Source organism: Pseudomonas sp. DY-1 (assembly GCF_003626975.1).
Taxonomy (GTDB): Bacteria; Pseudomonadota; Gammaproteobacteria; order Pseudomonadales; family Pseudomonadaceae; genus Metapseudomonas.
The window spans coordinates 4,924,876-4,979,410 of record NZ_CP032616.1; the positions used below are offsets into that span (position 1 = coordinate 4,924,876).

57 protein-coding genes, 1 tRNA gene and 2 pseudogenes (2 of these 60 running past the window's edge) are annotated in these 54,535 nt (G+C 63.5%); 39 read left to right on the forward strand and 21 right to left on the reverse strand.

The genetic code is table 11. From position 1 onward, the window contains the following. The 8 genes in view from D6Z43_RS23070 to D6Z43_RS23105 are tightly spaced (at most 8 nt apart) and all read left to right on the forward strand, a layout consistent with a single transcriptional unit that may run on beyond the window. A protein-coding gene (locus D6Z43_RS23070; RefSeq protein ID WP_371924429.1) for a type II and III secretion system protein family protein crosses the window boundary here: on the forward strand, nt 1-111 show its 3' portion. It extends 1,137 nt beyond the left edge of the window; 111 of the gene's 1,248 nt are visible here — the last part of the coding sequence; its start codon lies off the left edge, out of view; the stop codon is at nt 109-111. Between the two features lie 6 nt (nt 112-117). Beyond that, on the forward strand, nt 118-1,287 hold the full coding sequence (locus D6Z43_RS23075; RefSeq protein ID WP_120654342.1) for a pilus assembly protein: 1,170 nt from the start codon (nt 118-120) through the stop codon (nt 1,285-1,287). Continuing rightward, nucleotides 1,284-2,555: a CpaF family protein gene (locus tag D6Z43_RS23080; protein WP_120654343.1), complete on the forward strand. Its 1,272-nt coding sequence runs from the start codon at nt 1,284-1,286 to the stop codon at nt 2,553-2,555. The genes D6Z43_RS23075 and D6Z43_RS23080 overlap by 4 nt, the downstream gene beginning before the upstream one ends. Then, nucleotides 2,552-3,436 carry a type II secretion system F family protein gene (locus tag D6Z43_RS23085; RefSeq protein WP_120654344.1) on the forward strand — a complete coding sequence of 295 codons (885 nt, stop codon included), beginning with the start codon at nt 2,552-2,554 and terminating at the stop codon, nt 3,434-3,436. Before D6Z43_RS23080 ends, D6Z43_RS23085 begins: the two co-directional genes overlap by 4 nt. Nucleotide 3,437: 1 nt before the next feature. Continuing rightward, nucleotides 3,438-4,340 (forward strand): type II secretion system F family protein, encoded by a 903-nt coding sequence (locus D6Z43_RS23090; protein ID WP_120654345.1) that lies wholly within the window; start codon nt 3,438-3,440, stop codon nt 4,338-4,340. Then, complete coding sequence (locus D6Z43_RS23095; RefSeq protein ID WP_256660909.1) at nt 4,337-5,086, forward strand: tetratricopeptide repeat protein; 750 nt, start codon at nt 4,337-4,339, stop codon at nt 5,084-5,086. Before D6Z43_RS23090 ends, D6Z43_RS23095 begins: the two co-directional genes overlap by 4 nt. After that, on the forward strand, nt 5,083-5,358 hold the full coding sequence (locus D6Z43_RS23100) for a DUF3613 domain-containing protein (protein ID WP_120654347.1): 276 nt from the start codon (nt 5,083-5,085) through the stop codon (nt 5,356-5,358). The genes D6Z43_RS23095 and D6Z43_RS23100 overlap by 4 nt, the downstream gene beginning before the upstream one ends. Nucleotides 5,359-5,366: 8 nt before the next feature. Further along, nucleotides 5,367-7,067, forward strand: a complete 1,701-nt coding sequence (locus D6Z43_RS23105; RefSeq protein ID WP_120654348.1) for a TadG family pilus assembly protein — start codon at nt 5,367-5,369, stop codon at nt 7,065-7,067. Nucleotides 7,068-7,280: 213 nt separating this feature from the next. On the opposite strand, the gene D6Z43_RS23110 is transcribed toward D6Z43_RS23105, so the two are convergent. Together D6Z43_RS23110 and D6Z43_RS23115 are read right to left on the reverse strand one after the other, a co-directional pair. After that, nucleotides 7,281-8,033: a response regulator transcription factor gene (locus D6Z43_RS23110; RefSeq protein WP_120654349.1), complete on the reverse strand. Its 753-nt coding sequence runs from the start codon at nt 8,031-8,033 to the stop codon at nt 7,281-7,283. 132 nt (nt 8,034-8,165) lie between these two features. Further along, nucleotides 8,166-8,630, reverse strand: a complete 465-nt coding sequence (locus D6Z43_RS23115; protein WP_120654350.1) for a prepilin peptidase — start codon at nt 8,628-8,630, stop codon at nt 8,166-8,168. A 113-nt stretch (nt 8,631-8,743) separates the two neighbouring features. On the opposite strand from D6Z43_RS23115, the gene D6Z43_RS23120 reads away from it, so the two are divergent. The 8 genes from D6Z43_RS23120 (at nt 8,744) to selB (ending at nt 21,262) form a co-directional block, all read left to right on the forward strand. Then, nucleotides 8,744-9,199: a TadE/TadG family type IV pilus assembly protein gene (locus D6Z43_RS23120; RefSeq protein WP_120654351.1), complete on the forward strand. Its 456-nt coding sequence runs from the start codon at nt 8,744-8,746 to the stop codon at nt 9,197-9,199. A gap of 8 nt (nt 9,200-9,207) precedes the next feature. Further along, the gene (locus D6Z43_RS23125) at nt 9,208-11,979 is read left to right on the forward strand and encodes an ATP-binding protein (protein WP_256660910.1); all 2,772 of its coding nucleotides are present in this window, start codon (nt 9,208-9,210) and stop codon (nt 11,977-11,979) included. Nucleotides 11,980-12,109: 130 nt separating this feature from the next. Next, nucleotides 12,110-15,184: a formate dehydrogenase-N subunit alpha gene (fdnG, locus tag D6Z43_RS23135; RefSeq protein WP_162945868.1), complete on the forward strand. Its 3,075-nt coding sequence runs from the start codon at nt 12,110-12,112 to the stop codon at nt 15,182-15,184. An 11-nt stretch (nt 15,185-15,195) separates the two neighbouring features. After that, nucleotides 15,196-16,122 carry a formate dehydrogenase subunit beta gene (gene fdxH / locus D6Z43_RS23140; RefSeq protein WP_120654354.1) on the forward strand — a complete coding sequence of 309 codons (927 nt, stop codon included), beginning with the start codon at nt 15,196-15,198 and terminating at the stop codon, nt 16,120-16,122. Nucleotides 16,123-16,207: 85 nt separating this feature from the next. Further along, nucleotides 16,208-16,840: a formate dehydrogenase subunit gamma gene (locus D6Z43_RS23145; RefSeq protein WP_120654355.1), complete on the forward strand. Its 633-nt coding sequence runs from the start codon at nt 16,208-16,210 to the stop codon at nt 16,838-16,840. A 127-nt stretch (nt 16,841-16,967) separates the two neighbouring features. Continuing rightward, complete coding sequence (gene fdhE, locus D6Z43_RS23150) at nt 16,968-17,897, forward strand: formate dehydrogenase accessory protein FdhE (RefSeq protein WP_120654356.1); 930 nt, start codon at nt 16,968-16,970, stop codon at nt 17,895-17,897. Nucleotides 17,898-17,945: 48 nt separating this feature from the next. Next, nucleotides 17,946-19,352, forward strand: coding sequence for an L-seryl-tRNA(Sec) selenium transferase (gene selA / locus D6Z43_RS23155; RefSeq protein ID WP_120654357.1), 1,407 nt, complete (start codon nt 17,946-17,948; stop codon nt 19,350-19,352). Next, nucleotides 19,349-21,262: a selenocysteine-specific translation elongation factor gene (gene selB, locus D6Z43_RS23160; RefSeq protein ID WP_120654358.1), complete on the forward strand. Its 1,914-nt coding sequence runs from the start codon at nt 19,349-19,351 to the stop codon at nt 21,260-21,262. The genes selA and selB overlap by 4 nt, the downstream gene beginning before the upstream one ends. Nucleotides 21,263-21,673: 411 nt before the next feature. Here the strand turns inward: selB and D6Z43_RS27985 are convergent, their stop codons facing one another. The 4 genes and pseudogenes from D6Z43_RS27985 to D6Z43_RS28455 form a co-directional block, all read right to left on the reverse strand. Further along, nucleotides 21,674-22,363: a hypothetical protein gene (locus tag D6Z43_RS27985; RefSeq protein ID WP_162945869.1), complete on the reverse strand. Its 690-nt coding sequence runs from the start codon at nt 22,361-22,363 to the stop codon at nt 21,674-21,676. Next, a complete protein-coding gene (locus D6Z43_RS23165; protein WP_120654359.1) occupies nt 22,360-25,158 on the reverse strand; it encodes an RHS repeat-associated core domain-containing protein in 2,799 nt (932 codons plus the stop codon). Before D6Z43_RS23165 ends, D6Z43_RS27985 begins: the two co-directional genes overlap by 4 nt. A gap of 20 nt (nt 25,159-25,178) precedes the next feature. Beyond that, the gene (locus tag D6Z43_RS28450; protein WP_256661049.1) at nt 25,179-26,030 is read right to left on the reverse strand and encodes an RHS repeat protein; all 852 of its coding nucleotides are present in this window, start codon (nt 26,028-26,030) and stop codon (nt 25,179-25,181) included. Between the two features lie 60 nt (nt 26,031-26,090). Continuing rightward, nucleotides 26,091-26,702 (reverse strand): annotated as a pseudogene (locus tag D6Z43_RS28455) (DUF6531 domain-containing protein); the annotation flags it as partial. 362 nt (nt 26,703-27,064) lie between these two features. Here D6Z43_RS28455 and D6Z43_RS23175 point away from each other — a divergent pair. Beyond that, a complete protein-coding gene (locus D6Z43_RS23175; protein WP_120654361.1) occupies nt 27,065-27,298 on the forward strand; it encodes a hypothetical protein in 234 nt (77 codons plus the stop codon). Between the two features lie 78 nt (nt 27,299-27,376). Here the strand turns inward: D6Z43_RS23175 and D6Z43_RS23180 are convergent, their stop codons facing one another. Beyond that, on the reverse strand, nt 27,377-27,643 hold the full coding sequence (locus D6Z43_RS23180) for a DNA-binding protein (protein ID WP_120654362.1): 267 nt from the start codon (nt 27,641-27,643) through the stop codon (nt 27,377-27,379). A gap of 136 nt (nt 27,644-27,779) precedes the next feature. On the opposite strand from D6Z43_RS23180, the gene D6Z43_RS23185 reads away from it, so the two are divergent. The 16 genes and pseudogenes from D6Z43_RS23185 to D6Z43_RS23250 all read left to right on the forward strand — a co-directional run bounded on the left by D6Z43_RS23185 (nt 27,780) and on the right by D6Z43_RS23250 (nt 37,991). Next, complete coding sequence (locus D6Z43_RS23185; RefSeq protein WP_120654363.1) at nt 27,780-27,995, forward strand: DNA-binding protein; 216 nt, start codon at nt 27,780-27,782, stop codon at nt 27,993-27,995. After that, nucleotides 27,992-28,120 (forward strand): annotated as a pseudogene (locus D6Z43_RS28055) (Arc family DNA-binding protein); the annotation flags it as partial. The gene D6Z43_RS23185 and the pseudogene D6Z43_RS28055, both read left to right, overlap by 4 nt. Before the next feature lie 19 nt (nt 28,121-28,139). After that, nucleotides 28,140-28,427, forward strand: a complete 288-nt coding sequence (locus tag D6Z43_RS28060) for a DUF5447 family protein (RefSeq protein WP_174235590.1) — start codon at nt 28,140-28,142, stop codon at nt 28,425-28,427. Nucleotides 28,428-28,430: 3 nt separating this feature from the next. Continuing rightward, nucleotides 28,431-28,643, forward strand: coding sequence for a photosystem I reaction center subunit XII (locus D6Z43_RS23195; protein ID WP_120654365.1), 213 nt, complete (start codon nt 28,431-28,433; stop codon nt 28,641-28,643). Nucleotides 28,644-28,909: 266 nt separating this feature from the next. Further along, complete coding sequence (locus D6Z43_RS23200; protein ID WP_120654366.1) at nt 28,910-29,308, forward strand: DNA-binding protein; 399 nt, start codon at nt 28,910-28,912, stop codon at nt 29,306-29,308. A 161-nt stretch (nt 29,309-29,469) separates the two neighbouring features. After that, nucleotides 29,470-29,640: a hypothetical protein gene (locus D6Z43_RS27990; RefSeq protein ID WP_162945870.1), complete on the forward strand. Its 171-nt coding sequence runs from the start codon at nt 29,470-29,472 to the stop codon at nt 29,638-29,640. 12 nt (nt 29,641-29,652) lie between these two features. Continuing rightward, the gene (locus D6Z43_RS23205; RefSeq protein ID WP_120654367.1) at nt 29,653-29,949 is read left to right on the forward strand and encodes a hypothetical protein; all 297 of its coding nucleotides are present in this window, start codon (nt 29,653-29,655) and stop codon (nt 29,947-29,949) included. Between the two features lie 237 nt (nt 29,950-30,186). Continuing rightward, nucleotides 30,187-31,443, forward strand: coding sequence for a hypothetical protein (locus D6Z43_RS23210; RefSeq protein ID WP_120654368.1), 1,257 nt, complete (start codon nt 30,187-30,189; stop codon nt 31,441-31,443). A gap of 2 nt (nt 31,444-31,445) precedes the next feature. Next, complete coding sequence (locus tag D6Z43_RS23215; protein ID WP_120654369.1) at nt 31,446-31,817, forward strand: DUF5455 family protein; 372 nt, start codon at nt 31,446-31,448, stop codon at nt 31,815-31,817. 7 nt (nt 31,818-31,824) lie between these two features. After that, a complete protein-coding gene (locus D6Z43_RS23220; RefSeq protein WP_120654370.1) occupies nt 31,825-32,931 on the forward strand; it encodes a zonular occludens toxin domain-containing protein in 1,107 nt (368 codons plus the stop codon). An 11-nt stretch (nt 32,932-32,942) separates the two neighbouring features. Then, on the forward strand, nt 32,943-34,289 hold the full coding sequence (locus D6Z43_RS23225) for a type II secretion system protein GspD (RefSeq protein ID WP_120654371.1): 1,347 nt from the start codon (nt 32,943-32,945) through the stop codon (nt 34,287-34,289). Between the two features lie 60 nt (nt 34,290-34,349). Further along, complete coding sequence (locus D6Z43_RS23230) at nt 34,350-35,633, forward strand: hypothetical protein (RefSeq protein WP_120654372.1); 1,284 nt, start codon at nt 34,350-34,352, stop codon at nt 35,631-35,633. Further along, nucleotides 35,633-36,673, forward strand: coding sequence for a tyrosine-type recombinase/integrase (locus tag D6Z43_RS23235; protein ID WP_120654373.1), 1,041 nt, complete (start codon nt 35,633-35,635; stop codon nt 36,671-36,673). The genes D6Z43_RS23230 and D6Z43_RS23235 overlap by 1 nt, the downstream gene beginning before the upstream one ends. Nucleotides 36,674-36,681: 8 nt before the next feature. After that, a tRNA-Sec gene (locus D6Z43_RS23240) sits at nt 36,682-36,777 on the forward strand. A gap of 283 nt (nt 36,778-37,060) precedes the next feature. Next, nucleotides 37,061-37,342 carry a hypothetical protein gene (locus D6Z43_RS23245; RefSeq protein WP_120654374.1) on the forward strand — a complete coding sequence of 94 codons (282 nt, stop codon included), beginning with the start codon at nt 37,061-37,063 and terminating at the stop codon, nt 37,340-37,342. Nucleotides 37,343-37,538: 196 nt separating this feature from the next. Continuing rightward, the gene (locus D6Z43_RS23250) at nt 37,539-37,991 is read left to right on the forward strand and encodes a hypothetical protein (RefSeq protein WP_120654375.1); all 453 of its coding nucleotides are present in this window, start codon (nt 37,539-37,541) and stop codon (nt 37,989-37,991) included. Nucleotides 37,992-38,097: 106 nt separating this feature from the next. Here D6Z43_RS23250 and D6Z43_RS23255 read toward each other — a convergent pair whose 3' ends face one another. The 8 genes from D6Z43_RS23255 to D6Z43_RS23290 all read right to left on the reverse strand — a co-directional run bounded on the left by D6Z43_RS23255 (nt 38,098) and on the right by D6Z43_RS23290 (nt 43,201). Then, nucleotides 38,098-38,565, reverse strand: coding sequence for an aminoacyl-tRNA deacylase (locus D6Z43_RS23255; protein WP_120654376.1), 468 nt, complete (start codon nt 38,563-38,565; stop codon nt 38,098-38,100). Nucleotides 38,566-38,728: 163 nt separating this feature from the next. Beyond that, nucleotides 38,729-39,232 carry a GNAT family N-acetyltransferase gene (locus D6Z43_RS23260; protein WP_120654377.1) on the reverse strand — a complete coding sequence of 168 codons (504 nt, stop codon included), beginning with the start codon at nt 39,230-39,232 and terminating at the stop codon, nt 38,729-38,731. A gap of 5 nt (nt 39,233-39,237) precedes the next feature. Further along, the gene (locus tag D6Z43_RS23265; protein WP_120654378.1) at nt 39,238-39,735 is read right to left on the reverse strand and encodes a GNAT family N-acetyltransferase; all 498 of its coding nucleotides are present in this window, start codon (nt 39,733-39,735) and stop codon (nt 39,238-39,240) included. A gap of 7 nt (nt 39,736-39,742) precedes the next feature. After that, nucleotides 39,743-40,303 carry a DUF4136 domain-containing protein gene (locus tag D6Z43_RS23270; RefSeq protein ID WP_120654379.1) on the reverse strand — a complete coding sequence of 187 codons (561 nt, stop codon included), beginning with the start codon at nt 40,301-40,303 and terminating at the stop codon, nt 39,743-39,745. 134 nt (nt 40,304-40,437) lie between these two features. Then, nucleotides 40,438-41,037, reverse strand: coding sequence for a DUF4136 domain-containing protein (locus tag D6Z43_RS23275; protein ID WP_120654380.1), 600 nt, complete (start codon nt 41,035-41,037; stop codon nt 40,438-40,440). 207 nt (nt 41,038-41,244) lie between these two features. Next, nucleotides 41,245-41,994, reverse strand: coding sequence for a methyltransferase domain-containing protein (locus D6Z43_RS23280; RefSeq protein ID WP_120654381.1), 750 nt, complete (start codon nt 41,992-41,994; stop codon nt 41,245-41,247). Then, on the reverse strand, nt 41,991-42,293 hold the full coding sequence (locus D6Z43_RS23285) for a MazG-like family protein (RefSeq protein WP_120654382.1): 303 nt from the start codon (nt 42,291-42,293) through the stop codon (nt 41,991-41,993). Before D6Z43_RS23285 ends, D6Z43_RS23280 begins: the two co-directional genes overlap by 4 nt. Before the next feature lie 53 nt (nt 42,294-42,346). Beyond that, nucleotides 42,347-43,201, reverse strand: coding sequence for a MaoC/PaaZ C-terminal domain-containing protein (locus D6Z43_RS23290; RefSeq protein WP_120654383.1), 855 nt, complete (start codon nt 43,199-43,201; stop codon nt 42,347-42,349). Between the two features lie 169 nt (nt 43,202-43,370). Between D6Z43_RS23290 and D6Z43_RS23295 the strand changes: the two genes are divergently transcribed. Continuing rightward, a complete protein-coding gene (locus D6Z43_RS23295) occupies nt 43,371-44,369 on the forward strand; it encodes an AraC family transcriptional regulator (protein WP_120655343.1) in 999 nt (332 codons plus the stop codon). 247 nt (nt 44,370-44,616) lie between these two features. On the opposite strand, the gene D6Z43_RS23300 is transcribed toward D6Z43_RS23295, so the two are convergent. Next, nucleotides 44,617-45,972 (reverse strand): 3-oxoacyl-ACP reductase, encoded by a 1,356-nt coding sequence (locus D6Z43_RS23300; RefSeq protein ID WP_120654384.1) that lies wholly within the window; start codon nt 45,970-45,972, stop codon nt 44,617-44,619. A gap of 161 nt (nt 45,973-46,133) precedes the next feature. On the opposite strand from D6Z43_RS23300, the gene D6Z43_RS23305 reads away from it, so the two are divergent. After that, entirely contained in the window at nt 46,134-47,411 is a 1,278-nt protein-coding gene (locus D6Z43_RS23305) for an acetyl-CoA C-acetyltransferase (RefSeq protein WP_120654385.1), read from the forward strand. Between the two features lie 115 nt (nt 47,412-47,526). Here D6Z43_RS23305 and D6Z43_RS23310 read toward each other — a convergent pair whose 3' ends face one another. The 3 genes from D6Z43_RS23310 to D6Z43_RS23320 form a co-directional block, all read right to left on the reverse strand. After that, nucleotides 47,527-47,856, reverse strand: coding sequence for a hypothetical protein (locus tag D6Z43_RS23310; protein WP_120654386.1), 330 nt, complete (start codon nt 47,854-47,856; stop codon nt 47,527-47,529). Nucleotides 47,857-48,150: 294 nt separating this feature from the next. After that, on the reverse strand, nt 48,151-48,435 hold the full coding sequence (locus D6Z43_RS23315) for a DUF2218 domain-containing protein (RefSeq protein WP_120654387.1): 285 nt from the start codon (nt 48,433-48,435) through the stop codon (nt 48,151-48,153). A gap of 11 nt (nt 48,436-48,446) precedes the next feature. Next, entirely contained in the window at nt 48,447-49,088 is a 642-nt protein-coding gene (locus tag D6Z43_RS23320; RefSeq protein WP_120654388.1) for an NAD(P)-dependent oxidoreductase, read from the reverse strand. 101 nt (nt 49,089-49,189) lie between these two features. Here D6Z43_RS23320 and D6Z43_RS23325 point away from each other — a divergent pair, with 101 nt between their 5' ends. The 4 genes from D6Z43_RS23325 to D6Z43_RS23340 all read left to right on the forward strand — a co-directional run bounded on the left by D6Z43_RS23325 (nt 49,190) and on the right by D6Z43_RS23340 (nt 52,930). After that, nucleotides 49,190-50,083 (forward strand): LysR family transcriptional regulator, encoded by an 894-nt coding sequence (locus D6Z43_RS23325; protein WP_120654389.1) that lies wholly within the window; start codon nt 49,190-49,192, stop codon nt 50,081-50,083. 72 nt (nt 50,084-50,155) lie between these two features. Then, on the forward strand, nt 50,156-51,049 hold the full coding sequence (locus D6Z43_RS23330) for a PA4780 family RIO1-like protein kinase (RefSeq protein WP_120654390.1): 894 nt from the start codon (nt 50,156-50,158) through the stop codon (nt 51,047-51,049). 66 nt (nt 51,050-51,115) lie between these two features. Then, nucleotides 51,116-51,580 (forward strand): bacterioferritin, encoded by a 465-nt coding sequence (gene bfr, locus D6Z43_RS23335; RefSeq protein WP_120654391.1) that lies wholly within the window; start codon nt 51,116-51,118, stop codon nt 51,578-51,580. A 447-nt stretch (nt 51,581-52,027) separates the two neighbouring features. Continuing rightward, complete coding sequence (locus D6Z43_RS23340) at nt 52,028-52,930, forward strand: EamA family transporter (protein WP_120654392.1); 903 nt, start codon at nt 52,028-52,030, stop codon at nt 52,928-52,930. Here the strand turns inward: D6Z43_RS23340 and cueR are convergent. Continuing rightward, nucleotides 52,896-53,297 carry a Cu(I)-responsive transcriptional regulator gene (cueR, locus tag D6Z43_RS23345; RefSeq protein WP_120654393.1) on the reverse strand — a complete coding sequence of 134 codons (402 nt, stop codon included), beginning with the start codon at nt 53,295-53,297 and terminating at the stop codon, nt 52,896-52,898. The genes D6Z43_RS23340 and cueR overlap by 35 nt on opposite strands. Before the next feature lie 89 nt (nt 53,298-53,386). After that, on the reverse strand, nt 53,387-54,535 hold the final stretch of the coding sequence (locus tag D6Z43_RS23350; protein ID WP_120654394.1) for a heavy metal translocating P-type ATPase. The gene runs 1,236 nt beyond the window's last position; 1,149 of the gene's 2,385 nt are visible here — the last part of the coding sequence; the start codon falls outside the window, past its right edge; it ends in the stop codon at nt 53,387-53,389.

Below are 54,535 nucleotides of genomic sequence, written 5' to 3' on the forward strand. Positions count from 1 at the left end.
CAGCTGCCTGAGCTGCCGGGCGAGCGCTTGCGTCGCTACGACCCGGGTTTCTTCGACTTCTACCTCAACGAGCGTGGCGATTTCGACCGCCGTGCCGGGTTGTCGGAGTAAGGCACCATGAGCCAGACCTTCCTCGCGTTCACCCGCAACAGTGCCGACCTGGAATGGTTACAGGGTGCCCTGATGCCGCTAGGCCAGGTACTCAGCGCCGGCCGTGGTGCCCTTGACGAATTGCTCGGGCTGATCGAGGTCACTGGCGCCAGCCTGCTGTTCATCGGCCTGGACCGTGACAACCTGGTTGCCCAGACCTCCCTGATCGAAGGCGCCCTGAGCGCACGGCCGATGCTGGCGGTGGTGGCCATGGGCGATGGCCTGGACAACCAGTTGGTGCTCAACGCCATGCGAGCGGGCGCTCGCGACTTCGTGGCCTACGGGGCGCGTACCAGTGAAGTCGCCGGATTGGTGCGGCGCCTGGTGCAGCGGCTGCCGAGCGTCATGCCGACCCACAACGCCGGGCGCCTCACCGCCCTGTTCAGCCGCCAGCAGGATGCCGACGCGGCACTGCTTTCGGCGCATCTGGCGTTGGCCATCAATCAATGTGGCCAGCGCACCCTGTTGCTTGACCTTGGCCAACCCCAGGGCGACAGCCTGACTCTGCTGGGGCTGGAGGCGTCCTTCCACTTTGCCGATGCGCTGCGCAACTTGCGTCGCCTGGACACCGCGCTCATCGACAGCGCCTTCGGCAGCCACTCCGATGGTCTGCGGCTGCTGGTGCAGGAGGCGGGTGGCGAGACACTGGAGCGGATCAACGCCGCTGAGCTCTACCTGCTGCTCGGAACCTTGCGCCAGCACTTCCAGCACATCGTGGTGAACCTGGTCGGGCAACCTGACAGCGAGGCCCTGCGCATTCTCGTCGGAAACGCTGACCGGTTGCTCTGGTGCACCGACCAGAGCGTGCCGGATTGCCGCCGCAACATTGAATTGCTTGGCCGCTGGCGCGACGCCGGAGTGAAGTTGGAGCATGCGCAATTACTGGTAGACCGCCACCTGCGTGGCGTGGCGCCTGAATCCGAAGTGCTGGCCCGCTCCTTCAACCTACCGGTGGCGGAGGTCCTGCCCAACAGCCCCGAATTGCGAATGAACGCCAAGAACCAGGGACGCAGCCTGTTCGAACTGGCGCCCCGCGAGCGCCTCAGCCAACGCCTGCGCGAGCTGGGCGAGCGGCTGGCCTGCATCGAGCAACCCAGGACTCGGTCCTGGCAACGGCTGTGGAGCGTCCGGACATGAGCGGCGAAAGTGTCTTCGGCGGCGCTGTCCGCTATACCCAGCTAGGCCATAACGACCCGCAGGGCCTGAAGCTGGTGCTGCACCGCTACATCATCGACGCCATTGATGACGATGGCGTGAACGTCCTGGAAGGGGCACGCGGAGCCGTGTCCCAGTACGTCATCGACAAGGTGGTGGAGTTTGTCGGCCGCCATCACCTGGCGGTGTCGCGCTACGAAATGGAGCGCCTGGCCGAAGAGTTGGTGGATGAACTGACCGGCTTCGGACCGCTGGAGGTGCTGCTACGCGACCCCGGCGTCACCGAGATTCTGGTCAACGGCCCGTGCCGCATCTTCATCGAGCGTGAGGGCGTGCTGCACCAGAGCGATCTGCGCTTCATCGACGACCAGCACGTGCTGCGGGTGATCCAGCGCATCCTCGCGCCGCTCGGCCGGCGCCTCGACGAATCCAGCCCTATGGTCGACGCACGTCTGCCGGATGGCAGCCGGGTCAACGCCATCATCCCGCCCATCGCCTTGGACGGCCCCTGCATCTCGGTGCGCAAATTCCGCAAGGACCTGCTGCAAAGCTCCGACCTGCTGGCCTACCAGTCCCTGGATGAAGCCATGCTGCAATTCATCCGTCGCGCCGTGGGCGAGCGCTGCAACATCCTGGTCAGCGGCGGCACCGGAACCGGCAAGACCACGTTGCTCAATGTCATGAGCCTGTTGATCGACAGTCACGAGCGTCTGGTCACCATCGAAGACACTGCCGAACTACAACTCAACCACCCCCACGTGGTCCGCCTGGAAACCCGCCCGCCGAATGCCGAGGGGCGTGGCGAGGTGGGGGCCAGCGACCTGATTCGCAACGCCCTGCGCATGCGCCCGGACCGCATCATCCTCGGCGAAATCCGGGGTGTCGAAGTGCTCGACGTGCTGCAGGCGATGAACACCGGCCACGACGGCTCCATGAGTACTGTGCACGCCAACTCTGCGCTGGATTCGCTGCTGCGCCTGGAAACCCTGGTGGGACTCACAGGTCGCCAGGTGGCCGAGCGCACCTTGCGGCAGATGATCTGCGCTGCCCTCGACCTGGTGATCCAGCTTACCCGCCTGCCCAATGGCCGCCGCTGCGTCAGCGAAGTGGTAGAGGTGGTGGGCGTGCGTGACGACGTCTACGTGACCAACTGCCTGTTCCGTCTTGACCGCGCCAGTGGCCGCTTCATCAGCGAGGCGGTCAATCCTGCCGGGGAGAAGCTGCGCCAGGCCGTGGGAGGTGGACGATGAGCGGGCCGCTGTTGCTAGGGCTGCTCGGCGGCCTGCTGCTGGTCCTCGGGTTGGCGCTGGCGCGTCGGGGCTGGCGACAGTCCGGCGAAGAGCGCGTGTTGCAACGCCTGGGGCAGGACCTGGCAATGCCGGCCCCGGCCGTTGCGCGACCGGGCTGGCTGGAGCGTGCCTTCCTGCGCGCGGGCCTTGGCCTGCCGCGTGAACGCATCGGCCTGTTGCTTTCAACCTGGCTGGCGGCCCAGATGCTGGCGGCTCTGCTTGCAGGCTGGGTTGCCGCTCTCGCAGTGGCGCTGCTGCTGCCGCTCGGTTTGCGCGGCTGGCTGAGCTGGCGCTATGGGCGGCGAGTGCGGCGCATGGTGGAGCAGTTGCCGCAGATGCTCGACCAGGTGGTACGTAGCCTGCACGCGGGGCGCACGCTGGGTGATGCCGTGGTACGGGCCATCGATGCCTCTCCCGAGCCGCTGCACGGTGCGCTGTCACGGGTCTCAAGGGATGTGAAGCTGGGTGTCAGCCTGCCCGACGCCCTGAAGGATGCGGGCGACCTGTTCGAACAGGAGGAACTGCGTATCCTCGCCCTCGGCGTACGGGTGAATCACCGCTACGGCGGTAGCTCCAGTGAACTGCTGGGCAACCTGATCAAGGTCATCCACGAGCGGGAGCAGATCGCCCGGCAACTTCATGCCATGACTGGCGAAACCCGCTTCACCGCCCTGGTGCTGGCGCTGCTGCCGGTGTCCGTGGCCGGCTACATCCTCTCGGCCAATCCAGGCTACCTGATGGGGCTCTGGCTGGACGCCAGTGGCCAGCGCATGTTGCTGGCGGCCTTCGGCATGCAGGTCCTGGGGTGTTTCATCCTCTGGCGCATGTTGAGGAGCGTGTGACATGGCGCTTTTGTTGTTCGCCCTCCTGACGGGCCTGGCCGCAGTCACCCTGGCACTGGGCCTTGTAGGTGAACGGCAACGCAAGCAGCGGGTTTACCAGCGGCTGCTGGGCAGCGAGGCTGCCGGACAACTGCCCGACAAACGCTGGCAACGCATGCTCCGGGCCGTGGGGGGCAGCCGCCTGGCACGTCGTTACCTCAGCCTGGACAGCGAGACTCAGGTGCTGCTCAACCGTGTTGGCTGGCGCCGCGCCAGCCGACGCACCCTGTTCCTCGCGTGCCAGTTACTTGCACCGCTGCTGCTGCTGGGCCTCGCGCTGATGTGGCAGTCGCTGCTGGCCAAGCCGCCTGCGCATCCTTGGCTCGCACCTTTCATTGCCGCCGGCTGCGGCGTGCTGCTACCCAAGCGCGTGTTGGCGATGGTCGCGCTGCGCCGCCAGAGCGCCCTGCAACAGGAACTGTCGGTATTCATCCCCATGGTCCGCATTCTCTTCGAGGCAGGTCTCACAGTGGAGCAGGCGCTGCGGGTGCTGAGCCAGGACGGTCGCGACCTGATGCCCCTGCTGACCGCCGAGCTGCGCGGCGTGCTGCAGCATGTGGACTCTGGACTGGAACTGAGCGAGGAACTCGACAAGCTGGCGCGCCTGCTGGAAGTGGACGAGCTGACTGACAGCTTCACCATCCTCGAACAACTGGTGCGCCAGGGCGGGGGCGCGATGGCGTCGCTGCTGGCACTGAAAAGACTCTTGGACGACCGTCGCCTCACGCGGATGCAGGAGTACATCTCCAAGCTCTCCGGGAAGATGACGGTCGTGATGATGACGCTGCTGTTTCCGGCCTTGCTGCTCGTGCTGGGCGGCCCGGGAATGATGGCGATCAGCCGCGCAATGGGGGGAGCCGGATGAACAGGATGCTTGTGCTGTGCGCGCTTGGGCTGCTGGGTGGCTGCGCCCATTCGCCCGTCCAGGTCGATTGGTTGGCGCAGGGCGGTTGTGGCAAGCCGACCCAGGACCAGGAGCTGGCGTTGAACCTGGCCAAGGACATGGCCGCCGAGGGTCGCGCCCATGCCGCCCTGGCGCACCTCCAGGCCTTGCCGTCCAGCCTGGCGGAGGTGCGTCTGCGCCAGGCCCGTATCTACCGCAGCCTGCGGCGCAGCGAAGCGGAGCCGCTCTATCGCAGTCTGTTGGACACCTGTCTGGAGGCCGAGGGACACCATGGCCTGGGTCAGTTGGCGGCGGCCGGCGGCAACCAGCGCGAAGCCCTGGACCAGTTGCGCGAAGCCCTGCGTCTGTCGCCCACCGATCCCCGGGTCCGCAACGACCTGGGGCTGGTGCTGCTGCGGGACGGGCGGGTGGAGGATGCCCGATTCGAGTTCCTGACCGCCCTGGAACTGAGCCAGGACGACCCACTGCCCGCGCAGAACCTGCTGTCACTGTTCTTCTATCAGGAGGAGTACCAGCAGGCGGCGGAACTGGTATCGCGCTTGCACTTGCCGGCCGATCTGGTGCGCCAGGCCGAAGAGCGTGCGCGGCAGATGAAGCAGCAGGGGCTGTCGGCTCCGCTGGCGACGCGACCAGCAGCGGCTGACGCACCGCTGCTGGCCGAGGCAGACAAGTCCGGGCCTATTGCGGGCGAGGAGGTGGGGCAATGAAAGTCTGGATCGCAATCCTGCTCATGGGGGCCGGCGCTGGCTTGCAGGCGGCGGAAGATGCCCGCCACGCGCGGCATGAACGCCAGCGGCTCAGCGATCAGTGGCTGAGTATCCAGCGTGAAGGTAGCCAGGCCTCGCGCCATGCGCAGGCGGCCAGCGCCACGGAGCGTGAACTGGCCAACCAGCGCTGGCTGGACAGCTTCAAATACGCCATTCCCGAGCGCTACTACGGCAGCGGCATGACCGTGGAGAGCGGCTCGTCGAACCAGTGAGGCCAGGCATGCGCAGCCTTCATCGACAGCGCGGCGCCATTGGCCTGATGGCGACTGCGACCTTGCTGATGGCAATGATGCTGCTGGCTCTCACCGTCGATGCCGGGCGGTTGTACTTCGAGACGCGCAAACTGCAGCGGGTGGCGGATATGGCCGCCATGGAGAGCGCCTCACGGTCCGGACTCTGCGGCACTACCGCGGCCTCCGACGTGCTGGCCCTGGCCAACACCGCTGCGGCGCGGCATGGCTACGCCGGCAATCTGGGGGCAGGTCAGAACAGCGTTGGCCTCGGCTACGTCACCCTCAATGGCACAGAGGAGCGCAGGGTGTTCACGGCGTCGGCATCCCGTGCCGAAGCCGTGCGTGTGCTCGCAACTGAAGATGTGCCGGCCAGCCTGGTGCTGGGTGGGCTCTGGGGGGAGCGCCTGATACTCCAGGCCGAGGCTGTCGCGCAGCGTCCGGCCCTGGCCGCCTTTTCGCTGGGCAGTGGTCTGGCTTCCCTCGACAGCCAGCAGTCATCGGTACTCAACTCGCTGCTGGGCGGAATGCTCGGCACTACCCTGAGCCTCGATGCCGTCGCCTATCAGGGCCTGGCCAATGCTCGCCTGAATCTGCTGGAACTCAACCGCAATCTGCCGTCGGCCGCGCAGGTGGACCTTTCCGCTGGCGATGTGGAGCAACTTCTGGACAGCCGTATGACCCTCGACCAGGTGCTGGACGCCACGGTCGCTGCCGCCAATGCCCGCGAAACCCTGGCGGTGGACGTGCGCAGCGGCCTGAACAGCCTGACGAATGTGACCCTCGGCGCCACCGAGGTGAAGCTGGCGGACATCCTCGATGTGGTGACACCCGTCAACGGTGGCCAGCAGGCGCTGCGTACCGATCTCAGCGTCCTCGATCTCGTCACGGCCCTGGCGTTTCTGGCCAACAAGGCGCATGCGGTGGATGTGGCGTTGGGGGTGAACCTGGGATTGGCCAATCTCGGCTTGAAGCTTTATGTCATTGAACCGCCAAAGCTGGCTGTGGGGCTGCCCGGCACCGACGCAAACGGGAACTGGCGCACGCAAGCGAAAACGGCACAGATAAGGTTGGAAGTGGGCGGGAAGGTGAATGTCGTGGCGGCAGAGGTGGACCTCGCCCTGAGCCTGACTGTGGCCCAGGGCTGGGCTGCGCTTCAGTCCATCGACTGCGGAAGCATCCTGCCCGGTAGCCGCCAGGTTTCCATCCTGGCGAAGCCGGGAGTCGCCGACTTGAGGCTCGGGCGCTACAGCCAGATCAGCGGCGCGAATCCGACTGTGAATCCCGTGGGGGTGAATCTCAATATTCCACTTTTGCCCAGCACCCTGCTGTCCATCTCTGGAGCCGCCAACATAGCCCCCGGACAACAGACGCCCGTGGACTTCTCGGTGACGCCCAGCCAGCCGCTGCCTCAACTGCAGCGAGTAGCCTCACCGGCTGCAGGATCACTCTCCCAAGGCGTTTCGCAGCTGAGCAGCAGCATGGATGTCGAACTGCTCAATGGATGTGGACTGCTTTGCTACCTGCTCACCCCGACGCTGAATGCCTTGATTCCGACGCTGACGCCGCTGATCGCTTCTCTCGGCCAGGTCGTACTGGAACCTGTCCTGAAGCTGCTCGGCATTGAGCTTGGCTATGTCGACGTGCGTCTGCTCGACCTGGATACCCCGGCGCCGCAGTTGATGCTCTGAGTCGAGATGAGGGCAGGTCGCGGTCTACCACCGTCGGCCCCCTCTCTCTGCGAGAGGGTTGGGTTGAGGGCGCGGGGCGATGCCGGGGCGCGGGGGGAGACCTTCGGCTTCCTTGGCGAATGAATTCGCCCCTACAGGATCAGTGCCCGATTGGGATGGCCAGCCAACAGCCCTACCTTCCCGGGAGCTGACACGAAGTCTCCTCGCAAGCTCTCAATGCGCCATCTGCGGCCGCCGCGCTGGCGGCGCCATGGCCAGGGCGAGCTGGGTGCGGTTGTGCATATGGGTCAGCCGCAGGATCTGCGACACATAGAGTTTCACGGTGTTTTCCGTCAGCCCCAGTTCGCAGGCTGTCTGGTAGTTGGTCATGCCCTTGCCCACGAGCTTGGCCACTTCGAGCTGGCGCGGCGAGAGTTTGTCGAACGGAGGTTGTACGCCCTGGAACTCCAAGGGCTGCGGGCTGTGATCGACGGGGCCGCGGCGGCGTTTGTTGATGTCGTGGTACAGCTCGTCGATGGATTCTGCGAGGGTGCGCAGCTTGCTGTTCAGCAGGGCGAGTTCCATGTTGTCGTGGCGACGCTGTTGCAGGCGTTCTTCCAGACGGCGTACGGCGCGCAGTACGTGCTCCGGATCGATGGGCTTCTGGTAGTAGTCGGCGACGCCGGCGCGCATCGCCTCTATCACATCTCGAGGCTCGGCCTGGCCGGTGAATATGATGGCTTCGAAGGCGCGGCTGGCGCTCTGACGCTCTATTTCCTGGACCAGGGCGATGCCATCCAGCTCCGGCATGTGCAGGTCGCAGAGCAGGATGCCGATGTCTAGATCTTCATGAAATCGCCGGAGGGCGTCGAGGCTGGAAGTGCAGCCGACACAGCGGTAACCGCAACTTTCGAGGAATTCCTGGAGTTCGACGACTATGGCTTCATCGTCGTCCACGACGAGCAGGGTGCAAGGTTGAGAATCCATGTTCAGCCTTCCAATGCGAGCGATACGGGCCATTGATGCCTGCGCTCCCCCAACCCGGCACGCGGGATTTGGAACGGTGGTGCAGCACTTTACGAAAGATATAGCACTTTCATATCACCGCTGTGCTGTTTGTCAGACAAAAAATGCCATCAGGCTGCCGGCAAACAGGAAAGGGCCATACGGGTAGCGGTGGACGCGCTCCGGAGCGATCTGGGCGAGTGTCTGGCGAAAGCTCGTGGGCAGCGCTGGCCAGAGCGGGCGCGAGAGGGTGGCCCAGGATAGATAGGCAAGGCCGGCACCGACCAGGCAATACAGGGTGAACAGGCTGTTGCTGCACAATGCGATGCCCACCAGCAGTTTCACGTCGGCGGCCCCCAGCTTGCCAAGCCACCAGCCGGGCAGGGTCAGTAGCAGGGCAAGGCCGGCAGCAGCGAGGGCCTGGCTCGGTGTCGCGCCCAGCAGGGTCTCTCCGCGCAGCAGCAGGTAGAGCAGGGCGACAGCGCTGCCGCCGAAGGTGAGCCAGTTGGAAATGCGCCGCTGTCGGATGTCCTGCAAGGCGCAAAGGGCGATCCAGAAAAGCACGGGGAGGGCCGACATGAAATTTCCGTTGCGTCCGAAAAGTCCTTCTATGCTGCTCACTGTGTAGCCGATTCTTTGGAAGGCAGCTGAGTATTTCTGCCGCAGTGCGGCCGCCAGTCAGGAAGGTTTCAATGAGAAAAGGGGTTGCGCCGCGCTTCGCCAGGCAGCAGAAGGGTGCTGCCGCGATCGAGTTTTCCCTGGTTTTCGTCATCTTCTTCGCAATCTTCTACGGCGTGGTCAGCTATTGCCTGCCGCTGTTGATGCTGCAGTCCTTCAATGAAGCCTCGGCCGATGCCGTGCGCCGTGCTGTTTCGATCAACCCCGAGTCCACTAACTTCCTCACGCTGGCCACCGCCGAGGCCAATACCGCGGTCTCCCAGAAGCTCGCCTGGTTGCCGGCCAGCGTACGCGGCAACCTGCCAGCGCCGGCGGTCACCCTCAGCGGCGGTGTGCTTACCGTGCGCATTGCCTATCCCTATGAGACCCGGCCGGTCGTGCCTTTCCTGGTGCTGCCGGGGATCGGGCGGGTGCCGCGCCTGCCGGCCGAGCTGGCGGCACAGTCCAGCCTTCGGGTACAGAATCCGTGAGGCTGGGCATGGATACCGTGGCAGAACAGTTGGGCTCATCGAGTCAGGCCTTGATCCAGGCGGCCCGCAGCACCCCATCCAGCCTGCTGCTGGCGCTGGACGCCCAGGGCCGAGTAATGGGCATAGCCGGGGCCCTGGGATTGCGTCTCGGCCGTTCGGCCAGCGGCCAGAGCCTACCGCTTTCGAGCTTCGTCAGTGGCCACTGCGCAGCGCTGTTGCAGGGGGCGCCGGACCAATGGGGCAGCGATTGCCTCGACCTGGATTTCATCTGCACTGACGGCCATTTGCTGCACGCTCGCGGCTGGCTTACCGCCACCCGTGACGGCTGGCTGCTGCAGGCCCTGGATATCAGCGACCTGATTCGGCACCAGCAATCGGGTGATCTGCGCCGACAGGCGCTGCTCCATGCCGGGCAAGCAGCGGAGCACCTGCGCCTGGCCAGCCCGGCCATGCTGCCGCAGGTTGCCAACGAGCTGCTGGAAGCGATCGCCTTGCGCTGGCGGGTACCCTGCATGGCACTGGCGTTGTACCTGCCGGGCGGGCAAGGCTGGCAGGTTTACGCCCAATACCGCAGCCACGGGGCGCCCGGCCTCTGGCAGGAAGGGCAGCGTTTGGGGCAGGAACTTGCCGATCTGCATGGTCGTGCCCCGCAACGCTGGAACTGGTCCCAGCTGTCGCAGCATCCGCGGCTATTCGCGTTGCTGGGCGATGGTCCGGCCTATCTGGTGCCCTATGTGGAACTCACCGGTGTCAGCGCCTGGTTATTCTGTGCACCGTTCGAACCCGATCCCCATGCTGCCTTGGGCGACGCCGAATGGCAGCAGATCTGTGCGCAGCTCGCCGGCTCCCTGCTGACGCGGCTGCGGGAGCAGAGCCAGCGTCACGAGGGGGGGCGTCTGGATGCATTGCAAGGGCTGCTGGGCGCGGGCTGGTGGGAGTACTTGCCCGCCTCCAGGGAGGTATTGCTGGCACCCGCGCTGGCGCGGGCCTGGCAGGCAGACGACCAGGACCGGCTGCCACTGGAAAACTGGTTGCAGCGGGTCCACCCGGCCGACCGCGACGAGTTCCGCGCTCGGCTGCGCGCCAGCGAGCTGAATGGCCAGGGATTCACCCAATGCGTGCGCCTGTACATGCCGGGCGCGCAGGAGGGCGCGATCTGGCATCGGCTCCAGGCCCGGGTACAAGGTCCGGCGTCCCAGCCACGGGTGTTCGGATTCTTGCTCGACATCAGTGACATCAAGGCACAGGAAGCCAGCGCGGCGGCCGCCCATGCACGCCTGCGCAACCTGATCGCCAGTGCCCCAGCGGTTACCTACGTGCAGCGTTACGACGACGGTGCACTGTTGCCGGAGTTCTGCAGCGACAGCCTGGGCCCAATGCTCGGCTGGTCCCTGGCGGAGCTGCAGCAGGGAGGGCTGGCCGAACGTGTCCACCCGGAAGATCACGAGATTTTCTTTACCCGCACCCGCAACCTGCTGCGCGAGGGTCAGGTCAGCTGCCGCTACCGCCTGCGTGACCGCCAGGGCAACTACCACTGGCTGCTGGACGAAGCCCGCCTGCTGCGCAACGAACTGGGCCAGCCCCTGGAGGCGGTAGGCATCTGGCTGGACGTGACGGAAGCCACCCTGGCCGCCGAGCGAGTGCGCGAGAGCGAGGAGCGCTATCGCATCCTGGTGGAGGATTCGCCAGCGATGATCTGTCGCTACACCCCCGACCTGGTGCTGCGCTTCGCCAACCGGCCGCTGGCGGACTACCTGGAATGTCGACCGGAGGATGTGGCTGGCACCAACCTCGGCGCCTGGCTCTCCGACGAGCAGCGCCAGACCTTCCAGGAGCGGCTGATCGGCCTCACGCCGGAGCAGCCGGTGAGCACCGCCGAAATCTGCCTGCAGTTGCCCGGCCGCGAGCACGCCTGGTGGATCTGGGCAGACCGTGGCGTATTCGACGAGCATGGCCGCCTTCTGGAAGTTCAGGCGGTTGGGCGCGACAACACCGAGGTGCGCAAGGCCCAGCAGCAGCTCTACCAGGGCGCCAAGATGGCCACTCTGGGCGAGATGGCTACCGGCCTTGCCCATGAGATGAACCAGCCCCTGAACGTGATGCGCATGGCGGTGGCCAATGTGCTCAAGCGTCTGGCCAGCGACGAGGTGCAGGTGGATTACCTGCGCGACAAGTTGCTGCGCATCGAGGCCCAGGTGCAGCGCGCGGCGCGCATCGTCGACCACATGCGCGTCTTCGGCCGACGCTCGGACGTGGAGCAGCAGCTGTTCGATCCACGCCAGGCGGTCGAGGGAGCCTTGTCGCTGCTCTCCGACGGGCTACGTGGCAAGGGCGTGGACGTGCGTCTCGTCCTGGGCGAACAAAGCTTCGCCGTGCGCGGATTTGCCGACCAGCTTGAACAGGTCCTGATCAACCTCATGGTCAATGCCCGCGACGCGATGCTGAGCAAGAAGGAAAAGGAGCCGGACTTCACTCCGGCCATCATCGTCGGGCTGGAGCCTCGCGGTGCCTGGGTGGAACTGCGCGTGGAGGACAATGGCGGGGGAATCGACCCGCGCTTGCTGGAGAAGATCTTCGAACCCTTCTTCACCACCAAGCCGGTGGGCAAGGGCACTGGCCTTGGGTTGTCGGTGAGCTACGGCATCGTCCAGCAGATGGGCGGACGCCTCAGCGTCGAGAATGCTGCCGAGGGGGCCTGTTTCCGTATCGCACTGCCGTTGCTCGAGGCATCAGCGGGGGATGCCCGCCTGGTCGAAGGCGGCACAGTGGTCGCCGGTTAGCAACTGGCCTGGCCCGATGCGACATCCCGACCTGGTCGCCCCTGTGGCATTACCTCCGAACCTGACTACCCTTTCATTGGATATGCCTGGCGATTTAGCAGGCACCGTCTGCCTGATGAGGGAGAACACGATGGACATGAATCGTCGTCAGTTCTTCAAGGTCTGTGCCGTGGGCCTTGGAGGATCGAGCCTGGCGGCTCTGGGGGTAGCGCCCCCGGAAGCTTTCGCCGACCAGGTGCGCCATTTCAAACTGGCGCGCACTGTCGAGACGCGCAACACCTGCCCATACTGCTCGGTCGGCTGCGGCCTGATCATGTACAGCCAGGGCGACGCGGCGAAAAACGTCGCGCAGAACATCATCCATATCGAAGGCGATGCGGATCACCCGGTGAACCGTGGAACCCTCTGCCCGAAGGGCGCCGGTCTGCTGGACTTCGTCCACAGCCCCAACCGACTCAAGTACCCGGAGATTCGCGAGCCCGGCTCCAGCGAGTGGAAGCGCATCGAGTGGGATGACGCCCTCGATCGCATCGCCAAGCTGATGAAGGCCGACCGCGACGCCAACTTCGTCGAGAAGAACGACCAGGGCCAGACGGTGAACCGCTGGCTGACCACGGGCTTCCTCGCGGCGTCGGCGTCCTCCAACGAGGCCGGTTACATCACCCACAAGGTGGTGCGTTCCCTTGGCATGCTGGGGTTCGATAACCAAGCGCGTGTCTGACATGGCCCGACGGTGGCAGGTCTTGCCCCGACGTTTGGCCGTGGAGCCATGACGAACCACTGGACCGACATCAAGAATGCCGATCTGGTGCTGATCATGGGTGGCAACGCCGCCGAAGCCCACCCTTGTGGATTCAAGTGGGTCACCGAAGCCAAGGCGCACAACAACGCCCGGTTGATCGTGGTCGATCCGCGCTTCACCCGTTCGGCCTCCGTTGCCGACTACTACGCGCCGATCCGCACTGGCACCGATATCGCCTTCCTCGGTGGACTGATCAACTACCTGATCAGCCAGGACAAGATCCAGCACGAGTACGTGCGCAACTACACCGACGCGCCCTTCATCGTGAACGACGGCTTCACCTTCCAGGACGGCCTGTTCAGCGGCTACGACGAAGCCAAGCGCGCCTACCCCGACAAGTCCACCTGGAGCTACGCCAAGGGTGAGGACGGCTACGTCCGCGCCGACATGACCCTGCAGGACCCGCGCTGCGTGTTCCAGTTGATGAAGCAGCACTACAGCCGCTACACGCTGGACCTTGTCAGCAGCATCTGCGGCACGCCGAAGGAACAACTGGAAAAGGTCTGGAGTCAGGTCGCGGAGACCTCCGACCCGCGCAAGACCATGACCATCATGTATGCCCTGGGCTGGACCCAGCACTCGGTGGGCTCGCAGATGATCCGCACCGGCGCCATGGTGCAGCTCCTGCTGGGCAATATCGGCATGCCCGGCGGCGGCATGAACGCCCTGCGTGGCCACTCCAACATCCAGGGGCTGACCGACCTTGGCCTGCTCTCCAACTCCCTGCCGGGTTACCTGACCCTGCCGGCAGATGCCGAGCAGGACTATGCCGCCTACATCGACAAGCGCGCGGCCAAGCCGGTGCGACCGGGGCAGATGTCCTACTGGCAGAACTACGGCAAGTTCCACGTCAGCCTGATGAAGTCCTGGTTCGGCAAGTCGGCCACTGCCGAGAACAACTGGTGCTATGACTGGCTGCCGAAGCTGGATGTGCCGGCCTATGACGTGCTGCGCTACTTCGACCTGATGCACCAGGGCAAGGTGAACGGTTACTTCTGCCAGGGTTTCAACCCGATCGGCTCGTTCCCCAACAAGGCCAAGGTCACCGAAAGCCTCAGCAAGCTGAAGTACCTGGTGGTCATGGACCCGCTGGCCACCGAGACTTCTGAGTTCTGGCGCAACGCCGGCGAGTTCAACGACGTCGATACCGCCAACATCCAGACCACGGTGTTCCGCCTGCCCGTCACCTGCTTCGCCGAGGAAGACGGCTCCCTGGTCAACAGCGGTCGCTGGCTGCAGTGGCACTGGAAGGGTGCCGAACCACCGGGGCAGGCACGTACCGACATCGCCATCATGGGCGGCCTGTTGCATCGACTGCGCTCGGCCTACACGAAAGACGGCGGCGCCTTCCCTGACCCGATCCTGGGGCTGGACTGGAACTACCTGCGGCCGGATGAACCAGGGCCGGATGAGATTGCTCGCGAGTTCAACGGCAAGGCCCTGGCCGACCTCACCGACCCGGCCACCGGAGCGGTGCTGCTCAAGGCCGGCGAACAAGTGCCGGGCTTTGCCGTACTGCGCGACGACGGCAGTACCGCCAGTGGCTGCTGGATCTTCGCTGGCTGCTGGACCGCTGCCGGTAACCAGATGGCTCGCCGCGACAATGCCGATCCCTACGCCATGGGGCAGACCCTCGGCTGGGCCTGGGCCTGGCCGGCGAACCGGCGCATCCTCTACAACCGTGCCTCGGCCGACCCCTCCGGCAAGCCGTGGAACCCGGAGAAGAAACGCCTGGTGTGGTGGAACGGCAAGGTCTGGACCGGCACCGATGTGCCGGACTACAAGGCTGACGTCGCGCCCGAAGCGGGCATGAGCCCGTTCATCATGAACCCCGAAGGCGTGGCGCGTTTCTTCGCCCTCGACAAGATGAACGAAGGCCCGTTCCCCGAGCACTACGAACCCTTCGAGACCCCCATCGGGCGCAACCCCTTGCACCCGGAACACGCCAAGGTCACCAGCAACCCGGCAGCCAGGGTGTTCAAGGGTGACTGGGAAGCGTTCGGCAAGGCGGCTGACTTCCCCATCGCCGCCACCACCTACCGCCTCACCGAGCACTTCCACTTCTGGACCAAGCACTGCCGGCTGAACGCTATTACCCAGCCCGAGCAGTTCGTCGAGATCAGCGAAGTGCTGGCCAAGGAACTGGGCATCGCGGCGGGTGATCGGGTCAAGGTCTCCTCCAACCGCGGCTTCATCAAGGCCGTGGCCGTGGTGACCAAGCGCCTGAAACCGCTGACCGTGGACGGCAAGACCGTGCACCAGGTCGGCATTCCGCTGCATTGGGGCTTCTCCGGTGTGGCGCGCCCCGGCTACATCACCAATACGCTTACTCCCTTCGTCGGCGACGGCAATACGCAGACACCGGAGTTCAAGTCGTTCCTGGTGAAAGTGGAAAAGGCATGAGGAGCTGAGCCATGGCATCACAAGACATCATCGCCCGCTCCGCCACCACCACGCCCATGCCATCCGTGCGCCAGATGGACGAGGTGGCCAAGCTCATCGACGTCTCCAAGTGCATCGGCTGCAAGGCCTGCCAGGTGGCGTGCTCGGAATGGAACGATCTGCGTGACGAGGTCGGCCAGAACCACGGCACCTACGACAACCCGGCAGACCTCACGGCCAACACCTGGACCCTGATGCGCTTCACCGAGCATGAGACCGAGGCCGGCAACCTGGAGTGGCTGATCCGCAAGGACGGCTGCATGCACTGCGACGAACCGGGCTGCCTCGCGGCCTGCCCGAGCCCCGGCGCCATTGTGAAGTACGCCAACGGCATCGTCGACTTCAACCAGGACAAGTGCATCGGCTGCGGTTACTGCATCACCGGTTGCCCGTTCAACATTCCTCGCATCTCGCAGAAGGACCACAAGGCCTACAAATGCACCCTGTGTTCCGACCGTGTATCCGTGGGCCTGGAGCCGGCCTGCGTGAAAACCTGCCCGACCGGCGCCATCGTCTTCGGCAGCAAGGAAGACATGAAGGAGCACGCCGCCGAGCGCATTGTCGACCTCAAGTCCCGCGGTTTCGAGAACGCCGGGCTGTATGACCCGCAGGGCGTCGGCGGCACCCACGTCATGTACGTGCTGCACCACGCCGACCAGCCGTCGCTCTACGCCGGCCTGCCGAACGACCCGGCCATCAGCCCGATGGTCAGCCTGTGGAAAGGCGTGACCAAACCCCTTGGTTTGTTGGCAATGGGCGTAGTGGCGTTGTTCGGCTTCTTCCACTACGTGCGGGTCGGCCCGAACAAGGTCGAGGAAGACGAAGCCCCTCGGGGTGATTCGGCAGTCCACAAGGTCGACCCTTCGGTGCACAGCTTCGATCCCAAGGCACCGAAATGAACGCGGCACAGGACAACCCCCTCTCCCTTCAGGGAGAGGGCTGGGGAGAGGGTGGCAGGACTCGATCCCAGTTACGGAGCCCGATATGAACAAAGACATCGAACGCTACACCCCCTCCGAGCGCAGCAATCACTGGGCGGTGGCCATCCTGTTCTTCCTCGCCGGATTGTCCGGCCTGGCGCTGTTCCATCCAGCCCTCTTCTGGCTGACCAGCTTCTTTGGCGGCGGCCCCTGGACGCGCATCCTGCACCCGTTCCTCGGTGTTGCCATGTTCCTCTTCTTCATCTGGCTGGCCATGCGCTTCGCCCACCACAACCGTTGGGCGAAATCCGATAGCCAATGGCTGAAGCAATGGAAGGACGTGGTGAACAACCGCGAAGACAAGCTGCCTGAAGTCGGCCGCTACAACGCCGGTCAGAAGTTGCTGTTCTGGGTGCTGCTGCTCAGCATGCTGGTGCTGCTGGCCACGGGCGTGGTGATCTGGCGGCAGTACTTCAGCCATCTGTTCGGCATCGACCTCATCCGTCTCGCCGCACTGCTGCACGCCTTTGCCGCCTGGGTGCTGATTCTCAGCATCATCGTGCACATCTATGCAGGTATCTGGATCAAGGGTTCCATCAGCGCCATGCTCCACGGTTGGGTCAGCAAGGGCTGGGCCCGCAAGCACCATGGCGCCTGGTACAAGGAAGTGACCAAGGGTGAGGGCGGCAAGCACTGACCGATCCAGACCAGGTTCGTAGGATGGGTGGAGCGCAGCGATGTCCATCAATTAGGCGCAAATGGTGGGTATCGCGTTGCTCCACCCACCCTACACAAGCCGCAAGCAGTCACTGAAGGAGTCCTGCGTGTCAGGCCAGATACTCGAGCCCGGCCAGATCGAGGCCGCCGCCAACATCCCACCCTTTCTCCACCTGCCCGGACGCGACCTGTTCCACGTACGCGCGGCACGCCTGCGTCAGCTCGCCGAAGGCCATCCACTTGCCGGCTACCTGCTGCTGGTGGCTGCACTCTGCGATGCCCAGCAAAGGGTGCTGGACAACCCGCCGCCACTGCCCGGCCCGGCTCCCGAAGCCCTGGCCCGCAGTCTTGAACACGGCATGCCGCCCATCGCCTTCGAGGCGCTGGTGCGTGCCGATGGCTGGCTTTCCGTGCTCGATGCCTTGCTGGAGCGCTTCCCGGCACCGGCCAACGCGGCCGTCGCCGATGCCTTGCGACAGTTGCGCGAAGCTGATGCTGCCCAACGCAAAACCTGGGGAGTGGGCCTGCTCAGCGGACAGTTCGACTTGCTGCCGCCTGCCATCGCCCCCTTTGTCGGTGCTGCCCTGCAAGTCGCCTTCAGTCACTGGCTGCTGGCCCTGCCCGACGGTTCCATTGTCGAGAACGACGCCAAGGTCCTGTGCCCGGCCTGCGGTTCGCCCCCGGTCAGCGGCATGATCCGTCATCGCGGCAAGCACAACGGCCTGCGCTACCTGGCCTGTTCGCTGTGCTCCTGCGAATGGCACTACGTGCGCCTGAAGTGCAGCCATTGCCAGGAGAGCAAGCACCTCGCCCATCTCTCCCTCGAACGCGACGATGTGAAGGGCGAACAGGCGCCCATCCGTGCCGAGGCTTGCCCCAGCTGCCAGGGTTACCTCAAACAGTGCTACCTGGAGTTCGACGCTGAGGCCGAGGCGCAGGCCGACGACCTGGCGAGTCTCGACCTCGATGTGCGCCTGAGCGAAGAAGGCTATCTGCGCCGCGCGCCCAACCTCCTGCTGGCCCCTGGATCGGAATAAGCACCTAGACTCAAGCACGGACCCAATGCCCCGCGCTAAGGAATGCCCATGTCGACCGCTCGCTTGCCTTCTGTCGACCGCCTGCTGCGCAGCCCGGCCTGCGCCCCTCTGCAACGCCGTTACGGCCGTGAGGCCCTGCTCAAGACCCTGCGTAACCTGCTCGACGAATTGCGCGAGCCGGCGCGTCATGGCCAGCTCGCCGCCATCGAACTGACCGATGCCGTACTCGCCGGTCGTGCTGGCGAGCGCCTTGCCGCCGCCCACTCCAGCCGGGTGCGGCGAGTGTTCAACCTCACCGGTACCGTGCTGCACACCAACCTCGGCCGCGCCCTGCTGCCGGATGAAGCCATCGAAGCCATCACCTTGGCGGCACGCTACCCGCTCAACCTGGAGTTCGATCTCGCCAGTGGTAAACGCGGCGACCGCGACGACCTCATCACCGGCCTGGTCCGCGAGCTCACGGGTGCTGAGGCAGTCACCGTGGTCAACAACAACGCCGCGGCGGTGCTACTGGCGCTGAATAGCCTGGGCGCACGCAAGGAAGGGGTGATTTCCCGAGGCGAACTGATCGAGATCGGTGGCGCATTCCGCATTCCTGACATCATGGCCCGCGCCGGTGTGAAACTCGTCGAAGTGGGCACCACCAACCGCACCCACGCCAAGGACTACCAGGCCGTCATCAGCCCGCGCACCGGCCTGCTCATGCGCGTGCACACCAGCAACTACAGCGTGCAAGGCTTCACCGCCAGCGTACCCACGGCAGAGCTGGCGACCATCGCCCACGCCCATGGCCTGCCCCTGCTGGAAGACCTCGGGAGCGGTACGCTGGTGGACCTCACCCGCTGGGGCCTGCCCAAGGAACCCACTGTGCAAGAGGCCCTGCGAGACGGCGCTGACATCGTCACCTTCAGTGGCGACAAACTGCTCGGCGGCCCTCAGGCAGGACTGATCCTCGGCAGCAAGGAGCTGATCGGGCGAATCAAGAAGAATCCTCTCAAGCGCGCCCTGCGCGTGGACAAGCTGACCCTCGCTGCCCTCGAGGCCGTGCTTGGCCTGTATCGCGATCCGGAACGCCTGGCCGAGCGCCTCACCACCCTGCGCCTGCTAAGCCGCTCGCAACAGGACATCCAGATTCAGGCCGAGCGCCTTGCGCCACAGGTGGCTGCGCAACTTGGGGCTGGCTGGCTGGTAAGCGCGGTGCCGGCACTCGGGATGATCGGTAGCGGTGCGCAGCCGGTAGCACGCTTGCCCAGCGCAGCCCTCTGCCTGCGCCCACAACAACCCAAGCGCCTGCGCGGCCGAGCGCTGCGCTTGCTGGAAGAAAACCTGCGCACCTTGCCCATCCCGGTGATCGGTCGCCTCGACGACGATGCCCTCTGGCTCGACCTGCGCCAGCTCGACGATGAACCCGCCTTCCTCGCTCAACTGCCGCAACTGCAGGGGGCCGTTGAGTGATAGTCGGCACCGCAGGCCATATCGATCACGGCAAGACAGCACTCCTCAAGGCCCTAACCGGCCTGGAAGGTGACCGCCGTCCGGCCGAGCGCGAGCGCGGCATCACCATTGACCTTGGCTACCTGCATGCGGACCTCGGTGACGGCCAACCTACTGCCTTCATCGACGTGCCTGGCCACGAACGTTTCATCCACAACATGCTGGCCGGCGCCTGTGGCATCGACCTGTTGCTGCTGGTCGTGGCCGCCGACGACGGAGTGATGCCGCAGACCCGTGAACACCTTGCCATTGCCGAACTGCTGGGTGTCCGTAGGGCCGTTGTGGCGCTGACCAAGCTCGACCGTGTCGATGCCAAACGTGTGGGCCAGGTACGAGCCGAGGTCACGGAGCTGCTGGCGCCGGGGCCATTGGCAGGTGCTGAAATCTTTCCGGTGGACAGCCTTGGCGGACAGGGGATCGACACGCTGCGCCAGGCGCTGTTGGCGGAAGCGGCGCGCAGCACCGGGGGCGGCACTGACGGATATTTCCGCCTGCCAATCGACCGCGCCTTCAGCGTCTCCGGTGCGGGTGTGGTGGCCACCGGTACAGCCTTTGCCGGGCGAGTGAAGGTAGGGGATGAGCTGGTCCTCAGCCCTTCTGGCCGAACGTTGCGCGTACGCGGCCTGCACGCACGCAACCAGCAAGTACAAGAGGTCCAGGCGGGGCAGCGCGTGGCCCTCAACATCACGGGCGACCGCCTGAACCTGGAACAGATTCATCGCGGCGACTGGCTACTGGCCCCGGCCCTGCTGGCGCCCACCACGCGTGTGGATATCGACCTGCGCCTGCTGCCCAGTGAGCCCCACGACCTCGCCCACTGGACGCCGGTGCACATTCACCTGGGCGCTCAGGACGTCACCGGTCGCGTGGCGTTGTTGGAGGGCACCAGCCTTGCCCCCGGCCGCAGCAGTTTCGCCCAACTGCTGCTGAATGCGCCGGCCCATGCGGTACACGGCGACCGTCTGGTGCTGCGTGACCAGTCCGCCCAGCGCACCCTCGGCGGCGGCCGTGTGCTCGACCCCTTCGCACCTGCGCGCAATCGGCGCACGCCCGAGCGACTGGCCCAACTGCAAGCGCTGCGCGGAGACGGCCTGGAAGCCGCCTTGCCGGCCTTGCTCAGCACGGCCAGCAATGGCCTCGACCCGCAGTTGCTGGAGCGGCAGTTCAACCACCCCCGCGTCGGCTGGGCGCTGCCCGCCGACGCGGTAGAAATCCCCACCCGCATCGGCCTGCGACTGTTCGCCAAACAACGTTGGCAAGCGCTGGAACAGCAACTGCTCGACGGCCTGGCCCGCTTCCACGCCGAACTCCCCGATGAGCTCGGCCCCGACCGCGACCGTTTGCGCCGCTACGCCCTGCCTGAACTGGAACGACCCGTCTTCATCGCCCTGCTCGAGCAGTACCTCGCCAGCGGCGCCGTGCAAGCCAGCGGCGCCTGGCTGCACCTGCCGGACCACCGCGTGCAGTTGAACGAAGCCGACGAGGCCTTGCGCCTGCGCATCTGGCCGCTGCTGGAGGCCGGTCGATACGACCCGCCCTGGGTTCGCGACCTGGCCAAGGAGCTGGCGGTTGAGGAGGGCGCCATGCGCCTGTTGGAACGCAAACTCGCCCGCCTCGGCCTGCTGCATCAGGTGGTGAAAGACCTGTTCTACCCGGACACGACTATCCGCCAACTGGCTACACTGGCCCGGCAACTACAGGATGAAAGCGGCAGCATCAAAGCCGCTGTCTGGCGCGACCATCTCGCCATCGGCCGCAAGCGCAGCATCCAGTTACTGGAATACTTCGACCGCATCGGCTTCACCCGCCGCATCGGCGACCAACGCAAGATCAGGGAAGACTCTGCGCTAGCCCAAGCGTCCGGCCCCTGAACACGAGTCATGGAAGGCAAGCACGCCCGGTGGCGTGGCCGGGCTTCAAACCCTAGTTCTTGCGTGGTAGTAGAGAGCAAAGCGGCGTGATTGCTGGGTTCAGCTCCACTGCTACGGTCCGAAATGGCGCTTAAGGTCTCACTGAGTTCGACACTTTTTCGACAGTTCGGCTCTTCGATCTGCAGGCGCTGCCCCAACCTGAACGCCGTGCCGGCCCAGGGTGATACCCGAAACCGGAAAGGGGTGAACAGCCTGCTGGAAAAGCGATACGGCAGTGGCCGCCTAGATGATCGAGCTGAACGACGGAGAAGGTGGGGCGATTCAGCAGATACAGGTCCAGCGCTATGACATTAAGGGTGCCATGGCGCTAGACCCAACACTTATCTGTGTTTTTGATAAATTAAGCTGTTCTTATTTGGTTGGCATCTGATTAAAGATAGAAATGTCATGGAGTATTTCATTCTCTGATTTTTCTCCATCCACTAATAGACTGAGGTCTTTGGAAATCGATGCTAGCTTGTCAAGCCTTGGGCTCGCACCGTCTGATGCGGTTCCGCTTATAAATACAGCGCGGGAGATGCGCATTGAATAGTCATAAGTTGCGCCATCAAGAGTCAGGTTTGCTCTCCCTGCTGAATCTCGCCTTACGTGCATCAATTCTTGCTGCCATAGGTCTTTCAGTTTGGTATAGAGAGCTGGACTAATGTTGCGTTTCTTTGATGCGACTGTTACGTCTTTTATTTCTCCCAATGATTGCAGCTTTTCAATCCCATTTATCTTAACTCCTCGGTCTCGCTCTATCTCTTTCCAGTGCTCTTTGACATCAATGTCATAAATCCTCGTCGATGCCGTCGCAGTCAATAGTTCTGGCCCGCCCTCGGTCTCTCTTATATATATTACTTTCTCTGGCGAGTTGCTCCGAATCATGACTTGTGCTGTTGACTCTTTGGAGTATGCGTCGCTGAACACAGTCTTTAGCTTTTCATTGTACTGGCCAGTGACTCCTAACGTTAGGTTGTGAGGTGCTAGAAAATCCTGGGCATTTACCGTGCTTCCGGTCAAGAGGAGAAGGAATGCTAAGGTGTTGAGTGAGCTTTTCATGGCTGGCATCCGCATTTATTAGGAGTGCTCCCGTGGCGAGGTAAGTATCTGCTTTTTATTGTGGGGTCGTTGGTTCTACCATCATAAAATTGGTTCGTGCCTCCGGGCGTGTTTAGATATATTCCGTATTTCGGACCTGTGGCGCCGCTCGCAGATACCCCGTCTGCGGTATTTAAATCGTTTTCTGAGAAATTCTCGTCATGGTATGGATTTCCACCATTGGGATGAGTGTGCCATATCAGATCTGCATTGTTTTTTTGAGCTTTTTGGAGGGCGTCACCTGGGACGCTTGCTGGATTGCTTGAGGTCTCGGCCGTTCCTTCTACGAGATTGTATGTCCAGCAATTTTTCTCTTTAAATATCCATCCCCCATATTCGACCGACTGGTTTGTCTTTCTCCTTGAGTAGTTACCTGCATCTACAGCTGCATCGTCAGGAGACGCAAACAAATCACCAGGTGCCAAACCTAGCTTATCTATGAAGGAAAGCGGGTTCCCCATGACGTATCCATAGGTATTCAATCCTCCCTTCAGTCCAATCGGATCACTCTCGACATAGCGCCCGGTCTGCGGGTCGTAATCGCGGAAGTAGTTGTAGTGCAGTCCGCTCTCCTGATCGTAGTACTGTCCGGGGAAGCGCAGGTTCAGGACCAGGCTACCGCTGCCCAGTCCCACACCAAAAGCATCGCCTGTCCACTGCCACACGCTCTGCTGATTGCTGTCTGTCGCCAGTCGCGGTGTATTCAGGTGATCGCTGTGTAGGTAGAACGGCGTGCTGCTGGCGATGGCGCCGAGACCGTCATAGGTCACCGTCACTCCGCCCAGCGGTAGACGATCCAACCACAGGTAGTACTGGCCACGGGTCTTCTTGCCCAGGTAATCGAACTGCTGCTCACCGAGCAACTGGCCATCCGGCCCATATAGGAAGGTGGTCGTGCCCTGCGGGGCGAGTTTGTGGGTGCGCTGGCCGAGGGCGTTGTAGCGGTACTCCGCCACGACGGCACCGCCGAACTTCACTGCCACCAGACGGTTCTGCTCGTCATAGACCATCTGGCGGTCGGCGCGGTCCTGGGTGAGGTTGCCGGCGGCATCACTCTCGACCGGGCTGTCGCCGACCTGGATCAGGCGGTTGCTGGTGGCCGCGTACTGGTAGGTGAGGGTGGAGGTGCTTTGCGGCACGCCATCGACAATCGGCGTGGTCGATTTGCCGGTGCGGTTACCCACGGCATCGTAGCTGTAGGTCTGCTCACGACTGGGGTGCTGTTCCGTGATTAGGCGGCCAAGGGCGTCGTAGCTGTAGTTGAGGGTGCCGAGCAGGCTGCTGGTCAGCTGGGTGATGTTGCTGTTGGCGTCATAGCCGTACTGGCTGCTCCAGCCGGCGACCGTCTGGTCGGTCAGGCGGTAGTCCTGGTCGTAGCTACGGCTGAGGCTGACGCCGTTGGCCCAGCTCAGGCTCTTCAGCGGGCCAAACGGCAGGTAGCTCAGGTTGCTGGCAAAGGTGGCGGGCGGGTTGGTGCCCACCACCAACTGCACCTCGCTGACCTGGCCGGCGGCATTGCGCTCGTAGAGCACGCTGAAGCCCACCGGGTAGTCAATCTGGCTGAGCTGGCGGGCGCCGTCGTACGCGAAGCCCAGGCTTTCGTACTGGTCCACGCCATTCACCGCCACCGAGCGAATCTGTTCGGTGAGATTGCCCTGGGCATCGTAGTGATAGCCGAGCACGCCGCTGGCATCCTGCACCGCGGTGAGGCGACTGATGCCGTAGTTGCCGTCGGCGGTCATGTCGTAGTGGTACTGCACATTGAGCGCCGGTTTGGCCGGGTACTGGCGGCCGGTCAGGCGATTCAACGCGTCGTAGCTGTAGGTGGTGACCAGGCCACGGGCATCGGTACGCTGGGTCACGTTGCCGGCGGCGTCATGCTCGTAGGTCGTGGTGCCGCTGTCCGGGCTGATCTGCTGAGTCAGATTGCCCAGGCCGTCGTAGACGTAGCGGGTGGTGGCGCCGCGCGGGTCCTTGACCTCGGTGAGGTTGTCCTGGGCGTCGTAGCCCAGGGTCGTGACCCCGTTCAGCGGGTCGGCGCTGCTGATCAAACGGTCCAGGGCATCGAAGCTGCTGGTATGGCTGAAGTTGCGCGGATTGGTGTGACCGGTCGGGTTGTTATTCAGGTCGTACTGGTAACGGCTGGTCTGCCCTGCCGCCCCTACTGCACGCAACAGTCGGCCCAGTTCGTCATACACCCACTGCTGCTGTTGGGTGAGGTTGTTCGACGGGTCCTTGATCCGTTGCGCGGTGCGATTCCCCATGGCATCCAGGTCGTACTCGACCTGTTCGCCGAGGTTGTTGCTGATAGCGGTCAGGCGGCGTGCGCCGTCGTAGGTGTAGGCCAACCAGCTGCCGTCGCCACGGGTGAGCTTGATGATCTGGCCCACCGCGTTGTGCTCGAAACTGGTGGTGCTGCCGGCCGTGCTGATTGAGGTCAGCCAACCTTGCCAGCTGTAGGTCAGTGTGGTGACCACGCCATTGGCATCGGTGATGGTCTGCGGGTGCCCTTGGGCATCGAAGTTCGAGAGCTGGGTGATATGGCCCAGGGCGTTGGTCACCTGGGTCAAGTTGCCCTGGGCGTCATAGGCGTACTGGGTGACGTCGGCCACATCCGTACGCGGCCCATTGGCTGATTCCAATAAGCCTTGGGCGGTGTAGGTGTAGCTCCAACTGCGGGAGGCCGCTTGAGCTGACAGACCAGTGACAGTAATCAATGCCGCCGCCAGCAGGGTGCGGGAAAGCGCTGGGTACATGGTTCAGTTCCCTCTGAGAATCAGCGTTCGGTAATGGTCTGGCCGGTCCGGCGGCCTTGAGCGTCGTACTCGTAGGTGGTGATGCGATTCGGTTCGGTGACGGTGACTGGCAAGAATAGGGTCGGATGCCAGTCGGTGGTAATCGTCCGCGCCTGAGGTGTGCCAACGGCTTCGGTGCGGGAAATCTCAAGGCCACGAGCGTCGTATTCGTAGGTTGTAAGTAGGCCCCGGTTGTCGGTCTTGGTCTTCAGCAGGCCGCGCGCGTCGTACGTAAAGGTGGAGTTGCTGTTGGGGCAGTTGGGGGAGGGCTCCCCTTCAATCGCAACGATGCGTTTCACACCTTGGATCACTTGAAACCGGTAGGTGGTTTTTTGGCCTAGTGCATTAGTCACAGTGCTCGAGCCATCGGTGTTGTAGCTGATTAATACTTTGTCAGCTCCTCCCGTATGCTCACTGGAAATAGCACGACCTTGGTCATCATACGCCCAGGTAGCGTAGCGAGTACCGCGCTCATCGGTGATACCGGTAAGAAGTTTCGAGTCACGCGGGTCTTCATAGTGGTATATGCGCTGCTCACTTAGACTAGTCCCGCTGATAGTTCTGGTGGTCTTTGAAAGATGAAAATAAGGGTTGTAGGAATAAATAAATTTTGTACTTCCAGTGGAGAACTCGATGGGTTGACCGAGTCCACCTTCTTTAATGGTGAAGGTCTTGTTTGATGATGAGGTTATCGTGATTATGTTGTTGTTGTACGTTAAGTTTTGGGTGAGGCCATTGGGCGATATTTTACGAGTTAATCTTCCTTGTCCATTGAATGTTAAATGTTCCTCGGTGGCACTGGTGTAGTCCCAGTTTCCGTTTGAGTTAATCAATGTTCCGAGCTCTGGAGGTATGGCGCGAGCATTTCCGCTTTCGAGGGTGAAGTGAGTTTCTCGTCCATCATTTTGAACAAAAGTTATTAGGTTTGTTGCAATTCTGATTCGAGTCGAATAACTATGGCGCCAAAGGCCGTCAATACTGTTGTAAAACCTACCAAAGCTAAGCTCACTATTTTGCGGGTCAGTGTAGTCAGCTTCTGTCTGGAATTTGTTTCCTACTGCCGAATTTATAGGGTTTCCCCGAAAGCCCGTCGGACTGGCGCATTCCGACGGGGGCGGGGAGCCTTTCTGCTTGTCTGGGTTGGAGGGGTCACAAATACCTGTTTTAGTATTTATTACTCCATTTTCACAGGATGTTTTAGGGACGGAGTATATTTTGTTATCCCTTTGGTAGTGGTACCCAAATTGGGTCCACGTATATTGACACCTGAATACGTTTGGTAGTGCGTCGGGTACAACTATAAATGGAGAGGTTGGAGTGCTGGTCTTTGAATGCAAATTCATACACGCCGCAGATGGTGATGGCAGAACTGTGTTGTAATATATTTCAGTTACCCATCCAGACGTAGCTGACTGGGTAGCATGGCTCGGCGCAAGCAGGGGGATAGCGAATAAGTACGCGCTGCCGACTTTTTTTGATTTGGAGATTCTTGGATTTTTATTCATTGCCAGTTACCAAGGCGTTGCAGTCGCAGATTCTATCCTGTATCGATGCCTCATTTGCTGTGTGCCACGCGATGGAACACACTAGTTTTTTGTACTCCATTGTTTCTCTTCCGTTTGGCCTCGGTTATGTATTTTTTCTTATTATTTGATTGCGATTCTCGTTGAGCGGATCAGGGTGTCGATAACGGTCTTTGACCTCCCCTATGGAGATTCTGGGGGCGATTGTTCTTCGCATTCGACCAATTGTTTTTTGGCCGTCGGCTTTCCTGCTGTTCAGTAGGAAGTTTCTGAATTGAGCCGTGCCTAGCTGATCTATTCGTTTTCTTGTGTTGTTCTTGTCCGCTACGCACGAGGGGCTATCTGTGCAAGTCCGCAAAGCCGACTATCAGGCTGGTGATCGTCTGACGCTGAACTTTCTGGAAGGCATCAGCTGGCGCGAGCTGCTGGAGCTGCTCGTAATGGAAGGTGTAGAGATTCGAGTCGGCGCTATCGAGGGTGACACTGTGCACCTCACCATCCGCGTGCCGAAGCGGATGATGGTCGTGGAAGAGTTGGCTTCGGCCGAACGGCCGGGCGATGTGTCGATCCATGACTGACTAGTGACCTCCCTTTCCCCAATGCCGCTTAGCGGCCCCTCCTTGAGAACCAGCGCTTAGCTACTGCTGTCGTAATCGCTATCCCGCGTTGGGTTTGGGCAAGTTTGAATGAGCTTCGTCGTAGTCGGGGCTTGTCTGCCCAGCTTCCGGGGCAATCTTTCCGCTGACAAGCCACAAGGCATACTCGGGGGCTAGCTCGACGATTACCTTGATATCGTCCTCGTTGACCCTTCTTGATCCCCTCCTCAACGCGTACCACTTTTCGCGATCAATTCCGCTGAGCTGTTCCAGCTTTTTGGCTGTCAGTTTTTTCCGCGCGAGGATTGCGATTATTCGCTCTCTCATTTTCCCGATTTCGTCAGTGATATCAGCGCTGATCAGTAGCGTTCGATTTTTATCAATCCATAATCGTTAATAGTGAATTGGTAAATATTACCGATGCATTGAATCCAGCAATGACATGAATAGTGACGGAACGACCATGGAACTGGAAGAGCTTGATCCTCGCGGCTTGATAGGCCCGCAACAGGACGTTGAAACCATCGAGAGCTGGGCCGAACGCAACAACGTCGCTTACGGCGTAGTCCGCGCCTGGGCCATGAAAGGCGTACTGCCGACCGTGAAGCTGGGCAAGCGCCGCATGGTTAACAGCGCTCTGCTTCGGGGCTGGCTCCTGGAACAGGAGTGGATGGCATGAGTCGCACTGACCCGCAATTCAAGCTGCGTATGCCGCCCGTACTCCGCTCCAAGGCTGAGCGGTCCGCAAAAGCTGCCCATCGCTCCCTGAATGCCGAGCTGGTCGTTCGTCTTGAGCAGAGCTTTGCCCAGGAGGTGCCCGCCCATGAAGGATCACAACTACTACCTGCACCTCACCCACGCCGCGAACTGCGACTGCTCTGTCTGCTGGTCCCGTCGCGAACTGGCGGGCAGCGCGCCCTCCCGGTCCACTCCCTGCGAGCACTGCCGCCCTGCGCAGATATCCAAGGTCGCTGGGCGCTGGGTCTGCCTGCCGGCCTCGTACTGCGAGAAACACAGGCCCGCCCGCCGCGCCCCGAAGTACTGGCACGTTGTGTACGACAGCGGGCCGCCCACGCCCTTCGTGCCCATCCACGAGCCGTTCGAGGACTGAGCCATGACTGACGCCCAATTCATCGCCGTGGTCGTGGCCCTGATCGCCTTCCTGACCTTCCGCCTGGCCAAAGCCCTCGGGCTTCTCCCACGCCTGCGCCCCCACCCCGGATTCGCCCCGGTCCAGGGCCGCCGCACCGGCTTGTCCGAACACGCTTCACCGTTCGGCCAAACGGAGCGCCGGGCGAAGCGCACCCTTGACCGCCCACCACCCTGAAAAGCCTCGGCTGGGGAGAGAGGGGCAACGCTTCACCGCCCCGCGCTCCCGAGCCCTCGGCGGCAAGAGCGGGATGACAAGGGCAGAGCCCTTGGTGTTTGAGGCCTGACCGGCCACCCCGCAGCCCGACCGAACGCACCCAGGCACCACCCACAGCCACACCGACAGAACGGCCAACCACGGGTCGAGGGACCCTTCACGCCCAAGAAAGTCGAGCCGGCTGATTACTGACCGCGCCCAAGGCGCAACCAAAAGAGGAAATACCCATGTTCGACATCCCAACCGCCAAAGCCACCTTGGAAATCCTCGTCGTCCAGACCGACTGGTACGCCAAGAAAGACACCGGCGAAGTCTTCGCCAGCCTGCAGGGCTTCTCGCCCATCCCCCAAGGCTCCAAGGAACGCCCCAACGCCCGTGGCTTCGAGTTCACCGGCTACAGCTGCGACCCCGCCGTGCTGGAAGAAATCGACTTCAGCCGCGGCCCCCAGAAGATGAAATTCGAAACCGCCGTCCGCCCCACCCGCGACCAGTACGGCCGGATCGAGAACAAACAAGTGATCGTCGCCGTCGTGAACGACCAACCGGCCCCGCGTAGCAGCCAGCCGAGTCGTCCGCAGCAGCCGACATCCGGTTCCGCGCCGGCTGACTCAGGCAAGTCCAACTGACCCCCAGCCCACAGCTCACCACTGAGAGAGAAGCGCCATGGGAACCATCAACTCCATGCTCGCCCAGATCACCCTCGGTGACCTGTGGGCACTCCACTTCATAACCGGGGTGCTGCAACTCATGGCACTCGGGCTCATCCACGGACACCAGAGGTAAGGCTATGGAAGTGCCCTGGTTGGGATTGTGGATCCCGTCGGCATCAGGCATCGCGCTCACCTGGGCGCAGTACCTGCTGATTGCGGGATTCATGGTAGGGGCCCTCGGGGTCGGCGTCGCCTGGGGCCAGTTCCGGCTCGGCTGGAAAGAAATCATCGACGCCTCATCTGCATAAGGAAACCATCCCATGCAAAAGCAACTCACCGTGCGCTCCGGCGCCATCGCTCACCAGAACGGCACCAGTGTCGGTAAAGCACTGGGCATCAAGCATGCCGTTCTCTACACCGTCATCGCCGCCGCCATGACCGCAGGCATGGCCAACGCCGCCATCGAAGTGCCCCTGTCCCTGCTCGACGTCTTCGTCGACCTGGGCAAAGCCTTCGGCGTGCTGATGGCCGCCGGTGCCGTGCTGTTCGGCGTTGTCCGTGGCGGCGTGGCCCTGTTCAAGCTGGCGGGCCGCATCTTCTCCGCCGCTGGCGCCTAAGCAGGACGCGGATAGATGCGTACGGCTATCCGCACCCTGGTTGCCCTCACGTTTATGGCGTGGGGGCAATTTGTGTGGGCGGTGGATTATTGGTGGCAACTGACAAACAGCGCCGTCCGCTATCCATCGGCTTTGCTGGCTTGCCAAGCTGCCCAGAGCGCGTATCCCGGTGGAATCTACAAATGGGGTTCACCCTCGGTAGTTCAGTGCGGCTATATCCACCCCAGCACTGGCACAATGGTTCAGTACAATCGGACGGCCAGCCGTTTTGGCGATAGTTGTCCGCCCGGCACTGACTATGACGCCAAATCCGGAGGCTGCACGGTACTTGCCGATTGCGCTGCCACCACCGGCCAGGAAATCCTCAAAACCCAGGTCTGCCAGTACAACACCACCCTCAAGCTCGCTGTCTGCGACGACCAGGTCGCCTTCGAGGGCTGCAAGTACACCGCAGGCGGCAAGAAGTCCTGCGTCTCCATCCTGGAGAACCAGACCTACCAATGCACCGGCAGCTTCTACGGCTCCGGCGAATCCAATGGCACCGCCCCCGACACCTGCGCCGGGGAGGACTGCTCCCAGCCCAAGCCCGATGACCCCGACTCCAATTGCGTGTCGGCCAACGGCGTAGAAACCTGCTTCGACCCGAAGAAACCCGGCTGCGGCACCGTCAACGGCGTCGAGGGCTGCTTCCAGGAAGAACCCGGCTGCGGTTACTTCAACGGCACCTACCGCTGCATGGAAGCCGAGAAGCCCAACCGCAACTGCGGCTACTTCAACGGCAAGCAGGTCTGCTACGACCCGAACGACCCCACCAAGCAGATCCCCGAGTCCTCGTCCGATCACCCCAAGAATGGCGGCAATGCCGACGGCGACGACACCAACGACCCGCGCCCCTCCACCGGCACGGGCGGCAGCGCGCAGGGCTCCAACGAAGGCGCCACCAACCAGGCCATCGAAGACCTGGGCGAGAAGCTCGGCCCGAAGATCGACAAGACCAACGCCCTGCTCGATGGCATCCAGGGCCAACTGGGCGAACTGCTCGATGGCCTGTTCGGCGAGGAATACGACGGCAACGGTACTGGCACTGACGGGGACGCCGAAGGTGCAGGGCAGGGGGCGGGCGATGCCCTGGGCGACCAGATCGGCAAGTACGGCGACCAGCTCCTGGGCGAACGTGAAGCCGAAGTAGATACCGCCCTCAAGGCACTCCCCAAGACGGTGACCGATGGGTGGTTCGGCGCCGATGGCAGCAAGGTTGGCCTCAACAACGTTCTGGACCGACTACTGCCCTCCGCCATGGGCTGCGCGAACTACTCCATTTCCTTCGCCCTGGGCAACTACCACACCACGCTCGTATTGCCCGTGTGCGAACTCACCCGGCTCAAACCGCTGCTCGAATACATCATCTGGATCGCCACCGCCGTCGGCCTGTGGAAGATCCTTTACGCCGGCCTAAGGCAGGAAGACGCCAAAGCCGCCAAGGGAGGCTTCTGACCATGGGCTGGATCATCGGCTTTCTGCGCACCCTGTTTCCGCGCCTGTTCAGTGGGCTGGGCCTCTTCCTGGTGGGCTTCTTCGGCCCCCTCATCGCACCGGTCATGGGCTTCATCGCCCAGTTCTTCAAGAAGGTCGGCATTCTCCTGCTGGTCATTGCCGCCATCGGTCTCGCTATCCAGGCCCTGGCCCTGGCTATTGGCGCGTTGCTTTCCCAAGTCGCCAACCTCGGCCCGCCCTGGATGTTGGAGATCGGGCGAATGTTCATTCCGAGCAACCTGTCCTTCTGCATCACGCTCCTGGTCGTCGCCAAGATCAAGTCCTTGATCGCCTATTGGGTGTCGCGCCTCTCCGAAAAGTTCATCCACACCTGAGGCGCCCATGGCCGTTTACATCGTCACCGGCAAGCTGGGTGCGGGCAAAACCCTGCTGCTGGTCATGCAGATCCTCAAGTACCTGAAAGCCCGCCGCCGCGTCGCCATCAACGTCGACGTGTTCATGAACAAGCTGTGCAAGCCCGACAACACCTATTCCCGCCTCGTGCGCCTACCTGATTTGCCCTCCGCCTCTGATCTGCGTGGCCTCGGTGTCGGCTGCGAGAAGTACGACGAAGAAATGTTCGGCGGGATCTTCCTGGATGAGGCCGGCGTCTGGCTCAACTCCCGCGACTGGAACCAGGGTGGCCGTTCCGACCTGCTCAAGTTCTTCCTGTACCTGCGCAAGCGCCGCTGGGACCTCTGGCTCTGCGTGCAGAACGTCAACGTCATCGACAAGCAGGTGCGCGAGTCCATCGCCGAGCACGTCGTCTACATCAACCGCTGGGACCGCCTGAAAGTCCCCTTCATGTTCCGCTGGCCGCTGCAGCTGATCACCCTCGGCCGCTGGAAGGGCAAGCTGCCGAAACTGCACCAGGCCATCGTCAAGTACGGCGCCAAGTTCAACTCGCCCAAGGTGGATGACTGGTACTACCGCGGCGAAGAGTTCTACGACTACTACGACACGACCCAGGAGTACGACGAGGGCTACGACAAAGGCTCCTACTCCATGCTGCCGCCCGGCTACTGGCGCCGCCGCCTTCCACGAGCCCTGCGCAACTGGAGGTTCTTCATGCGCACCACCCGCATCTTCTTCCGCCGCACCCGCATCCTGAACGCCTTCTTCCTCGGCGCCTGCTGCGCGCTCCTGCTGGCCGTGCCGATCTTCGGCGCCATCGCCTTCACCGCCCAGCCGGCCGCCGTCGTCCAGGAACAAACCACCGCTCCGGCGCCGCTCCCCGAAGCCACTCACCCGCTGGCCGATGAATACGCCGAACTGCGTATTGCCACCTACGGCCGACTGGCCGGCAGCACGCTTTACGTCTTCCGCGACAGCCAGGGTCAACGCCTCACCCAGGACGACCTCATCGCCAAAGGCATCACCGTCAAGGACCGCGGCCCCCGCGAAGCCCTCCTGGTCCGTGAGGCCGACTACCACTCCGTCTTCCGCTAGAGGATCCCGCCATGGACTGGAAACCCGCTCGCTCACTCGCTCTCATCGCCGCCCTGCAGGCGCCCTTGGCCACTGCCGCCGAACGGGTCGAACTCTACGACGCCACCCTGCAGGACTTCGTCGAATGGTCCGCCCAGCAGCTGAAGAAGTCCGTGGTGGTCGGCTCCGATATCCGCACCGCGCCCGTCTCCATCTTCGCCACCTACAGCGGCCCCAAGGAGCTGGAGCAACTACTGGAGAACGCCGTGCTCGCCTCCGGCTTCCACTTCTCCAGCACGCCGTCCACTTTGCGTATCAGCGCCCAGGCGGTCGCGGAATCACCGGACCTGGTCACCGACGTGGTCCAGCTGCAGCACCTGCAGTCCGACTTCGCCCACCAGGCGGTGAAGGATGTCATCAGCTCCAGGAGCGACAACCAGGACAGCAACCGCAACCTGAGCATGGTCAGCCCGTCACCCACCTCCAACGCGCTGATCGTCACCGCCACCCGCAGCCAGCTCGACGTCATCCGCGAAGTGGTCAGGGAAATCGACCGGCCCCGGCGGCAGGTCATCATCACTGCCGTCGTCGCTGAACTGTCCGACAACGACTTCGAAGCCCTGGGCCTCAACGTCGGCCTCGACTCCAGGCGCATCGACGCCAGCGGGATCTCCCTGCGCGGCTCCGACAAGTCCGACCTCGGCTTTAGCCTGACCTTCTCCGGCCCGACCCTCTCGGCCTTCCTGCAGGCGGTGAAAGCCACCGGCAACAACCGCATCCTCTCCACGCCGCAACTGCTAACCCTCAACCGCGAGCCGGCCTCCATCGTCGTCGGCCAGAACGTGCCCTTCATCACCGGGCAGACCACCAGCGGCTCCACGCCGGCCTCCGACCCGTTCCAGACCATCGTGCGCCAGGATGTGGGCGTCACCCTCGAGGTCACCCCCTTCATCACCCCGGCCAACGCGATCGAGCTGGAGGTGAACCAGTCCGCCTCCACCGTCTCCGACGACAAGACCGCCGCCGACATCATCACCAACACCCGCCGCATCAGCACCCGGGTTCAGCTCCAGGACGGGGAGGGCGTGCTGCTCGGCGGCCTGCGCTCGGAACAGACCGACAGATCCGTTTCGGCCATTCCGATCCTCTCCGAGGTGCCCTTGCTGGGTCCGCTGTTCCGCTCAACCAGCAACCGCAGCCGCTCCACCAACTTGGTCGTCCTGCTCACCGCCCGCATCCATGGCGCCGCCGACACCGTGAAGGTGCGTGATCCAGTACGTCCCCTTGCTTTGCCCGTCCTGAGCGCGGCCGAGCCGGGAGTCGGCGCAGCCGGCGATGGGCTCGGCCGCGCCAGGGCGGGCCGGGAGACGTCCCTGTAGCACGTCTTATGAATGGCTTTTAGCCGTGTCGTTTCGTTTCAATTTGTGGAGCTTTGAAGCATGAAAAAAGCAGTGGATCAGGTTCGACTGGACCTCACGACCGGTCTTGAGTCTCGCGACTCGCGCCTGTTCTTCGACCCGAAGACGGCCCGCATGACGAACCTTGAGAAGGTCCGATTGCTGGGCTGTCGGGTGGACACCGTGCGCCAGTTGTACCGAGGCCGCATTCGCCCGGAGCTGGTCACGGCCATTGAGCAAGGTGGCATCGTCCAGTTCGCTGGCCATTACTGGCATGCCGGACGTGTGGGGCGTGATTCGGGCTATCAGTACAAGCTGCAAAACGCAGACCTTGGCTTCGTCCTCCTGTTGAAGAACTTCAACGTGAAGATCGACGTGATCGGCGCCCACATGAAGATCGAAGTGAGCCCCCATGCCATCCAGTCGTGCACGCCCGACGTCCTGCAGGAATGGATGGACCGCTTCGCCAAGGAAGCCATGCAACATGTCGAGCCCAATCAGTGCGCCGTTCACCTCGCCCTGGACGTGCAAGGCTGGAACCCGCCTGCTGATCTGATCGACCGCCTGCAATGCCGCGCCCGTACCCGTCGCGACCTCTCCGGCATCAAGGAAGTCCACTACGACGGCGAAGCGGTTTCCTACGGCCGTGGCCAGTCCTTCCTGTTCGGTTCCGCGTCAGGTATTCAGCTCGCCATCTACAACAAGTCGCTTCAGGCCTGGAGCATCGACAAGCTCGATTACTGGCGCTCGGTCTGGTCCGGCATGGACAACCCGTTCGATTCCGAAGACGACCAGAACTATGACCCCGAGGCTCCGGTATGGCGCATCGAACTGCGCTACCACCACTCGATCATTCAGCAGTTCGCCGATGGCTCCGCCGATATGGATACCGGCGCCATGATCGACAACCGCACCTTTGCCGAGCTGGCGGGGCATCTCGACGGGCTGTTCCAGTACGGCCTGGAGTCCTTCCGCCTGTGTTCCAGCAAGGGCGTGCTCGATGCCTTCTGGACCCTGATGCGTCAGGACGTGAAGGTCTCTATCCCTGCTGAATCGCTCGCCGGACGCACTCACTACAAACGCCACTTCAAGACCTCCCAGGGCTTCACCGGCAAGAACGTTGAGCTGTTCTTGGGAAACTTCATCAGCCTGCTCGCACGGGAGCGTGTAGGCGCGGAAAAGGCCTTCGCCAGCCTCAGGGAGTGGGTGTGCTGGCCAGTCATTCGCGATCACTACGCCGCAAAGGAGATGGGCGAGCGTGACGTCTACAAGCACATCCAGGACCTACTTCGGGAGCGCGTAGTTCGGTGGGGGAGGGCGGTGTAGTGGCCATTGAGCAACTGCCGGATGGCCGCTGGAAAGTCGATACCGAGCCGATCAAGGGCAAGCGCTTCCGCAAGACGTTCAAGACCAAGGGTGAGGCGCAACGCTTCGAAGCAACCTGCAGGGCCAAAGTGATCGACGCGCCCGACTGGTCACCCCGCCAGAAGGATCGTCGCCGCCTGCTGGAGCTACTGAAACGCTGGGGCATCCTACATGGCAACGGCCTCACCGACTACGCCGGGCGAGAGCTGCTGCTGAAGAGAATGATCGAACGCCTGGGCGACCCGATCGGCCACCAGTTCACCGCGGTGAAGTTCGCTGAATACCGGGCCAAGCGCCTTGACGCCGGTATCAGCCGAAAGACCATGAACAACGAACTCGGCTACCTCCGCGCCCTGTTCAATGTGCTGATCCAGTTCCAGGAAATCGATTACCCGAACCCGCTGGCCACGGTGAAGCCGATGAAGCTCCAGGAGCGTGAGCTGGCGTACCTCGATCACGAACAGGTGGATAGTTTGTTCGCCACGCTGCGCTCCATGCAGCACGTCCACGTCGAGCTGATTTCTACCATCTGCCTGGCTACAGGCTGCCGCTGGGGAGAGGCACAAGGGCTTGTGCCGTCCAGGGTGAAGGGCGGCGCGGTGCATTTCGTGGAAACCAAGTCCAAGCGGCGTAGATCGATTCCGATTACGCCCGAGCTGGAAACCCGCATCCTTGACCACTTCTCACGGCATGGTCTATTCACCAACTGTCGAAACAGTTTCGATGAAGCGGTGGAGAAGGCCGGTCTAAAGCTGCCTGCCGGTCAGAAAGCGCATGTACTGCGTCACACCTTCGCTTCGCATTTCATGGCAAACGGGGGAAACATCCTATCGTTGCAGAAGATCCTGGGGCATTCCTCGTTGTCGATGACCATGCGGTATGCGCACCTGGCGCCAGGCCACTTCCAGGATGTTCTGGAGTTCGGCCCCACCAGGGATTTTCGACAGTTCTTCGACACTTCCCCGATTGCTGAACAGGAAGGCACGGAAAAAGCCTTATAAATCAATATGGAAGGCAAGCACGCCCGGTGGCGTGGCCGGGCTTCAAACCCGGTGGGGGACGGCAGCCGTTCCTGGGTGGGTTCGACTCCCACTGCCTTCCGCCAATTCAAAGCGCAATGCAGTGTTCAACGTCTGTGTTTTCCCATTATTTCCGTGACTTGCGCCAGTTTCTTAGTGTCGTGCCTGACATTTAGACAGGCGGTCATTCCGTTGGGAGCTATGGCTCTTGCGGCAATAACGGGCGCTGAGCACTATTTAAGCAGTTATCCCTGCAGTTCTAGAGTCGGGAGAGGGTGGTCAGGGGTTGGCTGCTCGAACTCGAACCTGCCACAACAGCTAGCGCCTCTAAGAGGGCGTTCTGAAACACAGCGACCATCAGGAGTTGACATGACTATCCGATTCGCACTGGGCAGCGCGCTGGTCCTCATGGCGAGCGTGGCTTTTGCCGCAGCTCCGGCAGCCAAGAAGGACAGTGACAATTACTACCTGAACTGGCAGGAGCGTAACGGCGCGATCGCTCTGGACACGGTGTGCAGCAAGAACGAGAAGGGCTCCAAGCAGTTCCGCAACTGCCAGCAGCATGCGCAGGTGATTTTCCGCAACTCCTGCACCAAGGCGAAGGACCCGGCCAGCAAGTGGTGCGTTGCGCAAGCCCAGTACAAGCCCTGAGTTCGTTTCGGTCGCGGAGGAAGGAACGAACTTCCTCCCGTCGCCCACTCCTCTAAAGCCACCATTCATGGAGGCTTTCTGCTCTTTGTTCTCGCGCTCTCGACCGTTGGGTAGGGAGGCACGGCTGCCGCCAGTCCCGCGCATATAGTGGATAGATGACCATTGCAACGGCGCTTCTCCCCGTAGGAGGCGTGCGATGAATGCAGCAAGGTATCTGGCACTGATCCTGGTCGTTTTCGGACTTTGCGCATGCGCGGGCCCAGCAGGCGAGGGCAAGAAAGAGTTGCTCGCAGTCAGATTGAACGCCACGCCGAAGAACGCCGGGCGTATCGCGCAGGCGACGCTGGTGCCACGGGGCGAGGAGACGAGCATTTCGTTTGTGATCAGCGGTGTACCGTCTTTCACCACCAGGCCCGTTCGTCTTTACACCTTCATTTACCCGGGGAGTTGCGCGCATCCAGGGGCCTCGCCAGCCTATGAGCTGAACAATACGGTCACCACGGAGCGCCATTTCCGGGGGGACGTCTGGCGGATGTCGAAGTCCGCGCCCGTTCCGTTCTCGGCATTACGCGCAGGCGATTACTCGCTTGTACTGCGGACGACGCCCGCAGATGGCAACTACGACATTTTCTGTGGGGATATCCACTGAAGGATCGCCTTGCTGCTTGAGAGCGCCGGACATTCCGTAGGAGCGAGCTTGCTCGCGAATGAGCGTGTTCAGGCTGTTCGCGAGCAAGCTCGCTCCTACTTTCCGGTTATTCGCAGAGTTTCCCGCTCTTGGCTTCCGGCATCAGCGCCATGTATTGCTTGCCGCTCATGTGCACCAGTTCGTCATGGCGACCGGACTCGAAGTAGATGTCCGGCTGTTCCGCCAGGGACTGGTCGATCAGGGTGTCGAGGCCGAACAGGTTGCCCACGGCGGGGATTGCGCCGGTTTCGCAGTTGGCGAAGCGCTTGCCGAAGTCCCGTTCGCGCACCAGGCGCCAGTGGCGATGGGTGAGTTTGTGGATCTTTTCCAGGTCAACGTGGCGAGAAGCGGGCACCACGGCCATCATCCAGTGGCCCTGGAAGTCGTCGAGGATTACCGGTTTGGCCATTTGCTGCGGCGGTATGCCGGCGCGGCGAGCCGCTTCGCGGGTGGTCATGGATGCGGTGTGGTTGAGCACGTCGAAGCGTGTCTTGTGCTGCATAAGGCTGCTTTGCAGCTGGGTGATCATGGTCATGGGACACCTCCTGCCAGGCGGCAGCTCGTCGCTCCCGGTAAGCCTGCGTCGCCGGCACGCAAGGAGGAGCCTCCCGCTCCCCACCCGGCATCGGCTCTGGCCGCTGCCTTGTGGATAAGTTTAGTGAGGGAGCGGCTTAACGGGCCGGAAAGCGCTGACCGGTTCAGGGCAGGTCGAGGAGCATGGCCAGGCGGTTACGCAAGCCTGAGTGGCGTTCGGTATCCAGTAATTGCCGCAGGCGTTGGTCGCACTCCTGGGGCGCGAGGGCACGGAAGCCGGCGCGCTCGTAGAAGGGGCGGTTCCAGGGGATGTGGGCAAAGGTGGTGAGGGTCAGGGCCGCGTATCCACCATCGCGCCCGCGCTCGATTGCTGCAGCCAGCAGCGCGCGCCCCAACCCCTTGCCACCCTGTTCGGGCAGGACGCTTATTTCGCTGATGTGCAGCACGTTCCCGACGGCTTGGGCGGCGAGAAAGCCCGCCACGTTGTACGTGGGTGCCAGTGCGACCCAGAGCAGGTCGCTGGCCAGGGCAAGGTTCAGGCATTCCAGGGGTAGGGTGCTGCCGCGGAGATGGGGTGGCAGGTCGTCAGGGCCGAAGAGCTCGGCCGCGCGAAGCTCGATGCCAGCCAGCCGAGGAATATCGGCCGGTGTGGCGAGGCGAATGGTCATCGGGCTCAGTCCGGGAGGGCTTTGTCCAGTTGGACCAGGGCGATGCGCCGGCCGTCCGGGGCCAGGCGTTCGACGATGGCGCGTGGCTGGTAGCCGAGCCGGGTATAGAGCAGCAGTCCGCCGGCATTGGCGTTGAAGCAGGAGACTTTCATCAGCCTGGCCTTGTACTGCTCGCGAGCCTGGCGCTCCATGGTGCTGATCAGGTACTGGGCCACGCCATGTCCGCGTGCCCAGAGCGCCACCATCATGTTGCCGAGGGCGCAGAACTCGCCGTGCTGCCATTGGTAGAAGTTGGCGAAGCCGGCGACCTTGCCATCCAGCAGGGCAACGGTGCTGCCGCGGCGCTCGGCCATGGCGGCAGCGAGCTGACCTACGGTGAGAGGCCAACTGGCCTTGGGGTAGGCGAAGAACAGTTCGTCCGCATCCTGGGGGAAGCGGACGATCTCGTGGAGGTCTTCGGCGCTGGCGGGGCGGTGTTGCAGTTGGGGATTAGCGGCGGGCATGAGGTCCTCAGTGCGGTGGGTATTGGGCGATCACCTTGGCGACCGTTTCGCGGATGGCGGCTTCACGTTCGGCGGGGGTCGGTGGGGAGCTCTTCATGATCTGCTCGGCACTTCCGCGCCAGACCAGCTTGCCATCCTTGCCGTCGTAGAGGTCCACCTGGATGGTGGCCACCTTGTAGTTGTAAGTGCGGGTCTCGGTATAAGCCGGGCCGCCCATGTAGCCACCTCCCCAATAGCCGCCCCAGTAGCCGCCGTAGTTGTAGCTGGTCTGTTGCTGGCGTTCATCGACTATGAGCCAGGACTGGACGTTGAGGTCGGCCTTGCCGCTGGAGGCCGGGCGCAGACCTCGCTGGTCGAGTTGCTGGCCGACGGCGTCGCGGATGCGTTGTTCGGTGAGGTCGCTCTTGATGCGTGGGTCGTCGGGGCGGTACTGCAGGGCAGGTTCCTTCCAGCTCCAGCTGCGATAGGCGCCGAAGTCGCGGGTGCGGTCGTAATCGCGATTCACGTCGTAGCTCTGACAGGCCGCCACGAGCAGGACGGTGGACAGGAGTAGCGTGCGGCGGATCATGGTTGGATCTCCTCTGCCGGAATCATTATCGAAACGCAAGGCAGAGCAGCCGGCAAGGGGAATTTGCGGGCCTTCAGGTCATCAGGTGCCTCACTCCCAGCCCCTCCAAAAGGGAGAGGGGAGCTACTTCGCCCTCAATTCGGTGGATAGTCGTGCAGGGCTTCCTTCACCGCTTCGCGCAGTGCGGCCACGCCATCGGAGCGATTGCCGTTGGCATAGGTTTCGCCGCTGCCGCTCCAGATCGGCTGGTTGTCACGGGCGTCGTAGAACTCCAGGTAGACCACCGCAACCTGTTCCTCGTAGGTGCGCACGACGGGCACGGTGGCCCAGGCACCGTACTGGTCGCGCCACGGGCCGCTGCCGTAATAGGCACCGCCATAGTCGTCGTACTGCCGCAGGCGTCGCTCGTAGCGCAGGCTGGCGCTGACTTTGAGATCGGCCTGGCCTGGAGTGCGTGCCTGGCGCAGGCCGTGCTGGTCGAGGCCGGAGTTGACCATCTCCGCCATTTGCTCGGGCGTCGCCCAGTTGTTGCCGGCGGGAAGTTGGCCGTCGAGCCAGGTCCAGCTGCGATACCGACCGAAGTCGCGGGGGGCGGCGGGGTAAGCGCTGCTGTCGAAGGTGGTCGCCGCGCCCGGCGGGGCGGGCGGCAGCGGGCGGGACTCGGCCTTGTACGGGTTGGGGCTCTGGCAGGCGGACAACAGCAGGGCAAGGGCGAGTAGCGCGGGCAGTTTCATGGGGCCTCCGTTCAAACCTGCTCACGATTTTGTGAGCTAGCGAAGAGCAAGGCACAACGACCAACGGGAGTAACAGCCGCAGGCTGGCCCGAAGGGAGAGCGCCAGCGAATCAGATGGCTCAGGAAGCAGAGTCTACGGATGTAAATGAGCATTCCGAAGCCATTTCAACGCAGCTATTCCGACGCGCAGTTAATCGTGAGCGGGTTTCACAGAGGGCGGCAAATCCAGTGCAGATAGCGGCCAAGTCCCTGATAGCTGGGGTGGCGGCGATAGGCGAGCTCCATTTCCAGCAAGTCCACCAGTTCGGCCTTGGCCTGGAATTCCTGGGGCATGTAGTCGTGGAACACGCGTACCCCGCTCTGGCTTTCGACTTGCCAGTGGCCTTCGAGTTGCGTGGCCAGGTCACGCGGGGCCAGCGGCTGCTGTGGGGTCAGACTTTGCCCTTCACCGGCGAATTTATGTTTGCGCAGCTTGCGGAAATGCCCCTTCAACAGATTGCGATAGATCAGCGCGTCCTTGTTGTAGAAGGCCAGCGAGAGCATCCCGTCTTTGGCCGTCAGCTGGTGCAGCACAGGCAGGATGGCGTGCGGGTCGGCCAGCCATTCCAGTACGGCGTGGCAGAGCACCAGATCATAGGGTTCGGTGAGCTGACCGAGCAGCTCCTGCCAGGGCGACTGGATGAAGCTGGCCGCCTGCCCGGCTTCGGCAAAGCGCTGGCGAGCGCCTTCGAGCATGGGTTCGGCGGGTTCGGCGAGGGTGACCTGGTGGCCGCGCTCGGCCAGCCAGAGGGCCATGTGGCCAAGGCCGGCGCCCACATCGAGCACGCGCAACGGGCGCTCGGGCAGGACTTCGGCCAGGTCGGCCTGGAGCACGGCCAGGCGGATGGCGCCCTTGGCACCACCGTAGATCTTTTCGGCGAAACGCGTCGCCAGTTCATCGAAGTGACGGTCGCTCATGCGAAGCGCCTTTCGCTGTCCGCCAGCTTGGCGCGGACCACGGCGTCCATGTCCAGGCCGAGTTCGGCGCAGAGCAGGAGGAGGTAGAGGACAATGTCGCCTACTTCCTGGCCGGCGTGGGCGAGTTTTTCGGGGGGCAACTGGTGCGACTGTTCTTCGGTCAGCCACTGGAAGATTTCCACCAGCTCGGCCATTTCCACGCTGGCGGCCATGGCCAGGTTCTTCGGGCTATGGAACTGCCGCCAGTCGTTGTGATCGCGGATGGCGTGCAGGCGGGCGGTGATTTCGTCGAGGTTCATGGGGCTCTCCTTGAGCCGCCTATGGTCCCGCCGCTTTCATGTCCACGCAAGGGTCAACCGAGTGGTCGCCAGCTCCCGGCCATGTGTGGTGTGTCGCCCCTGCCGCGAAGCGCGAGCTGGCCTTCCGGCGCTGGCGTGCTGGCCAGCAGGGTGACCTCGCCAGGCAGGAACACGGGTTTCTGGAAGCGCACTTCCAGCTCGTAACCGGCATTCGGCAGGTGGATTTCCAGGGCCGCCAGGCAGCGCGCCTTGTTCCACAGGCCGTGGGCAATGGCGCGGGGGAATCCGAACAGCTTGGCGGTGGTAGCCGAAAGGTGGATGGGGTTGTAGTCGCCGGCCACGCGGGCGTAGCGCCGGCCGATGTCGGCGGCGGCGTACCACTGGTCCAGGTGCACCAGCGGCAGGCTTTCCTGGGGGGCGCGCGGTTCGGGCTGGCCGGGCAGGCGAAGGCCGCGGAAGAGGATGCGGCTGTCGCCTTCCCACACGAGGCCGAGCTGGTCTTCCAGGCGGGTGATCAGGCTGAAGGTGGCGCCTTTCTCGTGGGGCTGGAGATCGCTCACCTGCACGCTGGCGGTGAAGGGGCCCAGGCCGCCCAGGGCGCGCAAGACGCGGATACGGTTTTCCAGGTGCACCAGGCCCAGCAGCGGGAAGGGGAAGCGCGGGTCGGTGAGCAGTCGCATCTGCAGGGGGAAGGCGAGTATGTGCGGGTAGGTTGCCGGCAGCAGTCCCTTGTCGCTGAAGCCGCAGACGGCGCGATAGCGCGCCAGATGACCGGGGTCGACGCTCACCTGGCAGCGCACGCCCAACTCGGGCAGGGCCTTGCCGCGCATGCCACGGCGCACGGCGGCGCGGGCGAACAGGCCGGGGAGGGCGGGAGGTGCGGAAAGGTCGAGCCAGTCGGTGGCCATGCGTGATCTCCTTGGGGCGAATGGGGCTCAGCATAGCCAGCGGTTCGCCCCGCACATTGGCCGACCGTCCCGGGACTGCGGCAGGGCAGCCAATCACGGCCTTGAGCGGGGAGGAAAAAGCCGAATAAGATGGCCGCGCCTCGCAGACAATAAGAATTCTCCGAAAATGATGCGTGATCTGACCGACGATGTGGCGCTGATGCGCCCGGTGATCGACGCCCTGCGTGCCAGCGGCACCGACCCGGACAAGGTTCTGGTGCGCGTCGGCCTGCCGCCAGGCGGACTACCCCCGGGTCGCTTTCCCCATGCTGCGCAAACCCAGTTCTGGAAGGCCGCGGCCGCCGAGTGCGGTGAGGAGCATGTCGGCCTCTACCTGGCGGGCCACCTACCGGCCTTTCACGGACTGCTGCTGGAGTACCTGTTCCTCTCCAGTGGCACCTTTGGCGAGGGGCTGCGACATGCCCTGCGCTACGTGCGCTTGCTCTCCGACACCCTGAGTGCCCATCTGGAAGTTGAAGATGATCGCGCTGTCCTCTCCCTTGGCCGGCATGCGGGCAGCAATCGGCACTTCCCGGAGATGCTCGCCGGTGCGGTGATCCGCCTCTTCCATGCCCTGACCGATGGGCAGTTCAAGCCCCACGAAGTGCAACTGATGCACGCCGAAGGAGCCCCCGCGGAGCGTTACCACTTGGTCTATGGCTGCCCGGCGAAGCTGGGGGCCGATCGCTACGCACTGATCTTCGACGCCGAGGTGCTGGATAAACCCTCGCGCCACGCCGCGCCGGACTTGCTGCGCATGCACGAGTCACTGGCGCGCCGCCAGCTAGCGGAGGTGGAGCGCCTGGACCTGGTGCGCCAGGTGCGAGAGTTGATCGGCGAACTGCTGGTGGATGGCGGAGCCACCCTGGAGCAGGTCGCCGCACGCCTGAACATGCCGGCCCGCCGCCTGCGCGAACGACTGGCCACGGCCGGCGTGCGTTTCAACGACCTGGTTACCGACTACCGCTGCCGGCTGGCCAAGGAACTGCTGCTGAAGACCGACGAGCGCATCGAGGTCATCGTCGAACGCACCGGGTTCTCCGAACCCAGCACCTTCTACCGGGCGTTCAAGCGCTGGGTGGGAGAGACGCCAGTGGAGTTCCGGCGGAAGGGGAAGGGCGAGCGCTGAGGCCCGCGTGTATCTGGCCGGTGCGAATGCTCTTGTGGGGGCGAATTCATCGGCTAAGTCTGCGTTAGCTGTTGCGAGAGATTTGCCCGCGGGCCAATAGCCTTGTAGGAGCTGGCTTGCCAGCGAAACGGGGCCATTCGCTGGCAAGCCAGCTCCTACGGGCAATGCAGCTGCTTGCAACACGTAACGTTGACAGAGCCAATTCATTCGCCCCTACAAGGGTTTGATTCACATTGGGTGCTGGTACTCAGGCCCCCAGCAGGCTCTGCCCGCACACCCGCATCACCTGTCCGGTCAGGGCGCCTGAGCCCGGCTGGGCGAACCAGGCGACGGCTTCGGCCACGTCCTGGGGCAGGCCGCCCTGGCTCATGGAGTTCATGCGCCGGCCCGCTTCGCGGATGGTCAGGGGAATGGCGGCAGTCATCTGGGTTTCGATGAAACCCGGCGCTACGGCATTGATGCTGATGCCGCGCTTGCCCAGCATTGGCGCCCAATTCTGCGCCAGCCCGATCACCCCGGCCTTGCTCGTCGCGTAGTTGGTCTGGCCCATGTTGCCGGCGATGCCGCTGATGGAGGCGATCAGCACCACGCGGCCGTTGTCGTGCAGCTTGCCGGCGTCCAGCAGGGCCTGAGTGAGCACCTGCGGGGCGCGCAGGTTGACGTTGAGCACCGAATTCCAGAAGTCGTCGCTCATTTTCGCGAGGGTCTTGTCGCGGGTGATACCGGCGTTGTGCACCAGGATGTCCACACCTTCCGGCAGGGCTTCGACCAGTTGGCTGGAGGCATCCTCGGTAGTGATATCCATGGCGATGCTGTGGCCGCCCAGGCGCGCGGCCAGGCCGTCGAGGGCGTCCTTCGCCGGGGGGACGTCCAGCAGCACCACCTCGGCGCCGTCGCGGGCCAGGGTTTCGGCGATGGCGGCGCCGATCCCGCGGGAGGCTCCGGTCACCAGCGCCCGCTTGCCGGCCAGTGGGCGGGTCCAGTCCTGGACCCTCTCCGGGCAGGCGGTCAAGCGCAGCACCTGGCCAGAAACGTAGGCACTCTTGGGGGACAGGAAAAAGCGCAGCGCACCTTCGAGCTGGTCTTCCGCGCCCTTGCCCACGTAGATCAGCTGGACGTTGCCGCCCCGACGGACCTCCTTGCCGAGGGAGCGGGTGAAACCCTCCAGGGAGCGCTGCACGCTGGCGGCGACCAGGTCCTTGGTCGCTTCGGGGGCGCGGGCCAGGACCACCACTTTCGGGCACTTGCCCAGGCCTTTCATGGCTGGCTGGAAGAAGTTGCGCAGTTCGATCAGTTGCTCGAAGCGGGTCAGCCCACTGGCATCGTAGATCAGCGCCTTGAGTTTCGGACCGTGCTCGGCGGTCCAGCGCGACAGGCCGAAACGGCCGTCCTCATCGGCGAAATACTGGTCGGTGAGCTTGTTCAGCACACCGCTGGCCGCTTCGGCGAGTGCACCTTGGCCACCGATCAGCAGGGCTCCGTCAACCGGCCGTGCGCGGCCTGCCATCCAGCGCTCCAGGCACACCGGCGCCGGCAAGCCCAGGGCGCCCACCAGGCGCCGGCCGGCGTTGGAGTTGGCAAAGGCGAGGTAACGGTCGTTCATGGGTAGCTCCTGCTGGTCAATCGAAAGTGGCCTCACTCTACGCAGACACGCGTTGAGCGCAATTGACCGCGCTGACCTGCCAAGCGGCGAGGCGGCCAATCCAGCCGTCTAGTCTTGTATCCGACACTGCAACCCGCAAACCCTCATCGCAAGGAGTCACCATGGCCCAGCTTCGCCGGGTCGCCATCGTCGGCGGCAACCGCATCCCCTTCGCCCGCTCCAACACCGTCTACGCCACGGCGAGCAACCAGGACATGCTGACCAGCGCCCTGGAGGGCCTGGTGGAACGCTTCAACCTGCATGGCGTGCGCGTAGGCGAGTTCGCCGCTGGCGCAGTACTCAAGCACTCCCGCGATTTCAACCTGGCCCGTGAATGCGTGCTGGGCTCGCGATTGGCACCGGAAACCCCGGCCTACGACATCCAGCAGGCCTGTGGCACGGGCCTCGAGGCCGCCATCCTGGTGGCCAACAAGATCGCCCTCGGCCAGATCGAATGCGGTATCGCCGGCGGCGTGGACACTACTTCCGACGCGCCCATCGGTGTGCATGAGGAGCTGCGCAAGATCCTGCTGGAAGCCAACCGTGCCAAGACCACCAGCGACAAGATCAAGACCCTTCTGAAGGTTCGCCCGCGTCACCTGGCGCCGAACATTCCGCGCAACGGCGAACCGCGTACCGGGCTGTCCATGGGTGAACACTGCGAGCTGATGGCGCAGACCTGGGCCATCCCGCGCGATGAGCAGGACCAACTGGCCATCGCCAGTCACCAGAAGCTCGCGGCAGCTTATGCCGAGGGCTGGCAGAACGACCTGATGAGCCCCTTCCGTGGCCTGAACCGCGACCAGAACCTGCGCCCGGACATCAATGCCGAGAAGTTGGCCGGCCTGAAACCGGTGTTCGAGCGCGGCCCGCGCGGCACCCTGACGGCGGCGAACTCGACGCCTCTGACCGACGGCGCCTCGGTGGTGCTGCTGGCCAGCGAGGAGTGGGCGAAGGCGCGCGGCCTGCCGGTCCTCGCTTACTTCCGGGACGGCGAAGCGGCGGCGGTGGATTTCGTCAGCGGCGAGGAAGGCCTGTTGATGGCGCCGGTCTACGCGGTTCCGCGTCTGCTCGCGCGCAACAACCTGTGCCTGCAGGACTTCGATTACTACGAGATCCACGAAGCCTTCGCCGCCCAGGTGCTCTGCACCCTCAAGGCCTGGGAGGACGCCGACTACTGCAAGAGCCGTCTCGATCTGGACAAGCCGCTGGGCTCCATCGACCGCAGCAAGATGAACGTCAAGGGCAGCTCGCTCGCGGCTGGCCACCCGTTCGCCGCCACCGGCGGGCGAATTGTCGCCAACCTGGCCAAGCTGCTTTCGGTGGCGGGTGAGGGGCGCGGACTCATCTCGATTTGCGCTGCGGGTGGCCAGGGTGTGACCGCGATCCTGGAAAAGTAATCCAATACCCGTGGCGGCAAGTCATCGCTGCCACGCGATGTAAGCAACTCCGTGATTTAGGGCGGCCCGCAATGTCGGGGCCGCCCTTTTTTTCGTCCGGATGGCAGGGCGGTTTTCAGCCATCGATCAGCACGCCGCCTTTGACGATCTTTACCTGATGATGGCGTTCAAGGCGCACCGGATCGCGACCGGTAATGCTCCAGCCCTGGTCGATCAGCTTGTCGATGTGCTTGCGCATGGCGTGGAAGCCGCGCCTTTCCTGCGGCACGTCGCGGCGTCGCCTGAGCACCACCCATTGGCCAGCGACGTACTCGATCCAGGGAGTCTGGGGTATCTCTTTGCGGTCGGCCGTGGTCGGCAGGCCGTTCTTGAAGATGGCCTCCTCGGGGAACAGCAATTCGGTAACGCTAGGTTCGTGTTCGCACAGCAGCCTGGGGTCAGTCATTTTGAAACAACCTCCCTATTGCACGATTGCGTTCGGACGCATGCTGCCGTCCGGGTCTGCACCTGGGTGTATCACCGTTGCAACAGGTACAGAGCAAGGGCTGTGCCACAAGCGTTGCACTGCTCTGGATGGGGGCTTGCGGGGGAGGTGAGGCGCGTTGCGGCGTCGGGACTGGGGATTGGGACACAGGAGTGGGGGCATCCCTCACCCCCACCGGAAAGGCCTGTCCGCGACAGCGATACCAGGTCTTGCGGACAGCCCCCTCTCCCTTCAGGGAGAGGGCCGTACGGTGGCTCAGGCACTCCACTCCAGCTGCAGCTCTTCCTGCCAGGCCACGCGCACGAAGTGACTGCCGACGATGTCCTTCAGTCGCTCCAGGCCTTCGGTCGATTGACTTTCCACGGACAAGGTCAGGCCATCGTCTTCCGCGCGCAGGAGGCCGAGGCCCAGGTCGAACTCGATGCGGCCCTGCTGATTGTCGTGGCTCACGGGCACACGATGGGCGAAGTGCTTGCACAGGCGGGTGATGTAGCGCGCCGGGGTGGCGGTGGCGACATGGGCGGATGCGGTCAGGGTCATGGGTATGTTCCTCAGTAGCCGACGGTGAAACGTTGGCGGATGTGTTGGGGTTGTTCCAGTTCGTCGACGATGGCCACGGCGAGGTCCGCCACCGAGATACGTGCCGGATGGTCGCCGCTCATCAGCAGCTGGTCGCCGCCGACGCGGAAGCGGCCGGTGCGCTCGCCCGGTTCCAGCAGGGCGGGCGGGGAAATGAAGGTCCAGTCCAGGTCCTGTTCTTCGCGGATCAGGCGGAGTGCCTGGCGTGCGCCTTCCGCGCCTTCCTTGTACTCGGCAGGGAAATCCGGGGTATCGATCAGCTGCAGGTTTGGCGCGACATAGAGGCTGCCGGCCCCGCCGACCACCAGCAGGCGCTTGAGGCCGGCCTGCCGGATTCCGGCGAAGATGGCCTGGGTACCCTGGATGAACAGTTCGCGAATCTTCACTTCGCCCCAGCCGGGGTTGAAGGCGTGGATCACTGCGTCGTGGCCGGCTACTGCCCCGGCGATGTTTGCGGCGTCATAGGCGTCGCCTTTCACGGCGTCGAGCTGAGCGTGCTGCGAGAGTTTTTCCGGATGGCGGACGATGGCGGTCACCTGGTGGCCGCGTTGCAGGGCTTCGCTGAGGACGGCGGAGCCGACGAAACCGGTGGCGCCGATCAGGGCGATTTTCATGTGCATCTCCATGCTGGGTTGCGAGGTGACGCATAATCGCTGCTGGATAATCGGCGGAAAAAGTGCCGAAAGGTGCTTTCACAATTAAGCGGAGCTTACGAATGGAGCAGCTAAAGCGCATGGCGGTGTTCGCCACCGTGGTCGAGCGCGGCAGCATGGTGGCAGCCGCCGAAGTGCTGGGCATGACGGCCTCGGCAGTGAGCCAGCAAATTCGCAAGCTGGAAGAGGAAACCCAGGTCAGCCTGCTGCATCGCACCACGCGCAAGCTGACCCTGACTGAGGCTGGCGCGGTGTTCTACAAGAGCTGCGCCCAGGTGCTGGAGCTGGCGCAGCAGGCCGAGCAGCGCCTGGCGGAACTGCGCGATGCCCCGGTGGGCGAGCTGCGCATCGCGGCGCCCGTGGGCTTCTCTACCGGCATGCTGACCGAGGCTCTGGCGCCACTGCTGGAAGCCCATCCTGGCCTCAGCCTGCAACTGTTCTTTCATGACGAGCAGATCGACCTGGTGGAGCAGCGCATCGACCTGGCCATCCGCGTGGGCTCTCAGGAAGATTCCAGCCTGGTGGCCCGGCATCTTGCTGACTGGCCGGCGGTGCTCTGCTGCGCGCCGGCCTATCTGGCCCGCAGCGGTCCGATCCAGCGGCCCGAGCGGCTGCTGGAGCTGGACTGGATCAGCCTCAATGGCGAACGCCAGCAGCACCAGGTGACTTTCACCAGCCCCGGCGGGGAACAACAACGGCTGCGCTTGGAGCCGCGCGTGGCGTGCAACAATATCCTCGCGGTGCGCAGCTTCACCCTGGCTGGCCTCGGTATTTCGTTGCAGCCGGAACCGGAAGTGCGCGAGGAATTGGCCAGCGGCCGGCTGTTGGCATTGCTTCCCGAGTGGCAGCCGAGGCCGGTGGGGCTCTACATTGTCACCCCGCGCCGCGATGCATTGCCGGCCAAGGTGCGCTATGCCATCGAAGCCCTTCGTCGCGGTCTTTTGCGTCGTGGATAGCCGCCGCTGCCCGCATGCCGTATAACGTCGGCCCATCCTCTCCGTCCCCTTGAAGGCACTCGCAGCACCTGCATGAAGACCCCGAAACGCCTTGAGCCATTGCTGGAAGATGGCCTGATCGATGAAGTCCTGCGCCCGCTGATGAGCGGCAAGGAAGCCTCCGTGTACGTGGTGCGCTGCGGCAGTGAGCTGCGTTGCGCCAAGGTCTACAAGGAGGCCAACAAGCGTGGTTTCCGCCAGGCCGCCGAATACCAGGAAGGCCGCAAGGTGCGTAACAGCCGCGATGCCCGGGCCATGGCCAAGGGCTCGAAGTACGGCCGCCGCGAGCGCGAGGAAACCTGGCAGAACGCCGAGGTGGCGGCGCTGTTCCGACTCGCCAACGCCGGGGTACGGGTACCCAAGCCCTACGACTTCCTCGATGGCGTACTGCTCATGGAGCTGGTCAGCGACGGTGAAGGCGATGCCGCGCCACGCCTGAACGATGTCGACTTGACGCCGGAGGATGCGCGCGAGTTCCACGGTTTCATGATCGGCGAGATCGTCAAGATGCTCTGCGCCGGGCTGGTTCATGGCGACCTGTCAGAGTTCAACGTGCTACTCGACCCCTACGGCCCGGTCATCATCGACCTGCCCCAGGCCGTGGATGCGGCAGGCAACAACCACGCCTTCCGCATGCTGGAGCGAGATGTTGGCAATATGGCCGAGTATTTCGGCCAGTTCGCCCCCGAATTGAAGTTCACCCGCTACGCCAAGGAAATGTGGGCGCTCTTCGAGGAAGGCAAGCTGACCCCGGAAAGTCCGCTTACCGGCCACTTCGACGAGCCCGAGGACTCTGCCGACCTGGACGCGGTGATGCGCGAAATCAAGGCGGCCCTGGCTGACGAGGCCCGACGCCAGGCGGCGCTGGCCGAGCAGGACGCGCCGCAAGGGCTTGAAGAGCCAACGCCACCCTGGATGCGCGGCTGACCGTCACTTGACCTGGCAGGGTCGGCGCACGATCCTTGCTCATTGGTTTTATCAGGAGATGTGCAGATGCAAGGCCAAGCCGAAGTGGTTGATTACCTCAAGGACTTGTTGCGCGGTGAACTGGCCGCCCGTGACCAGTACTTCCTGCATTCGCGGATGTACCAGGACTGGGGCTTCAACAAGCTCTTCGAACGCATCAACCACGAGATGGAAGAAGAGACCCAGCACGCCGATGCCCTGCTGCAGCGCATCCTCTTCCTCGAAGCCACTCCGGACATGCGCCCGCGCACCATTCATCCCGGCCACACCGTGCCGGACATGCTGCGTGCCGACCTCAAGCTGGAATATGAAGTTCGTGCCGCGCTGAGCAAGGGCATTGCCCTGTGCGAGAAGCACAAGGACTACATGAGCCGCGATATCCTCGCCGCCCAGCTCAAGGACACCGAGGAAGATCACGCCTACTGGCTGGAACAGCAGCTCGGCATGATCGACCGCATCGGCCTGCAGAACTACCTGCAGTCGCAGGCTTGAGCTGATCGAGCTGAACCGGAAGGGCCGCCAATGCGGCCTTTTTGTTGGGCGAGTTCCGCCGCCTTTCGCGAATGAATTCGCTCCCACGGCACTCCACCTGAATCGACCTCGGCACAGACAGCCCCTTCTCCCTCTGGGGTGAAGAAGCCCGCTTTTCGAAGCACCGCTGCCGGGGCCGATGAACGCCTGAGCGCGAAGCGATCGGGCAGGGGCGCAGGGCGGGCAGGTACGGCGCAGCAGTGAAGGGCAGTCCTTCGCCTGCCTGGCGAATGAATTCGCCCTTACAGGAGGCACATTCCAACTCCCTGGCACGAGCTGCCCCCTCTCCCGCGTGCGGGAGAGGGGTGAGGGCAGCCATACAGCCCCTGCTGATTTTTCCAGCGTTCTGTGTCCTTACATCCGACCGCCAGGCTGCTAGCGTGTGCCTGAACTTCCGGAGTCCTCGCCATGCCTCTTCCACACATTCTCCTGGCCCTGCTGGTCACCCTGATCTGGGGCGTCAATTTCGTGGTGATCAAGGTCGGCCTGGAAGATTTCCCTCCGCTGCTGTTCTGCGCGCTGCGCTTCGCCCTCGCGGCGCTGCCGCTGCTGTTCCTGCGCGGACCGATGCCGGCGCCGTTCTGGCGCATCGTGCAGATCGGCCTGCTACTGGGCGTGATCAAGTTCGGCCTGTTGTTCGTCGGCATGCACCTGGGAATGCCGGCTGGGCTGTCGTCGCTGGTGCTGCAGAGCCAGGTGTTCTTCACCATCCTGATCGCGGCGCTATTTCTCGGCGAGCGGCCCAGCCGTAGAGGCCTGCTGGGGCTCCTGCTGGCAGCATCCGGGCTGGTGCTGATCGGCCTGGGCCGGCCATTGGGGGACAGCCTGCTGGCGTTCATGCTGGTGATTGCCGCGGCGCTGGTCTGGGCCTTCGCCAATATCGCCACCAAACGCAGCGGCGCGAAGGACATGCTGCGGTTGATCTGCTGGGTCAGCCTGATCCCGCCGCTGCCCTTGCTGCTGCTCTCCTATGTCTTCGAAGGCCCCGAAGCCATTGCCAGCGCGTTGAGCCACCCGAGCTGGGGCGGCATCGGCGCGCTGGTCTACATCGCCTTCCTCGCCACCACCGTGGGCTTTGGCCTCTGGAGCTTCCTGCTGCAGCGCTATCCGGCCAGCCTGGTGACACCCTTCGCCCTGGCGGTGCCGGTGTCGGGGCTGCTGTCCGGCTGGTTGCTTTTGGGCGAGGAACTCAGTGCCACCGGCTGGCTGGCATGCGTGCTGGTGTTCGTAGGGCTGGCAATCACCGTACTGCCCAAGGGCTTGTTGGGGCGCACCTTCAGTGGCAGCAGCCGCCTGACTCCAGGTCCTTGAGGATCGGGCAATCCGGGCGATGGTCGCCCTGGCAGTGATCCACCAGCTCCTGAAGCGTGTCGCGCAGACCCGCGAGCTCGGAGATCTTGCGGTTCAGCGCTTCGATATGGTCGCGGGCCAGCTCCTTCACATCGGCGCTGGCGCGCTGGCGGTCTTGCCAGAGCTCCAGCAGCCGGCCCACTTCCTCCAGTGAAAATCCGAGGTCCCGCGAGCGTTTTATGAACGCCAGGGTGTGCAGGTCCTGGCTGTTGTACTGGCGGTAGCCGCTGTCGGTGCGTCCGGCTTCCGGCAGCAGGCCGATGCCTTCGTAGTAGCGAATCATCTTCGCGGTCAGCCCGCTTTTCTTCGCCGCTTGGCCGATGTTCATTGGCGTTTCCTCTCTTGCGGGGCCGCGACCGTAGGAGCGAGCTTGCTCGCGAACCCTCGCAAGCAAGCTGGTTCCTGCGGAAATGGGTGTCAATCGTCCGGCTTCCAAGTCTTCAGCAGCAGTGCATTGCTCACCACGCTGACACTGGACAGCGCCATGGCCGCACCCGCCACTACGGGGCTGAGCAGGCCGGCGGCGGCCAGGGGGATGCCGATCAGGTTGTAGATGAAGGCCCAGAACAGGTTCTGGCGAATCTTCGCATAGGTCCGGCGGGAGATATCCAGGGCCGCTGGAACAAGGCGCGGGTCGCCGCGCATCAGGGTGATACCGGCGGCGTGCATGGCCACGTCCGTACCGCCGCCCATGGCGATGCCGACGTCGGCGGCGGCCAGGGCCGGGGCGTCGTTGATGCCGTCGCCCACCATTGCTACTACTGCCCCCCGGGCTTTGAGCGCTGCCACTGTGGCGGCCTTGTCCGCCGGCAGCACCTCGGCGTGTACCGAGTCGATGCCCAGGGCCTCGGCCACCACCCGCGCACTGCCGCGGTTATCGCCGGTGATCAGGTGACTGTGGATATCCCGCTCGCGCAGGGTCGTGACAGCCTGTGCAGCGCCATCCTTGAGGGTGTCACCGAAGGCGAAGAGGCCGAGCACACGCGGCTCCGGTTGCAGCTCCAGCAACCACGACAGAGTGCGTCCCTCGGTCTCCCATTCTTTGGCCTGGCTGGCCAGGTCGCCTGCCGCAAGCTGCTGTTCATCCAGCAAACGACGGTTTCCCAGGGCCAGCAGGCGGCCGTTCACCCTGCCTTGGATTCCGCGGCCGGCCAAGGCACGACTGTCGTCCACGTTGGGAGCGTCCAGGCCGCGATCGACGCAGGTATCCAGCACCGCTTTGGCGAGCGGGTGTTCACTGCCGCGTTGCAGCGCTCCGGCCAGTTGCAGCAGCTCGTTCTCGTCGCCATGCGCCGCAACAAGGTGAGCGATGCGCGGGGTGCCGGAGGTGAGAGTGCCGGTCTTGTCGAAGGCCACGGCCGTCACGGCGTGAGCAACTTCCAGGGCTTCGGCGTCCTTGATCAGGATTCCGTGGCGTGCCGCCACGCCGGTTCCGGCCATGATCGCGGTGGGAGTGGCGAGGCCAAGTGCACAGGGGCAGGCGATGACCAGCACCGCAACGGCATTGATCAGCGCGGTCTCGATGCCGGCACCGGCCAACAACCAGCCGGCCAGAGTGGCCAGGGC

Bases quoted from the DNA above. Each gene is read 5' to 3' on its own strand.
- D6Z43_RS27990 (WP_162945870.1), top strand. From the start codon at position 29,470: ATGGAAGTGCCCTGGTTGGGATTGTGGATCCCGTCGGCATCAGGCATC.
- D6Z43_RS23290 (WP_120654383.1), bottom strand. From the start codon at position 43,201: ATGGCCACCGACTGGCTCGACCTTTCCGCACCTCCCGCCCTCCCCGGC.
- D6Z43_RS23265 (WP_120654378.1), bottom strand. From the start codon at position 39,735: ATGCCCGCCGCTAATCCCCAACTGCAACACCGCCCCGCCAGCGCCGAA.
- D6Z43_RS23320 (WP_120654388.1), bottom strand. From the start codon at position 49,088: ATGAAAATCGCCCTGATCGGCGCCACCGGTTTCGTCGGCTCCGCCGTC.
- D6Z43_RS23260 (WP_120654377.1), bottom strand. From the start codon at position 39,232: ATGACCATTCGCCTCGCCACACCGGCCGATATTCCTCGGCTGGCTGGC.
- fdxH (WP_120654354.1), top strand. From the start codon at position 15,196: ATGGCATCACAAGACATCATCGCCCGCTCCGCCACCACCACGCCCATG.
- D6Z43_RS23100 (WP_120654347.1), top strand. From the start codon at position 5,083: ATGAAAGTCTGGATCGCAATCCTGCTCATGGGGGCCGGCGCTGGCTTG.
- D6Z43_RS23305 (WP_120654385.1), top strand. From the start codon at position 46,134: ATGGCCCAGCTTCGCCGGGTCGCCATCGTCGGCGGCAACCGCATCCCC.
- D6Z43_RS28060 (WP_174235590.1), top strand. From the start codon at position 28,140: ATGAAGGATCACAACTACTACCTGCACCTCACCCACGCCGCGAACTGC.
- D6Z43_RS23125 (WP_256660910.1), top strand. From the start codon at position 9,208: ATGGATACCGTGGCAGAACAGTTGGGCTCATCGAGTCAGGCCTTGATC.
- D6Z43_RS23295 (WP_120655343.1), top strand. From the start codon at position 43,371: ATGCGTGATCTGACCGACGATGTGGCGCTGATGCGCCCGGTGATCGAC.
- D6Z43_RS23300 (WP_120654384.1), bottom strand. From the start codon at position 45,972: ATGAACGACCGTTACCTCGCCTTTGCCAACTCCAACGCCGGCCGGCGC.
- D6Z43_RS23310 (WP_120654386.1), bottom strand. From the start codon at position 47,856: ATGACTGACCCCAGGCTGCTGTGCGAACACGAACCTAGCGTTACCGAA.
- D6Z43_RS27985 (WP_162945869.1), bottom strand. From the start codon at position 22,363: ATGAAAAGCTCACTCAACACCTTAGCATTCCTTCTCCTCTTGACCGGA.
- D6Z43_RS23225 (WP_120654371.1), top strand. From the start codon at position 32,943: ATGGACTGGAAACCCGCTCGCTCACTCGCTCTCATCGCCGCCCTGCAG.
- D6Z43_RS23330 (WP_120654390.1), top strand. From the start codon at position 50,156: ATGAAGACCCCGAAACGCCTTGAGCCATTGCTGGAAGATGGCCTGATC.
- D6Z43_RS23220 (WP_120654370.1), top strand. From the start codon at position 31,825: ATGGCCGTTTACATCGTCACCGGCAAGCTGGGTGCGGGCAAAACCCTG.
- D6Z43_RS23110 (WP_120654349.1), bottom strand. From the start codon at position 8,033: ATGGATTCTCAACCTTGCACCCTGCTCGTCGTGGACGACGATGAAGCC.
- D6Z43_RS23315 (WP_120654387.1), bottom strand. From the start codon at position 48,435: ATGACCCTGACCGCATCCGCCCATGTCGCCACCGCCACCCCGGCGCGC.
- D6Z43_RS23205 (WP_120654367.1), top strand. From the start codon at position 29,653: ATGCAAAAGCAACTCACCGTGCGCTCCGGCGCCATCGCTCACCAGAAC.
- D6Z43_RS23115 (WP_120654350.1), bottom strand. From the start codon at position 8,630: ATGTCGGCCCTCCCCGTGCTTTTCTGGATCGCCCTTTGCGCCTTGCAG.
- bfr (WP_120654391.1), top strand. From the start codon at position 51,116: ATGCAAGGCCAAGCCGAAGTGGTTGATTACCTCAAGGACTTGTTGCGC.
- D6Z43_RS23230 (WP_120654372.1), top strand. From the start codon at position 34,350: ATGAAAAAAGCAGTGGATCAGGTTCGACTGGACCTCACGACCGGTCTT.
- D6Z43_RS23090 (WP_120654345.1), top strand. From the start codon at position 3,438: ATGGCGCTTTTGTTGTTCGCCCTCCTGACGGGCCTGGCCGCAGTCACC.
- D6Z43_RS23200 (WP_120654366.1), top strand. From the start codon at position 28,910: ATGTTCGACATCCCAACCGCCAAAGCCACCTTGGAAATCCTCGTCGTC.
- D6Z43_RS23245 (WP_120654374.1), top strand. From the start codon at position 37,061: ATGACTATCCGATTCGCACTGGGCAGCGCGCTGGTCCTCATGGCGAGC.
- cueR (WP_120654393.1), bottom strand. From the start codon at position 53,297: ATGAACATCGGCCAAGCGGCGAAGAAAAGCGGGCTGACCGCGAAGATG.
- D6Z43_RS23145 (WP_120654355.1), top strand. From the start codon at position 16,208: ATGAACAAAGACATCGAACGCTACACCCCCTCCGAGCGCAGCAATCAC.
- D6Z43_RS23105 (WP_120654348.1), top strand. From the start codon at position 5,367: ATGCGCAGCCTTCATCGACAGCGCGGCGCCATTGGCCTGATGGCGACT.
- D6Z43_RS23325 (WP_120654389.1), top strand. From the start codon at position 49,190: ATGGAGCAGCTAAAGCGCATGGCGGTGTTCGCCACCGTGGTCGAGCGC.
- selA (WP_120654357.1), top strand. From the start codon at position 17,946: ATGTCGACCGCTCGCTTGCCTTCTGTCGACCGCCTGCTGCGCAGCCCG.
- D6Z43_RS23280 (WP_120654381.1), bottom strand. From the start codon at position 41,994: ATGAGCGACCGTCACTTCGATGAACTGGCGACGCGTTTCGCCGAAAAG.
- D6Z43_RS23165 (WP_120654359.1), bottom strand. From the start codon at position 25,158: ATGTACCCAGCGCTTTCCCGCACCCTGCTGGCGGCGGCATTGATTACT.
- D6Z43_RS23255 (WP_120654376.1), bottom strand. From the start codon at position 38,565: ATGACCATGATCACCCAGCTGCAAAGCAGCCTTATGCAGCACAAGACA.
- D6Z43_RS23075 (WP_120654342.1), top strand. From the start codon at position 118: ATGAGCCAGACCTTCCTCGCGTTCACCCGCAACAGTGCCGACCTGGAA.
- D6Z43_RS23285 (WP_120654382.1), bottom strand. From the start codon at position 42,293: ATGAACCTCGACGAAATCACCGCCCGCCTGCACGCCATCCGCGATCAC.
- D6Z43_RS23195 (WP_120654365.1), top strand. From the start codon at position 28,431: ATGACTGACGCCCAATTCATCGCCGTGGTCGTGGCCCTGATCGCCTTC.
- D6Z43_RS23080 (WP_120654343.1), top strand. From the start codon at position 1,284: ATGAGCGGCGAAAGTGTCTTCGGCGGCGCTGTCCGCTATACCCAGCTA.
- D6Z43_RS23270 (WP_120654379.1), bottom strand. From the start codon at position 40,303: ATGATCCGCCGCACGCTACTCCTGTCCACCGTCCTGCTCGTGGCGGCC.
- D6Z43_RS23210 (WP_120654368.1), top strand. From the start codon at position 30,187: ATGGTTCAGTACAATCGGACGGCCAGCCGTTTTGGCGATAGTTGTCCG.
- D6Z43_RS23250 (WP_120654375.1), top strand. From the start codon at position 37,539: ATGAATGCAGCAAGGTATCTGGCACTGATCCTGGTCGTTTTCGGACTT.
- D6Z43_RS23185 (WP_120654363.1), top strand. From the start codon at position 27,780: ATGGAACTGGAAGAGCTTGATCCTCGCGGCTTGATAGGCCCGCAACAG.
- D6Z43_RS23275 (WP_120654380.1), bottom strand. From the start codon at position 41,037: ATGAAACTGCCCGCGCTACTCGCCCTTGCCCTGCTGTTGTCCGCCTGC.
- D6Z43_RS23340 (WP_120654392.1), top strand. From the start codon at position 52,028: ATGCCTCTTCCACACATTCTCCTGGCCCTGCTGGTCACCCTGATCTGG.
- D6Z43_RS23215 (WP_120654369.1), top strand. From the start codon at position 31,446: ATGGGCTGGATCATCGGCTTTCTGCGCACCCTGTTTCCGCGCCTGTTC.
- D6Z43_RS23085 (WP_120654344.1), top strand. From the start codon at position 2,552: ATGAGCGGGCCGCTGTTGCTAGGGCTGCTCGGCGGCCTGCTGCTGGTC.
- D6Z43_RS23180 (WP_120654362.1), bottom strand. From the start codon at position 27,643: ATGAGAGAGCGAATAATCGCAATCCTCGCGCGGAAAAAACTGACAGCC.
- D6Z43_RS23120 (WP_120654351.1), top strand. From the start codon at position 8,744: ATGAGAAAAGGGGTTGCGCCGCGCTTCGCCAGGCAGCAGAAGGGTGCT.
- D6Z43_RS23095 (WP_256660909.1), top strand. From the start codon at position 4,337: ATGAACAGGATGCTTGTGCTGTGCGCGCTTGGGCTGCTGGGTGGCTGC.